Annotated in this window: 40 protein-coding genes (1 of these 40 running past the window's edge); 22 read left to right on the forward strand and 18 right to left on the reverse strand. The window is 58.4% G+C overall.

Annotated elements, in window-relative coordinates; genetic code table 11:
* The 3 genes from AACR14_RS08535 to AACR14_RS08545 form a co-directional block, all read right to left on the reverse strand.
* Nucleotides 1–45 carry the 5' portion of a DUF4250 domain-containing protein gene (locus tag AACR14_RS08535; RefSeq protein WP_019445848.1) on the reverse strand. Its footprint begins 144 nt before the window's first position, so only the first 45 of its 189 coding nucleotides appear in the window; the start codon lies at nt 43–45; its stop codon lies off the left edge, out of view.
* A gap of 2 nt (nt 46–47) precedes the next feature.
* Complete coding sequence (locus tag AACR14_RS08540) at nt 48–512, reverse strand: MarR family winged helix-turn-helix transcriptional regulator (RefSeq protein WP_005336856.1); 465 nt, start codon at nt 510–512, stop codon at nt 48–50.
* A 170-nt stretch (nt 513–682) separates the two neighbouring features.
* Nucleotides 683–1897 (reverse strand): UPF0149 family protein, encoded by a 1215-nt coding sequence (locus tag AACR14_RS08545; RefSeq protein ID WP_019445849.1) that lies wholly within the window; start codon nt 1895–1897, stop codon nt 683–685.
* 231 nt (nt 1898–2128) lie between these two features.
* Here AACR14_RS08545 and AACR14_RS08550 point away from each other — a divergent pair, with 231 nt between their 5' ends.
* Together AACR14_RS08550 and AACR14_RS08555 are read left to right on the forward strand one after the other, a co-directional pair.
* Nucleotides 2129–2989, forward strand: a complete 861-nt coding sequence (locus AACR14_RS08550; protein ID WP_026034985.1) for a CvfB family protein — start codon at nt 2129–2131, stop codon at nt 2987–2989.
* Between the two features lies 1 nt (nt 2990).
* Entirely contained in the window at nt 2991–3302 is a 312-nt protein-coding gene (locus AACR14_RS08555; protein ID WP_019445851.1) for a DUF1289 domain-containing protein, read from the forward strand.
* Between the two features lie 55 nt (nt 3303–3357).
* Here AACR14_RS08555 and AACR14_RS08560 read toward each other — a convergent pair whose 3' ends face one another.
* Nucleotides 3358–3681: an HI1450 family dsDNA-mimic protein gene (locus AACR14_RS08560; RefSeq protein WP_005336851.1), complete on the reverse strand. Its 324-nt coding sequence runs from the start codon at nt 3679–3681 to the stop codon at nt 3358–3360.
* 147 nt (nt 3682–3828) lie between these two features.
* Here AACR14_RS08560 and AACR14_RS08565 point away from each other — a divergent pair, with 147 nt between their 5' ends.
* Nucleotides 3829–3957, forward strand: coding sequence for a hypothetical protein (locus AACR14_RS08565; protein WP_019445852.1), 129 nt, complete (start codon nt 3829–3831; stop codon nt 3955–3957).
* Nucleotides 3958–3960: 3 nt separating this feature from the next.
* On the opposite strand, the gene mtgA is transcribed toward AACR14_RS08565, so the two are convergent.
* From mtgA to minC, 5 genes are all read right to left on the reverse strand, one after another.
* On the reverse strand, nt 3961–4752 hold the full coding sequence (gene mtgA / locus AACR14_RS08570; protein WP_019445853.1) for a monofunctional biosynthetic peptidoglycan transglycosylase: 792 nt from the start codon (nt 4750–4752) through the stop codon (nt 3961–3963).
* Nucleotides 4737–5063 (reverse strand): HI1450 family dsDNA-mimic protein, encoded by a 327-nt coding sequence (locus tag AACR14_RS08575; RefSeq protein WP_005352317.1) that lies wholly within the window; start codon nt 5061–5063, stop codon nt 4737–4739. The genes mtgA and AACR14_RS08575 overlap by 16 nt, the downstream gene beginning before the upstream one ends.
* Before the next feature lie 197 nt (nt 5064–5260).
* The gene (gene minE, locus AACR14_RS08580) at nt 5261–5527 is read right to left on the reverse strand and encodes a cell division topological specificity factor MinE (RefSeq protein WP_005336848.1); all 267 of its coding nucleotides are present in this window, start codon (nt 5525–5527) and stop codon (nt 5261–5263) included.
* Nucleotides 5528–5529: 2 nt separating this feature from the next.
* Nucleotides 5530–6342 carry a septum site-determining protein MinD gene (gene minD, locus AACR14_RS08585; protein WP_005336847.1) on the reverse strand — a complete coding sequence of 271 codons (813 nt, stop codon included), beginning with the start codon at nt 6340–6342 and terminating at the stop codon, nt 5530–5532.
* 18 nt (nt 6343–6360) lie between these two features.
* Nucleotides 6361–7080, reverse strand: coding sequence for a septum site-determining protein MinC (gene minC / locus AACR14_RS08590; RefSeq protein ID WP_013723728.1), 720 nt, complete (start codon nt 7078–7080; stop codon nt 6361–6363).
* A gap of 107 nt (nt 7081–7187) precedes the next feature.
* On the opposite strand from minC, the gene AACR14_RS08595 reads away from it, so the two are divergent.
* Nucleotides 7188–7466 (forward strand): YcgL domain-containing protein, encoded by a 279-nt coding sequence (locus tag AACR14_RS08595; protein ID WP_005360946.1) that lies wholly within the window; start codon nt 7188–7190, stop codon nt 7464–7466.
* 854 nt (nt 7467–8320) lie between these two features.
* Here the strand turns inward: AACR14_RS08595 and AACR14_RS08600 are convergent.
* From AACR14_RS08600 to ppnP, 3 genes are all read right to left on the reverse strand, one after another.
* Nucleotides 8321–9691 carry an L-serine ammonia-lyase gene (locus AACR14_RS08600; protein ID WP_005336844.1) on the reverse strand — a complete coding sequence of 457 codons (1371 nt, stop codon included), beginning with the start codon at nt 9689–9691 and terminating at the stop codon, nt 8321–8323.
* Nucleotides 9692–9966: 275 nt separating this feature from the next.
* Complete coding sequence (locus tag AACR14_RS08605; protein WP_019445854.1) at nt 9967–11352, reverse strand: L-serine ammonia-lyase; 1386 nt, start codon at nt 11350–11352, stop codon at nt 9967–9969.
* A 154-nt stretch (nt 11353–11506) separates the two neighbouring features.
* Nucleotides 11507–11791: a pyrimidine/purine nucleoside phosphorylase gene (gene ppnP / locus AACR14_RS08610; RefSeq protein WP_005336842.1), complete on the reverse strand. Its 285-nt coding sequence runs from the start codon at nt 11789–11791 to the stop codon at nt 11507–11509.
* A gap of 270 nt (nt 11792–12061) precedes the next feature.
* Between ppnP and AACR14_RS08615 the strand changes: the two genes are divergently transcribed.
* Nucleotides 12062–13303, forward strand: coding sequence for a dicarboxylate/amino acid:cation symporter (locus tag AACR14_RS08615; protein WP_019445855.1), 1242 nt, complete (start codon nt 12062–12064; stop codon nt 13301–13303).
* Nucleotides 13304–14904: 1601 nt separating this feature from the next.
* On the opposite strand, the gene pfkA is transcribed toward AACR14_RS08615, so the two are convergent.
* The 3 genes from pfkA to elyC all read right to left on the reverse strand — a co-directional run bounded on the left by pfkA (nt 14905) and on the right by elyC (nt 17687).
* Nucleotides 14905–15876: a 6-phosphofructokinase gene (pfkA, locus tag AACR14_RS08620; RefSeq protein ID WP_005336840.1), complete on the reverse strand. Its 972-nt coding sequence runs from the start codon at nt 15874–15876 to the stop codon at nt 14905–14907.
* Nucleotides 15877–16025: 149 nt separating this feature from the next.
* Nucleotides 16026–16781 carry a triose-phosphate isomerase gene (gene tpiA / locus AACR14_RS08625; RefSeq protein WP_005336839.1) on the reverse strand — a complete coding sequence of 252 codons (756 nt, stop codon included), beginning with the start codon at nt 16779–16781 and terminating at the stop codon, nt 16026–16028.
* A gap of 135 nt (nt 16782–16916) precedes the next feature.
* On the reverse strand, nt 16917–17687 hold the full coding sequence (gene elyC, locus AACR14_RS08630; protein WP_019445856.1) for an envelope biogenesis factor ElyC: 771 nt from the start codon (nt 17685–17687) through the stop codon (nt 16917–16919).
* A gap of 101 nt (nt 17688–17788) precedes the next feature.
* Here elyC and cmoM point away from each other — a divergent pair, with 101 nt between their 5' ends.
* The 9 genes from cmoM to AACR14_RS08675 all read left to right on the forward strand — a co-directional run bounded on the left by cmoM (nt 17789) and on the right by AACR14_RS08675 (nt 28398).
* On the forward strand, nt 17789–18565 hold the full coding sequence (cmoM, locus tag AACR14_RS08635) for a tRNA uridine 5-oxyacetic acid(34) methyltransferase CmoM (protein ID WP_026034987.1): 777 nt from the start codon (nt 17789–17791) through the stop codon (nt 18563–18565).
* A gap of 100 nt (nt 18566–18665) precedes the next feature.
* Nucleotides 18666–20000, forward strand: a complete 1335-nt coding sequence (gene mukF, locus AACR14_RS08640) for a chromosome partition protein MukF (protein WP_026034988.1) — start codon at nt 18666–18668, stop codon at nt 19998–20000.
* A complete protein-coding gene (gene mukE, locus AACR14_RS08645) occupies nt 19981–20700 on the forward strand; it encodes a chromosome partition protein MukE (protein ID WP_005336835.1) in 720 nt (239 codons plus the stop codon). The genes mukF and mukE overlap by 20 nt, the downstream gene beginning before the upstream one ends.
* Before the next feature lie 3 nt (nt 20701–20703).
* Nucleotides 20704–25131, forward strand: coding sequence for a chromosome partition protein MukB (gene mukB, locus AACR14_RS08650; protein WP_019445859.1), 4428 nt, complete (start codon nt 20704–20706; stop codon nt 25129–25131).
* 257 nt (nt 25132–25388) lie between these two features.
* Nucleotides 25389–25775, forward strand: a complete 387-nt coding sequence (locus tag AACR14_RS08655; protein ID WP_019445860.1) for a septal ring lytic transglycosylase RlpA family protein — start codon at nt 25389–25391, stop codon at nt 25773–25775.
* Between the two features lie 139 nt (nt 25776–25914).
* Entirely contained in the window at nt 25915–26226 is a 312-nt protein-coding gene (locus tag AACR14_RS08660) for a putative quinol monooxygenase (protein ID WP_026034989.1), read from the forward strand.
* Nucleotides 26227–26532: 306 nt separating this feature from the next.
* Complete coding sequence (locus tag AACR14_RS08665; protein WP_019445862.1) at nt 26533–26970, forward strand: GNAT family N-acetyltransferase; 438 nt, start codon at nt 26533–26535, stop codon at nt 26968–26970.
* A gap of 44 nt (nt 26971–27014) precedes the next feature.
* A complete protein-coding gene (gene def / locus AACR14_RS08670) occupies nt 27015–27518 on the forward strand; it encodes a peptide deformylase (protein ID WP_019445863.1) in 504 nt (167 codons plus the stop codon).
* Between the two features lie 49 nt (nt 27519–27567).
* A complete protein-coding gene (locus tag AACR14_RS08675; RefSeq protein ID WP_019445864.1) occupies nt 27568–28398 on the forward strand; it encodes a hypothetical protein in 831 nt (276 codons plus the stop codon).
* 79 nt (nt 28399–28477) lie between these two features.
* Here AACR14_RS08675 and AACR14_RS08680 read toward each other — a convergent pair whose 3' ends face one another.
* Together AACR14_RS08680 and AACR14_RS08685 are read right to left on the reverse strand one after the other, a co-directional pair.
* On the reverse strand, nt 28478–28681 hold the full coding sequence (locus tag AACR14_RS08680) for a hypothetical protein (protein WP_005352285.1): 204 nt from the start codon (nt 28679–28681) through the stop codon (nt 28478–28480).
* A 480-nt stretch (nt 28682–29161) separates the two neighbouring features.
* On the reverse strand, nt 29162–30403 hold the full coding sequence (locus AACR14_RS08685) for an esterase/lipase family protein (protein WP_019445865.1): 1242 nt from the start codon (nt 30401–30403) through the stop codon (nt 29162–29164).
* Nucleotides 30404–30615: 212 nt separating this feature from the next.
* Here AACR14_RS08685 and AACR14_RS08690 point away from each other — a divergent pair, with 212 nt between their 5' ends.
* Nucleotides 30616–31620: a Wadjet anti-phage system protein JetD domain-containing protein gene (locus AACR14_RS08690; protein WP_019445866.1), complete on the forward strand. Its 1005-nt coding sequence runs from the start codon at nt 30616–30618 to the stop codon at nt 31618–31620.
* Nucleotides 31621–31661: 41 nt separating this feature from the next.
* On the opposite strand, the gene AACR14_RS08695 is transcribed toward AACR14_RS08690, so the two are convergent.
* Nucleotides 31662–32255 carry a hypothetical protein gene (locus AACR14_RS08695; RefSeq protein WP_019445867.1) on the reverse strand — a complete coding sequence of 198 codons (594 nt, stop codon included), beginning with the start codon at nt 32253–32255 and terminating at the stop codon, nt 31662–31664.
* A gap of 188 nt (nt 32256–32443) precedes the next feature.
* Here AACR14_RS08695 and AACR14_RS08700 point away from each other — a divergent pair, with 188 nt between their 5' ends.
* From AACR14_RS08700 to AACR14_RS08730, 7 genes are all read left to right on the forward strand, one after another.
* On the forward strand, nt 32444–32638 hold the full coding sequence (locus AACR14_RS08700; RefSeq protein WP_156808800.1) for a hypothetical protein: 195 nt from the start codon (nt 32444–32446) through the stop codon (nt 32636–32638).
* A gap of 228 nt (nt 32639–32866) precedes the next feature.
* On the forward strand, nt 32867–34054 hold the full coding sequence (gene ygeW, locus AACR14_RS08705) for a knotted carbamoyltransferase YgeW (RefSeq protein ID WP_019445868.1): 1188 nt from the start codon (nt 32867–32869) through the stop codon (nt 34052–34054).
* A gap of 137 nt (nt 34055–34191) precedes the next feature.
* Nucleotides 34192–35391 carry a diaminopropionate ammonia-lyase gene (gene dpaL, locus AACR14_RS08710; RefSeq protein ID WP_019445869.1) on the forward strand — a complete coding sequence of 400 codons (1200 nt, stop codon included), beginning with the start codon at nt 34192–34194 and terminating at the stop codon, nt 35389–35391.
* A 139-nt stretch (nt 35392–35530) separates the two neighbouring features.
* The gene (locus AACR14_RS08715) at nt 35531–36748 is read left to right on the forward strand and encodes a YgeY family selenium metabolism-linked hydrolase (protein WP_005336806.1); all 1218 of its coding nucleotides are present in this window, start codon (nt 35531–35533) and stop codon (nt 36746–36748) included.
* Between the two features lie 114 nt (nt 36749–36862).
* Nucleotides 36863–38287 carry a dihydropyrimidinase gene (hydA, locus tag AACR14_RS08720; protein WP_026034990.1) on the forward strand — a complete coding sequence of 475 codons (1425 nt, stop codon included), beginning with the start codon at nt 36863–36865 and terminating at the stop codon, nt 38285–38287.
* A gap of 95 nt (nt 38288–38382) precedes the next feature.
* On the forward strand, nt 38383–39315 hold the full coding sequence (gene arcC, locus AACR14_RS08725; RefSeq protein WP_019445871.1) for a carbamate kinase: 933 nt from the start codon (nt 38383–38385) through the stop codon (nt 39313–39315).
* 171 nt (nt 39316–39486) lie between these two features.
* Nucleotides 39487–40410: a DMT family transporter gene (locus AACR14_RS08730; RefSeq protein WP_019445872.1), complete on the forward strand. Its 924-nt coding sequence runs from the start codon at nt 39487–39489 to the stop codon at nt 40408–40410.
* Nucleotides 40411–40456: the final 46 nt, after the last annotated feature.

Here is a 40456-nt window from a genome sequence, read left to right on the forward strand (position 1 = left end):
CAGCAGCATGTTGATGTCCATGGTGGCGAACTTTTTCAAATCCATGATTATTTCTCCCGATCCAGTGATTGCAGCTGCTCGATGGCGGCGCTGACGCTGTGCAGATGCTGGCGGATCGCCTCGCGGGATTCGCTAGGCAAATAGTCTGTCAGGGTATGTTGCCAGCTGCCCGCTTCACTCTTGAGCTGCAGGAAGAGGGCGAGCCCGGCATTGGTGAGGGAGACCAGGCTGATGCGTTTGTCCTGCTCGCTGCTCTCGGTAAAGATGATCCCTTTTTCGACCAGACGGCGGATCTCGCGGGAGATGCGCACCTTGTCCATGCCGCTCGCCTCGACCAGCTCTTTCTGGCTGATGGGGTAGTTGGGGCCGAGCACCATCATCAGGCGCCATTGCGGCACGGTCAGCTGGTAACGCTGTTCATAAAACTGTTCGAAGGTATCCCGTAGCATCTCGGCGGCATGTACCAACTGATAGGGCGGGTAGTGAGCGAGTAACGCTATGATTTTTGACATATTACACCCTGCTGTGACGGCTGCATCAGATGCAGTTTCTTTTGATACTTTGACATTGATGATACGAAACTCAAGCTGATTTGTCTGACCTGGTTGCGATGAAATGTGCGGTGGCGCACGCCCTCAAGGAAAAACCGGGTCTGACCGACGGGATTTTAAGCCAACGCTGTTCAGCCTTTACGCAACCAGATGAGGGCGTTCTGCTTGAGCCAGGCCTCGCGAGTGTGGATAGCGTAGAGCGCGGCCTCGTCGCGGCTGCCCGCTTGCCAGCTTTGTGGCTCCTGTTTGGGCAGCTTGCGCTGACCCAGCAGGCAGGCCGGAATGTGCGGGTTGGCCTCGATGGCGACCAGCAGATGGGGCTTGGCTGCCTCGGCACCCTCGGTAGCAAAGACCATCAGCGCTTTGTTATAGAGCAACCAGCTGGAGGCTTCATCGAAGCGCACCAGCAGGGCGGCCAGCGCCTGCCAATCCCCTTGCAGTGCATAGAGGGTGGAGAGGTTGTAGCGGCAACCCAGCTCATCGGCCACGCAGATTGTCAGCAGCGCCAGATACTCCGCTTTGGCCTCGCCCAGCTTGCCAAGGCGCAGCAGGCAGTCGGCGCGGCCGGCTCTGGCGGCCAGCAGGGGGCGCAGTTCGGGGGCACTCCAGCCGTGACCGGCGATTTGCTGCCAGAAGGCTTCATCAAAGAGCGGAGTGGCATCAGCGATGATCTTCTCGAACCAGCCGAGGCGGGCCTGATGATCGCGGCAGCTGTCGGCCAGCTCGAACCAGGTCTGCCACTGTTGGGCCTGCTCGCCATTGAGGGCCACATCAGCGCTGGGGGCGGCCTGATACTGGTCGAGGTTGAGCAACTGGTTGAGGGCGGTTTTCATGTTCTGGCGCTGGCGTTTGCAGAACTCGACAAAGGGGAGTTCACTGGCGGCGGCGCTATAGAGCATTTGGGCCATCTGCTTGTCGCGAAACAGGCTCAGCTCGGCGGCCAGACTGAAGCGGTACTGGGTGGTCGGGTCGTTCAAATCCTTCGGCTTGGGCCAGGTGGCAAAACCCATGCTGAAGCCATAACACCATTGACCGAGGGGGTGGCTCTGTTCGAACACCTGCTCGGGGTTATCGCTGGGCAGGCGGCATTGGCTCGGCAGGGCCAGCTGGGCGTCGTCGGCTTGGGATTCCAGCTCGGCGATCAGGTGGTTGAGGGCTTCTGCGCTTTTTTCATCCAACTCGGCATCCTGTTCCAGCAAACCGGCCAGCGGGCGTTGCCAGTCAGGGCTTTCCGGCCCCACCAGACGAGCACAGAGAAAACCGTGCAGGGCCGGGTAGGTCATGTCCTGATCGCTGTGGCTCTGGATCCATTGATTAAGATGGCGGGTACGAGTGGATGGGTTCATCGACAGTTCCTCTGGATTTGAACAGCCGCGAAGTCTACCTAAAAGTGGGGTTATTTGCAGCAAATGGCCGCCTGTTTGGCGATTTAATCACCATTGGCGGATAAGATAGGGGCGAAAGGGCGGCCAGTGGTGGCTTGGGGACTAGGCCGGATCACCGCTCTTGAGGTAACATGCGCGCCTATAGGGGCCATGTTCAGTTGGCCCATCCGGGTAATGAAAAAAGAGAGCACCATGATACAGATTGGCAAGATGAACACCCTCACCGTTGTTGAACTCGAAGATCGCGGCGCCTGGCTTGCGGCCGATGAGTACGGTGAACTGCTGCTGCCCAAGCGTCAACTACCGGAAGGGGTGAAAGAGGGGGATAGTGTGCAGGTCTTCCTCTATCTGGATGCCGATTGCGAGCCGGTGATCACCACCGACAAGCCATTTGCCATGGTGGACGAATTTGCCGGTCTGAAAGTGGTCAATGCCAACAAGATTGGTGCTTTCCTCGACTGGGGCATGAGAAAGGATCTGTTTGTGCCCAGCCGTGAGCAGAACAAGCCGATGCAGGTGGGCCACGTTTATCTGGTGCATCTGCAACTGGATAACGAAGGGCGCATGGTCGGCACCAGCCGCATCGAGCGTTTCCTGACCCCGGCCGGCAGCAACTTCAAGGTCGGTGACGAAGTGACCGCGCTGCCGGGTGAGCACTCGCCCCTTGGTATCAAGGTGATCGTCAACGGTCAGTATCCCGGCATGCTGTTCAAGAACGAAGTGTTTGGCCGGGTGATGACCGGTCGGCCGCAAACCGCCTGGGTCAAGCAGGTGCGCGAAGATGGCAAGCTGGATCTGACCCTGCAAAAGCCGGGTCTGGCGCGGGTTGATGACGCCGGTGAACGCATTCTGAGCCGGATGAAAAAGCAGGGCGGCAGTCTGGCGGTGGGTGACAAGAGCGAACCCGAGCTCATCTACAAGCTGTTCAGCATGAGCAAGGGCACCTTCAAGAAGGCGATCGGCGGACTCTACAAGCAGGGCAAGATTGTCATCGAAGATAACGCCATCACTCTGGTGGCCACAGAGACCGACTCGGCAGTGGATAGCGAATAAGATGCCGAGCCCCTGTGTTGGCCTCTGCAAGGCGAAAGATGGGCTTTGCCTTGGTTGTGGCCGCACCCTGACCGAGATCGGCCACTGGTCGGCGATGGATAGCAAGGCCCAGCTGGCGGTGATGGCCGAGCTGGATGGCTCGAAAAGCACCCACCGCTGCCCAGGTTGTGGCGAACCGGCCTATTGCGCTGTCTCTGCCGGTCAGACCATTGCGCAGTGCTGGTGCAGCCAGTTGCCGGCAATGCCGATGCAGGAGGCCAGCGCTTGCTGGTGCCGCCGCTGTCTGGCCAAGGCCATCGCGGCGCAGGATTAGCAGAAAACTGAATTAAGTGAAAATAGAAATAAGAAAGGCGCCGATGGCGCCTTTTTTATGCCTGCTGCTGGCGATGCCAGCGCACATGCACTTGATCTTCGGTCAACAGACGGGGCAGCAGGAAGGTGGCGAAGATCACCTCAAACTCATCCTGATGATCCAGCAAACCGACCCACACTTCGACCCAGCGCTCCATATCGACCGGCTCACCAAGCTCGGTCGACCAGTCGGCATTGGGCAGAGTCGCCTCCACGGCGCCACGCTGCTCAAACTCCAGGGTGATGTCGACTATTTGTTCGGGGGCCAGCATATCGGCGGCCTGCTCAAGAAACTGATCATAGGCCCATTCGACCAGCTGATCCGGGGTACGCTGTTCCATGAAATCACTCCAGATACATCGAGGTTCGCTACTGTAACAATTATTGGCTGTGGCGGCCAGACCAGTGCGCCGGGCGTGGCTGGCCTGTCCAAGTCGCCGTTGGGGGAGTATGGTTAAGGCGCGGATCATCTGGCAGGGAGTAAGGGGATGAAGCAGCGGGGACGGCGGCAACAGATCAAGCGACGGCGCGAGGCCTGGTGGTGGCACTATCTGCCGCTTCACCGCGAGACGGTGGGCGGCCATCTGGGCCCACCGGAGAAACCCGATGAGCCCTGAGGATCAGTCGGCCTGATGCACCCGATTGAGGGTGATCTGGCCCAGTTGACCCATTTGACGGCGGATCCAGACCGAGCGCTTCTGCACATAGGGTGACGGGGGCTTGACCCGATAGCGCCACGGATTGGGCAGGGCAGCAGCCAGCAGGGATGACTCGTAGCGGGTCAAGCGGCTGGCCGGTTTGCCAAAGTAGGTGCGGGCGGCGGCTTCGGCGCCATAGATGCCGGGGCCGAACTCCACGATATTGAGATAGACCTCGAGAATGCGGGCCTTGTCCCAGCCCAGCTCCATCAGCAGGGTAAACCAGGCCTCCAGCCCCTTGCGCAGGAAGCTGCGATCACTCCACATAAAGAGGTTCTTGGCGGTCTGCTGGCTGAGGGTGCTGGCACCACGTACCCGCTCGCTGTGCTGGTTGTGCTTGAGGGCCGCGTTGATGGCATCCATGTCAAAACCGTTGTGCTCGGCAAAGCGCTGATCCTCGGCGGCGATCACCGCCAGCTGCAGCTCCTTGGAGATGGACGCCAGATCTACCCATTGATGGCGCACCTGGGTGATCTTGGCGGGCGGAAAGAGGGCCCGCTCGATACGCCAGCTCCACATCGGCGGATCGATAAAACGCAGCAAGGCGACCGAGCCGACCGAGCAGAGCAGCCCGGCCAGCGCGATCTTGCCTGCCCACCTCAACACCCGACGCCCAAAGGATGCAGATGCACGCACGGGAGCCACGGCATCAGGGTCTGATTCCCACTGATAGTGGCTGGGATCATCGGGATCCGGAATTATTGGGGCAGCCATTCGATGTGGCAGAACTTCTCGTCAACACGGCGGGAGAGCAGCATGCGGGCAAACAGGTGCTCATACTCTTGTTCTTCATTGCCAAGGCCTACCCAAATCTCGGCATAGTCGGTATCGCTCACCGCAAAACCCACGTCCGCCTCCCAGTCATCGGCCGGGTCGGTTTCGGCCAGCAGGCCGCGGTCGTTGAACTCCTGATTGAAGCGGGCGATCTCCTGCTCCGGCAGGTTGTCAGAGGCCAGCTCCATAAAGAGTTCGAGGGCGGTATCGAGCAGTTCCTCGACGCTGTGCATTTCGTCATTCATAGACATAAGCGGTCTGTTCCAGAAAAGAGAAAAAGGTGCCATCGCAGATCACTGCCTGCGGGGCGGCGCTATTCTAGCGGTCGGCAGACCCCTTGGCGAGATGAGGCGAGCCGCTGTGACCTGTTTTTGTGCCAATAAAAAACCGGATCCAGTGACAGGAGCCGGTCTTCATTGGGGGAAGGGGTCACGCATAGGGCGTCAGCTCATCCCTTCTTGTCATCGGCGAAGGTGATGTTGAGCTCCAGCACCGACAGCTCATCACTCTTCTGATCCAGTTGGACGGTTATCTTCTCCGGATCAATGTTGACGTATTTGCGGATCACATCGAGGATATCCTGCTTGAGCTGGGGCAGGTAATCCGGCCCCCCTCTGGATGAACGCTCGTGAGCAACAATGATCTGCAACCGCTCTTTGGCCAGTTGTGCGGTGTTCTGTTTCTTGTTGGAACGAAAATAATCCAATAATGACATGTTTAACTCCCGAACAGTCGGCTAAAGAAGCCCTTCTTCTCTTCTTCCAGAAAACGAAATTCCTTGGCATCGCCCAGCAGGCGGGACACCGCATCTTCGTAGGCCTGACCGGCATCGGACTCCTTGTCCAGAATGACCGGTTCGCCGGAGTTGGAGGCGCGCAGCACCGCCTGGGACTCCGGAATCACTCCGAGCAGCGGGATGGCCAGGATCTCCTGCACATCCTGCACGCTCAGCATGTCGCCGCGGTTGACGCGGGTCGGGCAGTAGCGGGTCAGCAGCAGGTGCTCCTTGATGGGGTCTTCGCCACGCTCGGCGCGACGGGACTTGGAGGCCAGGATGCCAAGGATGCGGTCGGAGTCACGCACGGAAGAGACTTCCGGGTTGGTGGTGACGATCGCTTCGTCGGCAAAATAGAGCGCCATCAGTGCGCCCGCCTCGATCCCTGCCGGGGAGTCGCAGACGATGTAATCGAACTTCATCTCCGCCAGCTGATCCAGGATCTTCTCGACCCCCTCACGGGTGAGGGCATCTTTGTCCCGGGTCTGGGAGGCGGGCAGGATAAACAGATTTTCCGAGCGTTTGTCTTTGATCAGCGCCTGATTGAGGTTTGCTTCCCCGTTGATGACGTTGACGAAGTCATACACCACGCGCCGCTCGCAGCCCATGATGAGATCCAGGTTTCTCAGACCGATGTCAAAGTCAATGACCACTGTCTTGTGACCACGCTGGGCTAAGCCGGTGCTCAGGGCCGCACTGGTTGTGGTCTTGCCAACGCCACCTTTACCCGATGTAACGACTATGATTCGCGCCATTCTCGCTTCCTTGTAACTCTATTTGATACGGTCTATTCGGAGTTGTTCATTGTCCAGCCGGACGTGTACCGGTTGCTGGATCAGGCCTGCCGGCAATGCATCGCTCAGCTGGAATGTGCCCGCGATGGAAAGCAGCTCGGCCTGTAATTGCTGGCAATAGATCCGGGCCTGGGTGTTGCCCCGGGCACCGGCAATGGCTCTGCCACGCAGGGTGCCATAAATATGAATGCTGTCGTCGGCGAGCACTTCAGCTCCCGGACTGACGGACCCCAGCACCACCAGCGAGGTGCCGGCGGCGTAAATCTGCTGGCCGGAACGAACCGGTCCCACATGTACCTTGCTCGGGATCAAGGGGGCGGGTTCGGGCTCGGGAACCACCTCAGGCGCGGCTGGCGCGGGGGCAGGCTCGGGTTCCGGTTCGCTCTTGCGACTCTTGCCCGAGGCCATCACGGCAAGTCCCACCGCCTTGGCGGCTGTCTTCATCTCTTCACTGCGCGCCCCCGTGATGCCGACCAGCACAAACTCTTCGGACTCCACCAGCTCCTTGAGCTGTTCGAAATCGGGAATATGTTCCAGTCGGGAAACATTGATCACCAGCGGCGCACAATTAAAAAAGTAGGGTGCCTGGGCCACTTTTTCGGCCAACAACTGACGTATCCGCTCAGGCTCGCCATCGCTGATATGCAACACAGAAATAGTGAAGGTGGTCCCTTTCAATTCGTTATCGCGCTCAACCATGAATCTTCCCCGAGGCAGAGATGCTAATCCGTTATTGTTATTCAATTCCTGATGTTATAGTTTGCCCCCATCAGAGGCAATAAACTCATCGGATTATATCAATTTCCATGTTGTGTGCAGTCTATAAAAGTCGCAAAAAAGCCGAGACCTACCTTTTTGTTGAAAAAAGAGAGGATTTCTCCCGCGTTCCCGAGCCATTGCTGAGCGCATTCGGGCGTCCCGAGCTGGTGCTGATGACCAAGCTGGATCCGGCCAAGCCCTTGGGGCTGGCTGATGTCGGCAAGGTGATGGCCGCATTGACCAACCAGGGCTTCTACCTGCAGGTGCCGCCGCCTCCCGAGAATTTGCTGGAGCAGCACAAGGCCAGCCTGAAAAAACCATCCTGAATATCCAGCCCCGTTGTGTGTTCTGCCCAGCGGGGCTAATTCTTTGTGACTCTGCATGACGCATTCCGGCCCCGGAGAGGTGGCCTGCGATAATCCCGTGACAGGATCTGGCCAAATTAAACCCTCCCTTTGGTGATATTCACTTTTCGCTGTTTAAATAGAAAGTCAATCTGCTCCCAACACCATATCCTCAACCTTTGCTGGCGCTCACAAAAATAGAGAGTGGCGCGTACTCATATCCTCCATTTCAACGGCTATTGGCTCATTCATCGATTATTTTCAGCCTCTTCCTTAGGCGCTTTTTTGGCCTCCACTGCGTGATGAGTAGTTCATCAAAGGGCGCGTAAAGAGGGCGGTGATAACGGTGCTAAAACCAGTTTGCGCGATGCGCTGTGGCCAACATGATGAGCTAACCTCCTGTTTGTGTACTTGATTGTTTGCCCTGATCACGAAAGTGCCACATAGGAGGCAATCAATGTGGCGGCGTGATAATCCGCAGGGTGAGCGGTAACCGCGTCTTGCCAAACAAGGGTATGACCAAAGGGGGGATATTGAGCTGAGGGGGCATCTCGATATCGATTAGTTGTGAAATCGTGACCGGGGCAAGATAGCAGGTACAGGTTTCATGTAGGGGCGTAATGTCCCTCTCAATGCATTGAGAAGAGTTAATCAAGGTATGTAATTAGAGAGGTATGCAGACAAGGCAATCCGCATTGCGGTGGCGTAGCAGGGTATATCAGCGACGCCCTACAGTGAAATGGTCGGTATGCCGGTATAAGTGCCTGGCATCCCATTCGGGCAATAAAAAAGGCGGGATATCCCGCCTTTGTTCAGATGAGGGTCGTAACCCTTATTTATTCGCAGGCAACCTGCATCACCTTGATGGCCAGACCGCCACGGGAGGTTTCACGGTACTTGGAGTCCATGTCCTTGCCGGTGATGTACATGGTCTCGATCACCTTGTCCAGCGAGACGCGCGGCTTGGAGGTACGACGCAGGGCCATACGGGAGGCGTTGACCGCTTTCATGGCTGCGATGGCGTTACGCTCGATGCAAGGCACCTGTACCTGACCGGCAACCGGATCACAGGTCAGACCCAGGTTGTGTTCCATGCCGATCTCGGCAGCTTCGCAGACGTGCTCCGGGCTACCGCCCATCAGCTCGGTCAGACCGGCAGCGGCCATGGAGCAGGAGACACCCACTTCCCCCTGGCAGCCCACTTCGGCGCCGGAGATGGAGGCGTTCATCTTGTAGAGGATGCCGACGGCACCGGCAGCCAGATAGAAGCGGGTGTATTCGTCGCGGCCAACCGGCTGGATGAACTTGTCGTAGTAAGCCAGTACGGCCGGGATGATACCGGCAGCGCCGTTGGTCGGTGCAGTGACCACGCGGCCACCGGCAGCGTTCTCTTCACTCACGGCCAGAGCGAACATGTTGACCCAGTCAACGATGTTCATCGGATCGCTCGAGAGGTTCTCGTTGGTGTTGAGCTGACGGTAGAGCGGCGCGGCACGACGGGGCACGCGCAGCGGGCCGGAGAGAACACCTTCGGTACGGCAGCCGCGCTCGATACCTTCACGCATGGTGTTCCAGATCTTGCCGAACTTCTTGTAGATCTCTTCCGGAGTGTTGAAGCACTTCTCGTTTTCCATCATCAGGGCAGAGATGGAGAGACCGGTCTGGCTGCAGTGGGCAACCAGCTCGGCGGCGCTCTTGAACGGATAGCGTACGGACATGTCGCCGCTGTCAGCCTTGCCGAAGTTCTCTTCGTCAACGATGAAGCCACCACCGATGGAGTAATAGGTCTTGCTGTAAACCACTTCATCTTCGATCAGGGCAGTCAGCTTCATGCCGTTTTCGTGCAGCGGCAGGGCTTCGTCGTGGAATACCATGGCGTCACGCGGGAAGCTGACGGTGTGGCAGTGCAGGCCGATCGGCAGGCGCTCGGTCTGCTCAACACGGGAGATAAACTCGGGGATGGCATCGATATCGACATTTTCCGGCAGGTTGCCAGCCAGGCCCATGATGATGGCGGTGTCGGTATGGTGGCCTTTGCCAGTCCAGGAGAGGGAGCCGTAAACATCGACATTGATCCGGGTTACATCGCGGATCTTGCCGCCCGCGCGCAGCTCGTCAACAAACTGTTTGGCCGCTTTCATCGGGCCAACAGTGTGGGAAGAAGAGGGGCCTACACCGATTTTGAAGATATCAAAAACGCTGATCATGTCACTATTACCTCAGGGTAGAAGGGGGCGGCATGCCCACTCACAGAAATTTGGGAAATCCATGGAACGCGCTTGTCAGCGCAGGTCACAGAACCAGATAACCGTAGTGTAACGGCTCCAGGCCTAAAAAAAGTTGAAATAGATCTATTTTTGTTGAATCTGAGGCGCGAGTATAAAATTTATTTTTGTGCTTATCCATTTTGTTAAGCGTTTGCCCATAAAAATACCCGGCGATGCCGGGCATTTAGGAACCAAATGGAGTCATTTGCCGTTTTTTAACATTCGGTAATGTTAACGGCGAGGCCGCCACGGGCTGTCTCCTTGTATTTGGTCTTCATGTCGTTGCCGGTCTCCCACATGGTCTTGATCACCTTGTCGAGCGACACCTTGTGCTCGCCGGTGCCGCGCAGGGCGAGGCGGGCGGCATTGATCGCCTTGACCGCCCCCATGGCGTTGCGCTCGATGCAGGGCACCTGCACCAGTCCGCCTATGGGATCGCAGGTGAGGCCGAGATTGTGCTCCATGCCTATTTCGGCGGCGTTCTCCACCATGGCCGGGCTGCCACCCAGCAGTTCGGTCAGCGCGCCAGCAGCCATGGAGCAGGCGACTCCCACTTCCCCCTGACAGCCCACTTCGGCCCCGGAGAGGGAGGCGTTCTTCTTATATAAGATGCCGATGGCAGCCGCGGTGAGGAAGTAGCGGATCAGCGTCTCGTCATCCACCTTGTGCACGAAGCGATCGTAGTAGTGCAGCACGGCGGGGATGATGCCCGCAGCGCCATTGGTGGGGGCGGTGACCACCCGGCCACCGGCGGCGTTCTCCTCGTTGACCGCCAGCGCAAAGAGATCGACCCACTCCATCACCATCAGCGGATCCTTGTTGAAGTTGGTCTCGCAGCTTAGCTGGCGGAACAGCCCCGGGGCGCGGCGCCGAACCTTGAGGCCGCCCGGCAGCACCCCTTCGCTTTTGCAGCCTCGCTCGACGCAGCCCTGCATCGCCTGCCAGATCTTGCGCAGCCCCGCTTTTATCTGCTCATCGCTGCGAAATATCCGCTCATTGGCGAGGATAAGCCCCGAGATGGAGAGGCCGCTCTCCTGACAGTGGGCCAGCAGTTGGGCGCCGCTGTCGAACGGGTAGGGGACAGGGTGCTCGGCATCGGACTTGGCGGCCTCTTCTTTGGCGGTGGCAAAGTGGCTCTCTTCAATGATGAAGCCGCCACCGATGGAGTAGTAGGTCTGGCTGAAGCGCAGGTTTTCCTCTTTATCAAAGGCCCGCAGAGTCATGCCGTTGGTGTGGGCCGGCAAGGTTTTGCGGCGGTTGAAGATGATGGCACCGGTGCGGGGAAAATGGCTTGGTTGCTCGCCTGCCAGCGGCAGGTTCTGCTCCTTTTCCACTCGAGCCAGAATGGCGGGAATCGCATCGATATCGACCGATTCCGGTTCAAAGCCCGACAACCCCAGAATGATCGCCTTGCCGGTGCCGTGCCCTTTGCCGGTCTGGCCCAGCGAGCCGTAACACTCCACTTCGACCCGCGTAACCTGTGGCAGATGCCCTTGCAGCTTGAGCTGCTGGACGAAGGCGTAAGAGGCACGCATGGGGCCGACGGTATGGGAAGAGGAGGGGCCAATTCCGATGGAAAACAGGTCAAACACGCTGATCATGACATCAATCCGGTGATGGTTTATGTCTGTTTATTCTAGGATTTTTGCCGTGGATAGGAAGTGGGGATGTGCGGTGCTGTGACATGGACACAGATAATGGGGCTGGGGGTTGCCCAAGAAGGTTGAAGGGGCTGCTCCCCTTCAACCAGCCTGATCAGTCGAGAAATTCGCACAGATAGGCAGTGGGGGTTTTCACTTCCAGTTTGAAGGAGGAGTGACCGGCCACCAGGAAGGATTCACCCTGGCTGTAGGTGTGCCACTCATCTTCATCAGCCAGTTGGATGGTGAGGGCGCCCTTGATCACTGTCATCCGTTCGGGGGCGGCGGTGTTGAACAGGTAGTCACCGGCGTTCATCACCCCGACGGTTGATTTCTCGCCTTTTTGTTCGAAACCTATGGATTTTACATTTCCGTCGAAATACTCGTTAACTTTCAGCATCTTTACATCCCTGTGTGTACGTTTGTGCAGCCAAACTAGCACAATCTTTTGCCAGTTGTCATGGGGGATGAGGTAAAAATAGCCGAGACCGCTTTGAATCTTCACTTTTTCGCAAACTTATTAATAGCCAAGGTTAATGATTTGCTGATTTAAAACAGCAATTAAATGTGAGATAACACGCGCAAACAGGGGAATGGGCAGCCGCTCATTCCCCTGTTTGGTTAATTGCACTGGGAAAAGTGTGAATTTTGCTACATAAAGGAACATATTGTGTTAACTAAAGGACTCATTAAAAACATCGGCTTCCAGGTTGTGGTCGCCATGGTACTGGGCGCAGTGGTCGGCGCGTTCATGGGTGCACAAGCCACCGTGTTTGCACCGCTCGGTACCCTGTTTATCCAGCTGATCAAGATGCTGGTGATCCCGCTGGTGGCGGTTGCCATCCTCTCCGGCGCTGCCAATCTGGGCGCCAGCCCGGCTGCGGGCAAGATCGGTGCGGCTACGCTGGCCTTCTTCCTCGTGACCTCAGCGTTGGCCGTGTTGCTGGCGCTGGTGATGGGGCAGATCTTCAAACCGGGTGTCGGGGTCGATTTCGCTTCCGTCGCCTCCATGTTTGGCGGTGACTATGCCGATAAAGGGGCGTTGCCGGATGCAGTCGCCACCTTGCTTGGCATGATCCCCACCAACGTCTTCAACTCCCTCAACGAGGCTAACATCCTGCAGATCCTGGTATTCTGCATGTTCCTCGGCATTGCGCTGGCCAAACAACCGCGCGAGCGGGCCAAGCCGTTGGTCGATGGGCTCAATACCCTGGTGGATGCCTTCGTCTGGATGATCAACAAGGTGATGATCATCGCGCCGCTCGGGGTGTTCGGTCTGATGGCGGAAGCCATCGGTACCTATGGCTTCGATGTGCTGACCCTGGTACTCAAGCTGTTCGTGGTCTATGTGGCTGCCATCCTCATCTTCGGCTTCGTGGTCTATCCGCTGCTGGTGATGATGTTCTCCAACACGCCGGTGATGAAGTACCTCTCTGCAATGAAGAAGCCGCAGATCGTGGCCTTCTCCACCGCCTCTTCCATGGCGACCCTGCCGGTCAATATGGAGACCTGCGAGCATGACCTGAAGGTGACCAACGCGACCGCTTCCTTCGTGCTGCCGCTGGGGGCCACCATCAACATGAGCGGCAACGCCATCTATTACGGTCTGGTCGCCATCTTCTTCGCGCAGGTTTACAACATCGATCTGAGCGTCGGTGCCTGGGCGGCCATCATTGTGACCTCCACTCTGGGGGCGATCGGTCAGGCCGGTGTGCCGGGCCCAAGCTTCCTGGTGGTTGCCGTGCTGCTGGCGGCCGGGATCCCCATCGAAGGGTTGCCGCTGCTGTTCGCGCTGGACCGTCTGTTCGACATGATCCGCACCTCCCTCAATATCACCGGCGATGCGGCCTGTGCTGTCATTGTTGACCGCTTCAGCCCGGAATATGACCCAGAGCGTTGGAACAAGGCATAACTGCTTTGAGCTGGGCTGAGATATAACAGCCTTAAGCTGACACTGAGTAACGCGAGCCCCTGCCATGATGGCGGGGGCTTTTTTATATCTGCCGGACAAGTATCAGAGCAAAGGTGTGCTCAAGAGATTGCTAACGGATGTAGCTGTGTTGAATGGAGAGTACAGGAGGGGAAAACATCAGTCGTGGGCATGGGCCGTATGGCGTCAACCGGCCTGTTGTAGATGCCGGGGTAGGGGATTGTCAAACGACGGTAACAAAAAGGGGAGCCTTGCTCCCCTCGGATATGATCTGCTGCTGGTTCTACTCCATCAGGCCATAGGTTAAACCATCTTGGTTACACCCTTGTGGCGAAAGAAACAGCGTCAACGTGATGAAATCATATCTATGTTGACCATCTCGGCATTATTACTGAAAAGCGCCAGTTGGTGGCGATTAAACAGACATGGCAAAGAGGGTCTGTCCGGATTGATGCCTCTCTATCCGGCTCAGAACTGTGACAGTGAGGGCAGAGAGACAGCAACCAGGGTGAAAAACACCGTGAAAACGGCAGTAACGACAAACTCTTTCATTTTTCTCTCCCTAAGTTGTTGGTTGATGTAGTCAAGATACCATAACAAGGGGGTAAAACAAGGTGTAAGTTGATAAAATAGCTGCTTTATGTGTGTGGTTGGTTGAGATGGCTATTTTTGTCATATTGAGCTGATTTTATCACCTGCTATGGCATGCCAGGCATTCAAGATTCTGTTTTTATGGTTATTTCATTTAAATTCAATTGGTTGATGAGCTGTTGGCTGGTTTGGTGAAGGGTTTTGTATGGAGCTCAAGTGGCGTTTTATAAGTTTTCACCCTCGTAATAGTGTCATTGAGGCCATAAAAAGTGCGCAAGGCAATGATTTGACGATTCCTGACGTAGATAGCCCATCCAAAAGAAGTCTATGGAGAGAGTCTGGTTGCCAACCCTTGTCACACCATCACTTTATCAGTCCAGAGTCTCCGCATTTTTACAGCAATACACTGGGTTCATATGGAGGAGAGTCGTGCATCGGGGGAATACAGAGTAGCAGCTGGCTGTTTTATCACCGCCAATTTCCCCGTTGGCCTCGGAATAGACATGGCCGCAGCAAGAGTGAGGTGCGCACTAGGCCAGAGGCGTATTCTCTGGCTGGGCTGGGCTGGGCTGGGCGCGAGTAGCGATTTGCGTGTGCATCTGCGTGAGTCATGTGAGTGCAATACGAGCGCAGCGCCGGAGCATGGTTGGGGAAGATATCTGAATCCCTTCTACAAGATTGAGATATAAAAAGCGGCGTATGACTAGGAGGCTGAACAAGCTGGTTTCAGGGGCGACAGGGCGCAGTTCAACGCAAGCCGGTTCGCAGTGATAAAACATCCACGACGATACCGGAACTCTGTGCGTAGGCTGATGCCGGTTGGTGTGAGGAGGGGAAGGCTGGTGATCAGTCAGATGGCGCAAGGCTTGGGGATCAGGCAACCCATATGGTGAGGGGCACACAGCGTGCCGATGCACCCGTTTTTGCAAGATATTAAAAAACCCTCCGATGGAGGGTTTTTGTCATCAACAGCCGGTTAAATGCCGCTTGGCTTAGAACAGGGTGGTGGAGAGGTTGTACAGCTCCTGATCGAACGGACGCTTCATGTTCTCGATGCAGTCGATGATGTCGTGGTGTACCAGCTCGTTGCGCTGGATACCGACGCAGCGACCACCGTGACCAGCCAGCAGCTGCTCAACGGCGTAAGCACCCATACGGCTGGACATGATACGGTCACGAGCAGTCGGGGCACCGCCACGCTGGATATGACCCAGGATGGTGGCGCGGGTTTCACGACCGGTCAGGGCTTCGATGTCCTTGGCCAGCGCGTTCACGTCGGTAACGTGCTCGCAGATGGTGATGATGGCGTGCTTCTTGCCCTTGGCTTCGCCTTCCTTGATCTGCTTGAGCAGCTTCTCTTTGTCGAAGGCTACTTCCGGCACGATCACATATTCGGCACCACCGGCAACGGCGGCGGACATGGCCAGATCGCCACAGTGGCGGCCCATGATCTCGACCACGGAGATACGGTGGTGGGAGCTGCAGGTGTCGCGCAGGCGGTCGATGGCGTCAACAACCACGTTCAGAGCGGTATCAAAGCCGATGGTGAAGTCGGTACCGGCGATGTCGTTGTCGATGGTGCCCGGCAGGCCGATGCAGGGGAAACCCTCTTCAGTCAGCTTCTTGGCCCCCATGTAGGAGCCGTCACCACCGATGACGACCAGCGCATCGATACCGTGCTTTTTCAGGTTTTCGATTGCTTCGGCGCGCACTGCGGGGTCTTTGAAGGCAGGGAAACGGGCGGAGCCGAGGAAAGTACCACCACGGTTCACCACGTCGGAGACGCTGTGACGCTCCAGCTTGACGATACGATCCTGGTGCAGACCGAGGTAGCCATCATAAATACCGTAAACTTCCAGGCCATGATGCAAACCGGCGCGAACCACGGCGCGAATGGCTGCGTTCATACCGGGTGCGTCGCCACCACTGGTCAAAACACCAATACGTTTGATTTGTTTGGTCATGAGTGCCTCTGGATCTGAGTTGTCAAATACGAATGTTTAAATAGACAAGCCACTTTTACTATATCGGCTTTCATATGGGATGCGGGGGCCACCATAGGAAAAGCGATACAAGAGAGGGGACGAGCCCCTCTCTTTGCCGTAATCAGCGATTACTTGGCTGCGCCAGCGATGATTTGGGAGAAGTCGTCCACTTTCAGGGACGCACCACCGACCAGGCCACCGTCGATGTCCGGCTGACCGAACAGGTCGGCTGCAGTGGCGCCAGTGACGGAACCGCCGTACAGGATCTGTACTTTGGCAGCAACTGCGGCATCAAAACCGGCCAGGTACTGACGGATGTGAGCGTGAACGGACTGAGCGATTTCCGGAGTTGCAGTCTTGCCAGTACCGATGGCCCATACCGGCTCGTAAGCGATAACGGCGTTGTTGAAGGAGGCGATGCCGCAACGGTCGATAACGGCTTTCAGCTGGGTCTCAACCACGTTCTTGGTCACGCCGGCTTCGAACTGCTCCAGAGTTTCACCGATGCACAGAACCGGCACCAGGCCGCCTTTCTGGATCGCTTCGTACTTGGCTGCAACCACGTCGTCAGTCTCTGCGTGCAGGGTACGACGCTCGCTGTGGCCGACCAGAGAGTAGGTGCAACCAAAGGCTTTCAGCATGGAGGGGGCGTTTTCGCCGGTGAAGGCACCAGACTCGTGAACGTCAGCGTTCTGGGCACCGTAGGCAATTTTGCTGCCAGCGGTCAGTTGCTCAACCAGACCCAAAAAGATAACCGGCGGGCAGACGGCGACTTGCACAGAAGGATGAGCGGCAGCAGCCGGGGTCAGTCCTTTGATCAGAGCTTCTACAGAAGCTTTGGTGCCGTTCAGTTTCCAGTTACCCATTACCAGGTGCTGTCTCATCTTGTATATCTCCTAGGCATTTGATTGCGCGACATTATATGAATTGAACCGAGCCCAAGATAGCTGACCCGGCGGCAAATGACGTAATTTTTTTTCGCTTTCCTGATCCAAATCAGGAATGAAACGCTTGATCGCTCATTCGTTAACCTGCCCCCGCAAGCGAGCCCACCATACCCCAATCCATTCGTGGATGGCAGCTTCGGAATACATCAAATAACGCCCTTTGGGTAAATAACTGTAGAGGGGCTGGGGAACCTGACTCTGCTTGGCGGTGTAGTCGGTGGGGGCCGGCACGGCGTTGAGTCCCTGACCCTGATAGAGGGCCATGGCGCGCGGCAAATGAGTGGCCGAACTGACCAGCGCCACCTCTTTTCCCTTGAGGTGGCGGCTGATACTGACCGCTTCGTCATGAGTGTCTTTGTTGTTTTCAAACAACGTCATCCGCGAGCGGGGAATGCCAAGGCTCTCTGCCATCCGGGCATTGACCTCGGCATTGGAGAGGGGATCACCCGACACATAGCCGGAGAAAACCAGCTCGGCGTCGGGATAGGCCTGGGCAAGGCGAACCCCTTCGAGGGTGCGGGCCAGGGCAATATTGTTTTGCCAAGAGCGCGCGGGCACCGCCGGGTCGCTGACATGGCCGTTGCCGAGCACCACGATGGCGTCGATGTTGGGATGCTGGCTCACCTCGAACGGCGGGTAGGTCTGCTCCAGCCCGCGGGCCAGTTCATAGCTCATCGGCCGCATCCCCATCAGCGCCACAATGAGCAGCGAGAGAGTGGCCAGCAGTTTGCCGGTTTTCTGAAAACGGGTGAACCAGAGCAGCAGCAGGGCGACCAGCAGCAGGGAGAGGGAGAAGGGGAGCGGCATCAACAGCTGACCCAGCCACTTTTTAATCACAAACACGACAGACACTTCCTTGAGTTTTCAGCAAATTCGGGATGTGACAGAATACCTCTCTTTTTTGGGATGGCCACAACCCTGTGGCGCTAATGTTGAGTTTCTCCTTGAAGCACGATCAGAGTTTTGACGGGCGCGCCGACAAGTTCGCCCGCAACATTTACGACTCCACCAAGGGGCGCATCCGCACCACCATTGTCTGGAGCGACATCGAAGCCTGCCTGGCCCGCCTTGGCAACCGACCGCTGCGCATCCTCGATGCTGGGGGCGGTTTTGGCTATTTCGCCCAGAAGCTGGCGGCCATGGGTCATCAGGTGGAGCTGTGCGATCTGTCAGCAGAAATGCTGGAACTGGCCCGCAGCCAGATCGCCGAGAAGGGGCTGGAAGACAAAATCCGTCTCATCCATTGCCCCATCCAGGATCTGAAGCAACACGTGACCGGTACCTTTGATCTGGTGCTCTGCCATGCGGTGCTGGAGTGGCTCGCCGAGCCGCGCCAGACCTTGCTGGGTCTGTTCCCTTTCGTCAATGCCGGGGGCATACTGTCGCTGCTTTTCTACAACCGTCATGGTTTGCTGTTCCAGAGCCTGGTGGTGGGCAATTTTGACTATGTGCGCCTTGGCCTTCGCAAGAAGCGCCAGACAGCGCTTACGCCCACCAATCCCCAGCTGCCGGAGCAGGTCTATGACTGGATTGGTCGCGGGGGGCTGCGCATCATCGGCAAGACCGGGGTGCGGGTTATCCACGACTATATGCGTCACAAGCAGGATCAGGTGGAGAAGTTCGACGAGCTGTTGGCCATGGAGCAGCAATATTGCCGTCAGGAGCCTTTTGTCTCCCTCGGTCGCTATATCCATGTGATGGCCCAGAAGCCGGCCAGCTGATTGCTCGCGGTTCACTTCAATGTGAACCATGTTTTCGATGCTACCGGATGTAGCCGCGCGCACGATTTTGCGCCCAATACAACAACGAGATGACAACATCATGATGAGTACATCCCGTACCCTGCCAGAGCGTTCTTTGCCGGAGCTAGTAGGGTGGGTCAGGCAGGAGGGGTTGGCGTTGAGCCTGCCGACCGACCGGCTGGCCTTTCTGATTGCAATCAAGACGCTATCCGAAGATGAGTCGGACCTGTCGGAAGCGGCGCTGCACGATGCCTTTGGCTATGTCAGCAGCGCCTTCGGCCAGATGGACGAGACCCTCACCGGTCGCGCCAACAACGCCATCAACGATCTCATTCGCCAGCAGCTGCTGTCGCGTTTCAACACCGACATGGTGGCGGGGGAGAGTCTCTACCGCCTGTCGCGCCTGGGTGTGAGCATCGTCGACTTCTTTATGGATCAGCGTCAGGTTGACTCCATCAAGCTTTCCATTCTGCTCGAACACCTGGCTGCCGAGCTCGACACCGCCCGCAAGGCGGCGCTTGAGACCAACACCCGCGAGCAGTGGGATGCCGAGGTGCTGCCGCGCCTCACCTTCTCGCTGGAAGAGACCCTGGGGCGCATCGATCTCACCCAGCGCGCCATGGATGAGCAGCAGAATCAGGTCAAAAGCGAAATCGCGGCCCTGCTGACCCAGAACTGGGTCGATGCCATTCACAGCTGCGAAAAGCTGCTGCACGAGACCGGGCAGACCCTGCGCGAGCTGCAGGATACCCTGGACGCTGCCGGCCACCGCTTGCAGGCGGGGCTGCTCAACATTCAGGAGGCGGCGCAGGGGCGCGACGATCTGTTCCACGTCGAGGAGCTGACCCACGCCTTGCAAGGGCGGCTCGACGTCATCACCAGCTGGGGTCAGCAGTGCATCGAGCTCTGGTCCCGCTACGACAGACACGTCCACAAATTTATCCGCAACGCCATCGATATGGACAAGAACCGCGCCTTCAGCCAACGGCTGCGCGAGTCCATCCGCAATTTCGAGCAGCACAACTGGCAGCTGCGGGTGGCCGAAGAGCCCCGTCTGCTGGAGCTGCGCGACGAAACCATCGCCATCCACGACGAGGAGGTGACCGGTGAGGTGCCCCTCGAGATGGAGTACGTCGAGATGGTGGATATCAACCAGGAGCTGGCCGAGCGCATCGAGCGCTATCTGGCCCGCTACCCCGAGCAGGGCCAGCAGCTGGATCTGGCCGATGTGCTGCGGGAATATCTGCTGGACTATCCGGCTCATGCCCACTTCGATGTGGCGCGTCTTCTGATCGACCAGGCCGTGCGCCTGGGCCATGCCAGCGGCGAGCGCGAACTGCATCGCCAACCCGCATGGAAACCCATTAACCAAGCTGGATCCAAGGTTCAGGCCTATGTCATTGATCAATTCTGAGTTTCCCTTGCCGCTGCGCCTTGCAGAGGCGATTGCCAACCCCTTGTTTCCGCGCATCGACACCGCCTTGCGCTCCGGTCGCCACATCAGTGCCGACGAGTTCGAGCAGCATTCGGCGCTGGTCGAATATCACAGCGAGCTGGAGATCTTCTACGGCCGCTATCAGGTGGAGCTGATCAAGGCGCCGGAAGGCTTCTTTTACCTGCGCCCGCGCCCGAGCTCCGACATCGGCACCACAGTGCTCTCCGAGCTCGATATGCTGGTGGGCAAGGTGCTCTGCTACCTCTATCTGAGCCCGGATCGCCTCGCCTCGGAAGGGGTATTCGCCATGGCCGAGCTGCAAGAAGAGGTGCTGAGCCTCGCCGACGAGAAGCAGCTGCTGCGGATGGTCAACAGCCGCTCCGGCGGTACCGATCTCGACAAGAAGAAGTTGCTCGAAAAGATCCGTACCTCCATGCGCCGTCTGCGCCGCCTTGGTATGATCACCGCCCTTGGCAACGGGGATAAATTCCGGGTCAACGAATCGGTGTTCCGTTTCGCCGCCGACGTGCGCTCCGATGAAGATCCGCGCGCCGTCCAGCTGCGGATGATCCAGGAGGGTGAAGCCATCTTCCACGACGACGAAATGCCGAGCAGCGACTCGCTCTTTGATGACATCGAGGCGGATCTCGATGAAGAACAACTGGATCTGGAGGTATAACCGGTGCGAGGCAAGTTCAAATCCCTGACCATGGTCAACTGGAACGGCTTCTTTGCCCGGACCTTCGATCTCGACCAGCTGGTCACCACCCTTTCCGGCGGCAACGGCGCGGGCAAGTCCACCACCATGGCGGCCTTTATCGCGGCGCTCATCCCCGACCAGTCACTGCTGCATTTCCGCAATACCACGGAAGCGGGGTCGAGCAGCGCCTCCCGTGACAAGGGGCTCTACGGCAAGCTGCAGCGCGGCCACTGCTATTCTCTGCTGGAAGTGATGAACAGCCGCGAACAGCGGATCTGGGTCGGCGTCCACCTCGAACAGGTGGCCAACCGTGACAACAAGGTCAACATCACCCCGTTTGCGCTGGTGGATGTGCCGGAGAATCTGGCACCGACCGATCTGCTGCTGGAGAAGCTTGATGGCGGCAAGGGGCGGGTACGCGCCTTTACCGATCTGAAAGGGGCGGCCGCCGAGCTGGGGGCGCTGAAAGTCGCCAAATTCAATACGGTGACCGACTATCACAACTTCATGTTCGAGTTCGGCATCACCCCGAAGAAGCTGCGTGATCAAAAAGATCGCGGCAAGTTCTATCGCCTGATCGAAGCCTCCCTCTACGGCGGCATCTCCTCGTCCATCAGCCGTTCCCTGCGCGAATACCTGCTGCCGGAGAACTCCGGGGTGCGCAAGGCGTTTGCAGACATGGAGGCGGCCATCTATGAAAACCGCCGCACGCTGGAGGCCATCAAGGAGACCCAGGGTCAGCGGGATCTGTTCAAGAACCTGATCACCGAGACCACCCACTATGTGGCCGCGGACTATGTGCGCAACGCCGCCGAGAAGAGCCGCCTCTCCGAGCTGGCCCTCAAGGCGCGCCAGGAGCTGGCCGACAAGCGCCGCATTCTGGCCGAAGAGAAGCAGCGCGCCATCTATCTGGCTGATGAAGTGGAGCAGCTCACCAACCGCGAAAAATTGCTGACCGACGAGCTGGAGTCTGCCTCAGAGCATCTGGCCAAGGTGATGGCCGCCGTCAGCTTGCAGAAGAAGATCGAGATGTATCGCGCCGATCTGGCGGATCTCTCTGACAAACTCGAACAGCAGCAGGCAGTAGTGGAGGAGATCCACGGCCAGCTGCTGGAGGTGGAAGAGCGCAAGGAGCTGGCGCAGGCAGAAGTCGACAGCCTCAAGACCCAGCTGGCCGACTACCAGCAGGCGCTCGATATCCAGCAGACCCGCGCCATCCAGTACCGTCAGGCGGTGCAGGCGCTGGAGGCTGCCCGCGAGCAGTGCGAGCTGCCGGGGCTGACCGCCGAACAGGCGAGCGACACCCTGCACCAGTTCCGCGCCGCCGAGCAGAGCCTCACCAGCCGGGTGCTGGGGGCAGAACAGCAATTGGCGCTGGCCAAGGCGGCAGTGGCCGAGCACGAAGCGGCGCTGGCGCTGCTGCTCAGCATCGCTCCGGAAACAGTGCGCGAGGCCGCCTGGCCCACCGCCCAGGCGCTGCTCAAGCGTCACATCGAAGACAAGGCTCGCATTGCCCAGGGGCAGGGGCTGCGCGCCGCGCTGGCTCGCCTCGAGAAAGAGAGCGAAAGCCAGAAGAGTCTCTTCAAGCTGCGTGACGAGCTGCAGCATGCCTCTGGCCAGCTGATTGCCAGCAGCGATGAGCTGGAGATCTTCCTCGAAGCTCAGCGCACCCGTCAGGAGGAGCTCTCCGAGCAGCAGGCGGAGGTGAACCAGCGCCGCGCCAGCCTCGAGCATCAGGGCACCCAGCTGGGTCGCGATATAGCGGAGCTCACCAAGCTGGCGCCGCGCTGGCTCAAATCCTTTGAAAAGCTCGAGCAGCTGCGCGAGCAGAGCGGTTTGCCGCTCGCCACCGCCGAAGAGCTTTCGGCCGGTATGCAGACAGTGCTCGACAAGGAGCGCGAGTTCGAGCAGGAGAGCAACCGCATTGCGGCGCAGAAACAGGCGCTGGAGCTGCAAATTCGCAACCTGCAGCTGGGGGCTGGCGAGGCGGATCCGCGTCTTGCCCGCATCGCCGAGCAGGTGGGGGGTGTGCTGCTCTCCGATGTCTATGACGACATCTCCATCGACGATGCCCCTTACTACTCGGCGCTCTATGGCCCGGCTCGCAGCGCTCTGGTGGTGCTCGATCTCGAAGGCGCCATTGAGCGGCTGAAAAAGCTGGAAGATTGCCCGGAGGATATCTACCTGATTCAGGGCAACCCCGACTCCTTTGACGAGGATCTGGTGGAAGCGGACGAGCTGGGCGATGCCGTGCTGGTGCGCACCAGCAAGCGTCAAGTGCGCTTCTCCCGCTACCCCGAGCTGCCGCTGTTTGGCCGCGCTGCGCGGGAAAAACGGATAGAGCAGCTCGACCTTGAGCGCGAAGGGCTCATCGAGGGTTACGCCAAGGCCGCCTTCGAGCAGCAGAAGTACCACCGTCTCTACGGTCACTTCCGCGACTTTATCGGTCAGCATCTGGATATCGCCTTCCGCCCCGACCCCGAAGCCGAAGTGCAGGCCAAGCAGGCCGAACTGCGCGCGCTGCAAGGGACCATCGGTGAGTGCGACAAGCAGCTGGCCGAGGCCAAAGCGGCCGCCGCCCAGCTGACCCGCCATATCCAGCTGGTGCAGGGGATGCTGCCCTTTGCCCACCTGTTTGCCGAGACTGATCTGGCTGCCCGCCTCGAGGCGGCCCACGCTGACGTTGAGGCCCTGAAACAGGCCGAAGCCTTTATCGCCAAGCACGGCAAGTCGCTGGAAAAACTGGAAACCATGGTGCAGGTGCTGCGTCAGGATCCGCAGGATCTTGCGGCGCTGCAGGCGGCTTACGATGAGGTGAGCGACTTGCTGGCCGAGCAGAAACGCCGTTGCTACGCCCTCGATCAGCTGGTGGCCCGTCTGCCGCACTTTGCCTATCAGGATGCGCAAGATCTGCTGGGCAAGGCCTCCGAAATGAGCGAGCGGCTCAAAGAGAAGCTCAAAGCGGCCGAGCTGGCGGCCCGCACCGCCGGCGAGCAGCACAAGCAGATTGCCCAGCGCCACACCGAGGCGTTGCAGCTGCGTACCGCGCTTAACTCCAGCGTCGAGGCCAAGCGCCAGACCCTGACCGAGTTCGAGCAGGAGCTGGCGGCCATGGGGCTGACGTTGTCTGACGATATGGAAGAGAAGGCGCGAGCCCACAAGAAAGAGATTGAAGAGCTGCTGATCCGCACCCGTTCCCGTCGCACCAGCGCCGAGGCCCAGTTGCAGGTCACCAAGCGCGAGATCGAATCCCTCGGCGGTCGTCTCAAGCTCGAAGGCAAGGATTACTACAGCGCCCGTAAATCTCTGGTGGGCCACAAGGCGAGCTGGTCGCGGGTGGTGCGGCTGGCGCGGGAGACCGATGTCGAGAAGCGCCTCAACAAACGCGAGCTGGCCTACCTCGACAGCGACGAGCTGCGCTCCATGTCGGACAAGGCCCTCGGCGCCCTGCGGGTGGCGGTGGCCCACGACGAGGCTCTGCGCGATGCGCTGCGTCTCTCCGAGGGCAACCGTAGCACCGAGCAGAAGGTCGCCTTCTACGTGCAGGTCTACCGTTACCTCAAGGATCGCATCCGCAACGACATCATCCGCTCCGATGATCCGGTGGAAGCGATCGAGGAGATGGAGATCGAGCTGGCGCGTCTGGCAGACGAGCTCAAGCAGCGGGAAACCCATCTGTCGCTCTCCTCTCACGAGGTGGCGGCCAAGATCACCAACATCATCCGCCGCGAGCAGAACCGCATCCGGGTGCTCAACCAGGGCTTGCAGAACATCGCCTTCGGTCTGGTGCGCGGGGTGCGCCTCAACGTCAATATCCGCGAGGCCCACACCCGTCTGCTGACGGCGCTGGCCGATCAAACCGCCATGCACAACGATCTGTTCGCCGACAAGGAGCTCAGCTTCTCCGAGGCGATGGCCAAGCTGTTCCAGCGCCTGAACCCGCAGATCGAGCAGGGGGATCGCAGCTATCAGGTGATGGGTGATGTGCTGCTCGACTATCGCAACTATCTGGAGCTGGAGATCGAGGTGCAGCGCGGTGCCGATGGCTGGCTGAGGGCCGAGAGCGGTGCGCTCTCCACCGGTGAGGCGATCGGTACCGGTCAGGCCATCCTGCTGATGGTGCTGATCAGCTGGGAGGAGGAGTCCCGCCGTCTGCGCGGCAAGGATATCGCCCCGTGCCGCTTGCTGTTCCTCGACGAAGCGGCCCGTCTGGATGGCAAATCCATCGCCACCCTGTTCGAGCTGTGCGAGCGGCAGGATATGCAGCTGCTTATCGCGGCGCCGGAGAACATCAGCCCCGAGAAGGGCACCACCTACAAGCTCATCCGTAAAGTGCAAGGCAAGCACGAGCATGTGCATGTGGTCGGCCTGCGTGGCTTCGGCTTTAGCGATGACAAGCTGATTGCCTGAGAAGTCTCTGGCCCATCCCGACACGGGATGACTGGTAACTAGTTGAAAGGGAGGCATTTGCCTCCCTTTTTACATGGAAGATATGGCAAAGTAGCCGCACCGTCGCTGCTGCCTGACAACAAGGCGAGTAACATAGTGAGTGCCTTGGAGCTATGGCAAGGTGAGAGCTCCCGCCTGCAAGCGTGTCGCCAGCGTCACCGGCCGCATCGAAGATGCAAAAATAGCGCAGAGTGAAAAGAAGAGAGGAGAGGGGAAAGGTGCAACATATCCGGAAAGGGCTGCTGTTATCTCTTTGCCTGCTGCTGGCTGCCTGTAGCAGCCGTTATGACGAGAGCCACGGCGGCAGCTGGCGCGGCTATAGCGAAACCGGTTACGCCAGCTATTATGCCGACCGCTATCACGGCAAAAAGACCGCCAGCGGCGAGATCTATCGCAACAACCTCAATAGCGCCGCCCATATGGAGTTGCCCTTTGGCGCCATGGTGCGGGTTACCAACCTCGCCAATGGCAAGAGTGTAGTGGTCAAGGTCAATGACCGTGGTGCCTTTAAAAATGGACGTATTATCGATCTCTCCAAATCGGCTTTTAGCACCATCGGCAATATTCGCGACGGGATTATCAAAGTAAAAATAGAGGTGCTCTAGCAGTCCACTTGTTCAGTGGCGTGAACAGAGTGTCCGTTCTGTATGGCTATATCCTGCAAGTCTGCCCTCTTACACTGCTCCGTATCCAAGAGGTACACCCAATCGAAATACTTGAATGATTGATCTGATAACGGAGCAGATGAAGATGAATGAAGAGAAACTTGTGTTCATTGCAGTGCTTAAAGCTAGAGCCGGTATGGGGGAGCAGCTGCGCCGGGAGTTGATCAAGCTTATTGAGCCTACTCGGCACGAACCGGGTAACTTGGACTATGTGCTGTTTGAATTGCGGGATGTGCCAGGCACCTTTTACATGCGTGAGGCATTCGTCAGCCAAGCCGCGTTGGATAACCATTGTCAGACTGACTATTTTCAGGCCTTTGCCGCTCAGGCTGAGTCTCTGCTTGCAGAGCCATTGCAGCTTATTTTCCTGGATGAGGTCAGCTACTCTTAATCCATTCGGGCCAGGGGGCCCGATTTTTTATTCATATCTCAAGTGCGAGATAAGATGTGTTTCAAGCAAGTTATCACGCCAGTCTTTTACCTGCCTGCATCTACTAATCCTCTGATTTTTAATTACTCTCTCCTGTTTATATCCAAGATGTTTTCATCTTCCTGTTAACGGATGAGATATCCAAATGAGAATTTAATTTGGGCTCAAGTTCAGTGGTAGTGGTATAACCTGCTATCGCAGGAAGGCATACCAAACGATGGTGCTGACCATCAGCGCGTCGATATGAGGTGGGCAGGGAGGACGAGGATGGGTATTGAGCTTGTAGATGTACCGCAAAGTGAATTTGAGCAGGTCTTTACTGCCGTGAAACAGGGGATTTTTCCCTATGTTGAGGCGCTCTTTGGCTGGGATGACCAATTTCAACGCGAACGGCTAGCCAGCTCCTATCTGCCGCAATGGTTTTCGTGGATCCTGCATGGGGGAGAACGCATTGGTTTGTTATGTAGCAAGCCATATGAGGATGCCCAGCATGTTCATTTGCTGATCATTTTCACTCAGTATCAGGGGCGGCAGCTTGGCGCTACCGTGATGGAACGGCTTCATCAGGAGGCTGAGCGTGAGGGGAAATGCCGGGTCACCTTGTCCAGCTTCACAGACAACCATGGGGCGATACGGTTTTATGAGCGCCTTGGTTACAACGTGGTCGAAGAGGATCAAGAGTTTGTCTCCATGTCCCGGCCGTAGGGCTGTGACCTCGGATTGAAAAAAGTGGTTAATGGAGAGTTGTGATGGCGATTTTGAATATTTTGACGGCTCCCGACCCAAGGTTGAGGCTCAAGGCCGAGCGAGTTGAGGATATCGCTGTCGTACAGGGGCTGATTGATGACATGCTGGAGACCCTGTATGCGACGGAGAACGGGATTGGCTTGGCCGCGACTCAAGTCGGGCGCAAAGAGGCGATCGTTATTATCGACTTGTCCGAGAGCAGGGATCAGCCGCTGGTTTTGATTAATCCACAACTGATAAGCGGTACTGACAAGGTGCTTGGACAAGAGGGATGTCTCTCCGTGCCGGATTACTACGCGGATGTCGAGCGTTACTGCTCGGTGGTGGTATCTGCACTGGATCGAAAAGGTAATCCGATCACCATCGAGAGCAGCGAATTTTTGGCCATTGTCATGCAGCATGAAATTGATCATCTGGATGGCAACTTGTTCATTGATTACCTGTCACCGCTCAAACGGCAGATGGCACTCAAACGAGTTACAAAATCTCTCAAGTCCACCAGTTAACATCTGCGGATAGTGGCTGGCCGTTTTAGTTATGTGGAGAGCAGGCAGAATGAAAGTGGCAAGATGGAATGTCAGGGCGCTGTTTGGCCGCAATAGCAATGAGGTGCGGGGACGTTATGGGCTGAAGGCTCTGCTGTTGCTGGGAACATTGTGGGTAGCACTCCCCGTATCAGCCGACGAAGAGCAGTTGCCGGCCGAATATCGCCCCTTTGTGCAGCAGTTGGTCGATGCGGCGGAAGCCCGGGATCATCAGGCCCTTGCCAATCAAATGAAATACCCCTTCAAGCAGGAGTATCCCATTCCCGCCATTAAAAACGCGTCGGAGATGCTGACCCGTTTCGACGAGGTATTTGATGACGCCATATTAAAAAGCATCGCTACCTCCCGGGTCGGGCAGGATTGGCAGGCCATGGGCTGGCGCGGCATCATGTTGGGCAGTGGTGAGGTCTGGATGGATTTCGATGGCAAGGTGATCGGTATCAATAATCAGACGGCGCAGGCCGCCAAATTGAAAGCCGAGCTTATCGCCAGGCAGAAGAGCGATCTGCATCCCAGTTTGCGGGAGTACAAGAACCCCGCGCTGATGTGGCAGACCGAGAAATTTACCATCCGCATCGATGAGTTGGACGATGGCCACTATCGCTACGCCTCCTGGGCCAAGGGCAAGACGCTCGCCGACAAGCCGGATCTGGTGCTGAAAAATGGCACCGTCAGGGTGGAGGGGTCGGGGGGCAATCATACCTACCTCTTCACGAGCGGCCCCTATCGCTACGAGTGCGTCGTCACCGTGCTGGGTGAGCGAGGCGTGCCACCAGGTGAGCTGGTGGTCTATAAAAATGACGTCGAGATAGTGCACCAACCGGTGATCAAGGTGCTGTGACAGCAAATCCACATAAAGAGAGATCAAAGAGCGGCCGGGAGCCGCTCTTTTGCTTTCGAAAATAGAGAGATGAGCTGCGCTAGCTTTGCGGCACCCTGACCCCTTTATCGAGATAGAGGCTGCTGTAGTGGGCGCGGTGGGTGACAAACATCACCTGATGGCGGCTGCCGTCGGAGAGGATAATAAAATCCCCCGCCTGAGCGGGGCTCTGCAAGGTGATCTCCTGCTCGGGGGCGGTCAGGCGATCGACATCTTCCTTGAAGGTGAGGGTGTAAGAGTACATATGGCGCTCCACTGCTGGCTCATATCAAACACTCCGTTGAAGGTAGTTGCTGGCAAGGGGGCGCGCGGCGCCCGATTGGCGCTGTTAGACCAAATAGCGGTGATGGGAACGTGCGTGGTTTCAGCTGGGTTGTTTTGCTGAGGTGCGCTTGAGGCGTTTACATTAAGGCCATCGGTATCAAAACGATGGTAAAGGGGCGAAAAGGAGGATGAAAAAACCGCCAGCTGGCGGTTTTTCTTATGCGGTGGGCCCTACTTCAGGGCCTTCTTCAGCTTCTTGATCTTGCCTTCATGCTTGGCAATTTTCTCAAGACGAGCGGCGATCTTCTTCTTGATCTCTTTCTTGCTTGCTTTGGCCATCGGTGGCGCTCCTTTGAAGTGGGGACACATCAGGTGTCAGTGTGGGTCTTCCCTTTGACGTCCCAGAGTGCCACAGGGCTCCTTTGTGAACCAGCACTCTGTTGCTTTAATAGCCAGCTCGCTATAACTGCAAGGGGCTGAGCCAGCGCAGCAGTTGCTGGCCAACATGCGGGCTGGCGAGCAGGGCCATATGGCTGGTGCGATAGACAATCAGGGTATGGGCAGGAATAAAGGCAAGCTGATGGCGCGCCTCGCTGTGCTGGCCTAGGGCGCTACGAAGGGGCACCAGTCCATCGCCAATCAGCCGGTCGGCCAGCAGGCTGCGCTTGGCGGCAGTGGTCGCGGCGATGGCATAGCAGTTGACGCTGCAGGGCAAGGGGAGTGGAACGCGAGGATCGCGCAAGGGCACTGCGGGGTCGGGTGCGGCGAGCGTCTCGATCACCTTGCCGTGGCGCAGATCCTTGATGCCTGCACTGCGCAGCCGCGCCAGTCTGACGAAGGGTTCGCTGTAGGCGGTAGCGGGCAACAACTGTTCCAGCCAGTGACCGGCATGTTCGAGCGGCGCGCCGTGGTGTGGTGTGCCGAGAAAGATCAGGTTGGCAAGGTGCGCAGGCCAGGTGAGCCCGGCCACGTCGGCATGGTGGCAGGCGCTGCGGGCAACCAGTCCGCCCATGCTGTAGCCCATTATCGTTATCTCTTTGAGCTCTCCCGGCCAGTGGGTGAACAGCTGCTCCAACAACAGGGCAAGTAGCTGCCCGTTTTGTGTAATGGGCAGGCCCGAGTTGTAGCGCAAGTAAAGAGGCTGATAGCCAAGCGCGGCGGCAAGTTGCTCTCCGTGATTGACCGGTTTGCCTTGATGTTCGGTCTGCCACTGCAGATCGTTCATGCACAGGCCATGGATCATCAGCAGCACCCGTCCCTCGTGGGGTAGATCCTCCGGCATCGCTTGCCAATCGAGGGGCTTGCCCTGATAGCGCAGTGTCATGGGGGTGGCGAGGGCATTGTGGTGCTCGACCAACTTGTCCCCCAATACGCCGTTGAGCGTGGCGATCAGGGCTGCACGTTTCGGGGTTTCGGGGAGCTGGTGGGGCGGCGGAGTGGCTGGCAGGCGGCTGAGCAGTTGGTTGATGCCGCTGCCCAGGGTGTTGGCGGTGCCATGTACCCCCTTGTACACCAGCCCGGTGATCCCGGCTGTTTTTCCCTCATCCCGCCCCTTGAGCCCCATACCGCTCAGTACCGCCTGATGTACCGCTTCGGTGATCTCTACCGCGGCGGGCAGCGCCAGAGTCAGCAGGTGCGCCAGCTCGCGGATATCCGAAAGATGCCAGGAAGAGGATGGCGAGGGGTCTGTGGCGTCGGTCATGGCAAGCCCTTGTGAAAGCGGGTATCGCGTTGTCGTGCCGCGAAGAGCGCAGTGTATCTCTATATCAAACCAGCTTGCTCCCTTTGTGGCGGGTTTACCAGTAACGGGCCATGCATGGCGGGGCTGATAAGAACCGCTTGCGAAGCCGGTCACGGTAATGACAGGGAAAATCACCTCTACTTCGTCATATGAAGCCACATGGAGAGGTGAGGATGTCGCTGTTTGATGAGATGCGGGTACAGGATTTGTGTGCACGGTTGCTCGATAGCCAGAACGGAAAGGGCTGCTCTCTTGAGAGTCGGCATGGCCGCGAGTTGAAGGATCTGTTGCAGGCAGTGGCCGGGATCAAGCCGGTTGGCCGAGGTGCTCATTATGTGTTGACCGAGGCGGGGTGGACTTATCTGACCGGACAACTGGCTCGGGCTGCTCCCCCCGAATCGGACAAGGGGGAGCAGCTGCAACGAATGGGAGTGAGTTTGCCTGCACGGCTCAATCAGGCCTGCTTTTATGCCCTCTGGCATGGGGACAGCAAGCATCCGCGGTCAGCATCCCTTGCCGCGCCACTGCTTGCGGAATTGTCGCTCACGCAGGATGAGGTGATCCGCATCCGTACCCTCGAACCGCTCTCACTGGTCGATCGGCAGGGTCAGCAGCACGATATGACGGCAATGATGGCGCTGCTGGGGGAGTTGGCGTTGCCGGAGCGGACTCTGGGCACGCTGGCGGCCATCGGCTGGCAAGGGGAGCGGGTCATTACGGTGGAGAACAAGGGGGCCTTCGTCGACTACCCGCTGCAACCCGGGCAACTGCTGCTCTTTGCCCCCGGTCGCAATACCACCCTGGCCAAGCAGCTGATCCCGCTGCTGCCTGCGGGCGTGCAGTGGGCCCATTTCGGTGATCTCGATCAACGGGGTATCGATATTGCCATCGAGCTGGCGCGCGAGCTAAATCGACCGGCCATGCTCTGGTTTCCCTGTGAGCTGCAACCTTATCTGGATCACTACGCCCGTCCGGTACGCACCTTTGCGACGGACAGTGGCAAGGTGCCCTGGCGTGTGACGACGCAGGCTGATCAGGTTGATGGTCATGGCACGCCGGTAGGCGTTCCCTGGCTTGAGAAACTGATCACAGACGGGACTTGGCTGGAGCAGGAGGTATTGATTCTGGCCCCTCAGTGGCGGAGCTGGTCATTGGAAGAGATGGGCAATCAGGTGTGAAACGGGGAGCCCGCGCTCCCCGTCATTTTGTGGTCCGCTGTTTACTTGGCGTTGATAGGCCCCTTGGTGCCGGCATCATTATCGACCCAGCCATCTTCACCCTTGATGCGGCGATCCCCCTGAATGGTGTAGATGACCATGCCATCCTTGAACACCAGCGCGCCATCGGATTTCTTGGCATTGACCTTCTTGTCGTTGACCCACACCTGATCCTTGCCATCGATACGGATATTGGCCACGGTGGCGCCGGTTTGGGGGAAGGTGGCGATCCAGTTGCCCGTATAGGGGCTGGCGCTGGTTGCCGCGGCAGGAGCATTGCCAAAACCGGCAGCTGCGTTCTCAGCCTTGGTCTTGTTGATATCGCAGCCATTGAGCTCGCTCACCTGAGTGCAGCCCGAGCGCTCCAGCTTCTGCTCATAGCTCAGATTCAGACCGCCCTCCGCTGCAGGGGCGGCCGTGCCAAATCCCGCCTTGGCATTTTCCGCTTTGGTTTTGTGAATGTCACAGCCCTGCGCCTCGGTAACCTGGGTACAACCGGATCGCTCCAGCTGCTCGGCATATTTGGCGCTGATGGCGTGGGCAGGGGCGATCCCGAGCAGGGTCAGGGTGATGAGCAGAGCAGCATTCCTGGACATAGATAATCCCTCAAAGATGTAAGTCATGCAGGTTCATCCGCGCAGTTGCGGCAGTGAACGTCGGCCTATCCTGAGTATCCGATACAGATGCGCAGCTGGCGTATTCACGTTAGCACCTTGGGCCAACCGCGCCCAGCGATGTGGCTGGAAGAAAAGGTGAGAGGCGATACGGGCGGGGAGTGCAAGGGATGCGAGATGGCCGTGACATTTCTGCAGAAGATGTGGTAACAAAAGAGCAAGGTGCTGCGGGCATTATCATAATGATAACGACAGCCCCGCTGATATCATTTCAGCCCTTGAAACAGACCTTTGATGATAATTCTCACCGATGCCGAGATATCGCCTCTGATTATTATCACCTTGCTATTTTATGGCTTGGCTGATCCGCTCACCTTTTTATTGAATAAACCGCTTAAATAGCCGCTGATTTTGTGGGTGGCATCACACACTTTCGCCATTTATTAATATCTGCCTGCATTTTATTGGCTTGGCACGGTTATTGATTGCCTCATATCGACGCTAACCGACGCGCTCACCCACAACCGGGATGCTGGTGACATCGTGAGTGAAAGGGGAGCTATCCATATCTCATCCAATGATTGGGGCGAACGATGAAAGCAGTTAACGAATTAATCAAAGAGATCAGAGCACTCAAATCCAACCTGCATGAAAAAGATTTTCTGCTGACCTGGGAGCAAACGCCTCAGGAGCTGGAGCTGGTATTGAAACTGGCCGAATCCCTCAAGACCCTGCGCGCCGAAAATATCTGCACCAAACTGTTTAACAGCGGGCTCGGTATCTCGGTTTTCCGCGATAACTCCACCCGAACCCGCTTCTCTTACGCCTCTGCGCTGAACCTGCTCGGTCTGGCCCAGCAGGATCTGGACGAGGGCAAATCCCAGATCGCCCACGGCGAAACCGTCCGTGAAACCGCCAACATGATCTCCTTCTGCGCCGATGCAATCGGTATTCGTGACGACATGTATCTGGGGGCCGGTAACGCCTATATGCGCGAAGTGGGTGCGGCACTGGATGAAGGGTTCGAGAAGGGGGTGCTGCCCCAGCGTCCGGCGCTGGTCAACCTGCAGTGCGACATTGATCACCCGACCCAGTCGATGGCTGATCTGGCCTGGTTGCAGGAGCACTTCGGCAGCCTGGAGAGCCTCAAGGGCAAGAAGATTGCGATGACCTGGGCTTACTCCCCGAGCTACGGCAAGCCGCTCTCCGTGCCGCAGGGCATCATCGGTCTGATGACCCGTTTCGGTATGGACGTGACCCTGGCCCATCCGGAGGGGTATGACTTGATCCCGGACGTGATCGAAGTGGCCAAGGAGAATGCCAAGGCCTCCGGCGGCAGCTTCCGTCAGGTCACCTCCATGGAAGAGGCGTTCAAGGATGCGGATATCGTCTATCCCAAGTCCTGGGCCCCCTACAAGGTGATGGAGCAGCGCACCGAGTTACTGCGTGCCAATGACCACGCCGGCCTCAAGGAGCTGGAGAAACATTGCCTTGAGCAGAACGCCAAGCACAAGGATTGGCACTGCACCGAGGAGATGATGAAGCTCACCAAGGGGGGCGAAGCGCTCTATATGCATTGCCTGCCCGCCGATATTTCCGGCGTCTCCTGCAAAGAGGGCGAAGTAACCGAAGGGGTATTCGAGAAATACCGTATCGCCACCTACAAAGAGGCGAGCTGGAAGCCCTATATTATCGCCGCCATGATCATGGCCCGTAAATTCTCCGCCCCGGCAGAAACCCTGGAAAATCTGATTAAAGAGGCACAAAAACGGGTGAAATAAATAACGGCAGGGCAGGGTGAATATTCATCCTGCCCACGCTGTTGAACGCATTATTTCGAGTTTTCTCCCCGTGGCATCTGAATAACGGATCTCCCGGCGAGGCAGCTCTTTGTCAGGTAACGCCTAGTGAGGTAAGCATGTCCCAATTTTCGCTGAAGATGGATATTGCCGATAACCGCTTTTTTACCGCCGAGCCATCTCCGCTGTTTTCTCGCGCCGAAGCACAAAAGGCTCGCGCTTTTCATAAAAAACTGGCCGGTTATGAACCGACACCCCTGTGCGACCTCAAAGATCTGGCCGCCTATATCGGGGTGAAAAATATATTGGTCAAGGATGAGTCAAAGCGTTTTGGCCTCAACGCCTTCAAGATGCTGGGTGGCGTTTATGCCATCGCCAACCTGCTCTGTGAAAAGTACGGGGTGGCCATCGAGGATTTCTCCTTCGATCTCATCAAACGCACCATCAAGGAGCCGATGACCTTCGCCACCACCACAGATGGCAACCACGGTCGCGGCGTCGCCTGGGCCGCCAAGCAGGTGGGTCAGCATGCGGTGGTCTACATGCCCAAGGGCTCCGCCCAGGAGCGGGTTGACCACATTCTCAATCTCGGTGCCGAGTGCATCGTCACCGATATGAACTATGACGACACCGTGCGCCTGACCATGAAGATGGCCGAAGAGCGCGGCTGGCACATAGTGCAAGACACCGCTTGGGAGGGTTACACCAAGATCCCGACCTGGATCATGCAGGGTTACTCCACCCTGGCCGACGAAGCGGTCGAGCAGATGCAGGATATGGGCATCAAGCAGCCGACCCACGTGCTGCTGCAGGCCGGGGTAGGGGCGCTGGCGGGCGGCGTGCTCGGTTATCTGGTGGACTGCTTCGGGGCGAAAAACCTGCACAGCATCGTGGTCGAGCCGGATCAGGCCGATTGTATCTACCGCTCCGGCGTGGCGGGGGAGATGGTCAACGTGGGGGGAGATATGCGCACCATCATGGCCGGTCTTGCCTGCGGCGAGCCCAATCCGCTTGGCTGGCCGCTGCTCAAGAGTTGTACCACCCAGTTCATCTCCTGTCACGACAAGGTGTCGGCACTGGGTATGCGGGTGCTGGGCAACCCCCTTGGCAATGACCCCCGAATCATCTCCGGTGAGTCCGGCTCGGTCGGTACCGGCGTGCTGGCGGCAGTGCGTCACCACCCGGATCGCGCGGCGCTGATGGAACGTCTGGGGCTAGATAGCAACTCGGTGGTACTCATCATCAACACCGAAGGGGACACCGATGTGACCCACTACCGGGAAGTGGTGTGGGAAGGCAAACATCCTGCCTGCGATTAACCCCGGCTGTGAGTAATCCCTGCGAGAGCAGAGAGACGAATTGAAGAACTGATCGCGCCTCGCCAACGGGGGGCGGTAATGGGCACAGGGCGCTGCCGACGAACAGGCCGCGCACTCTCAGTTGTTATGGAGAATCACAATGAGCAAGCAAATTCCGTTTGAAATGGTGTTGGAGAAGGCCTACCAGTACAAGGCCGAGATGAGTCAGTTCCTGCGCGACATGATCGCCATCCCGAGCGAGAGCTGCGATGAAGAGCGCGTCGTGCTGCGCATCAAACAGGAGATGGAGAAGGTTGGTTTTGACAAGGTCGAGATCGACCCCATGGGTAACGTGCTGGGCTATATCGGCCACGGCCCGCACCTGATCGCCATGGATGCCCACATCGATACCGTGGGGGTCGGCAACCGCGCCAACTGGACCTTCGACCCCTATGAGGGGATGGAAGATCACGAGATCATCGGTGGCCGCGGTGCATCCGATCAGGAAGGGGGCATGGCCTCCATGGTCTATGCGGGCAAGATCATCAAGGATCTGGGGCTGGAAGATCAGTACACCCTGCTGGTGACCGGTACCGTGCAGGAGGAGGACTGCGACGGTCTCTGCTGGCAGTACATCATCGAGCAGAGCAAGATCCGCCCCGAGTTCGTGGTCAGTACCGAGCCGACCGACTGCCAGATCTACCGTGGCCAACGCGGCCGCATGGAGATCCGTGTGGAAGTGCAGGGGGTGAGCTGCCACGGCTCCGCGCCGGAGCGCGGTGACAACGCCATCTTCAAGATGGGCCCGATCCTCGGCGAATTGCAGGAGCTCAGCCACAACCTCGGTCATGACGACTTCCTCGGTAAGGGCACCCTGACCGTCTCCGAGATCTTCTTCACCTCTCCGAGCCGCTGCGCCGTGGCGGACAGCTGCGCCGTCTCCATCGACCGTCGTCTCACCTGGGGCGAGACCTGGCAAGGTGCGCTGGATGAGATCCGTGCCCTGCCTGCGGTGCAAGCCGCCGGTGCCGAGGTCTCCATGTATCAGTACGACCGTCCGGCCTACACCGGTCTGGTCTACCCGACCGAGTGCTACTTCCCGACCTGGAAGGTGGAAGAGGATCACATCACCGTCAAAACCCTCTCCAAGGCTTATCGCGAGTTGTTCAACAAGGAGCCGGTGGTGGACAAGTGGACCTTCTCGACCAACGGGGTCTCCATCATGGGTCGCCACGGTATTCCGGTCATCGGTTTTGGCCCGGGTAAAGAGCCGGAGGCCCACGCACCGAACGAGAAGACCTGGAAAGAGCATCTGGTCAAGTGCGCCGCCATGTACGCCGTGATCCCCATGCTCTATCTGGCCGAGCTGGACAAGTAAGGGGACTGCCGGGTGGTGACTGCCATCGCCGCCCAGCTGTCGCAAGTGTGGCAAGTGCCCCGTCTGTGTTGAGGCGGGGTTTTGCTGTTTGAAGTGATGTTCGAGGTGGTGGGGATGAAACGGCTGATCAAAAACGGTGTGTTGGTCGATGCGCAGGGTGAATATCGTCAGGATCTGCTGATCGAAAACGGGGTGATCCGTGCCCGTGCCGCCGATATCCAGCCCGATAGCGAAACCGGGGTGATCGATGCCAGCGGCTGCTATGTAATGCCCGGTGGCATCGATGTCCACACCCACTTCAACATCGATGTCGGGATTGCCCGCAGTTGCGATGACTTTTTCAGCGGTACCCGTGCCGCAGCCTGTGGTGGCACCACCACCATCGTCGATCACATGGGATTTGGCCCGGCGGGATGCAACCTGCATCACCAGCTGGCCCGTTATCACGACTACGCCGCCGGTCAGGCGGTGATCGACTACAGCTTTCATGGCGTGATCCAGCATGTGGATGACGCCATCCTTAATGAGATGGCCGCCATGGTGCAGGAGGAGGGGATCAGCAGCTTCAAGCTCTATCTCACCTACCAGTACAAGCTGGGGGATCACGACGTGCTGCGCGCCCTGGCCCGCCTCAAAGAGGTGGGGGCGCTCGCCACCGTCCATCCAGAGAACGATGCCGCCATCGCGGCGCGGCGGGCGGCCCTGCTGGCCGCCGGTCACCATGAACCCTGGTATCACCCGCAGAGCCGTCCGCTGGAGTGCGAGGCGGAGGCGATCGCCCGGATGATCAATCTGGCGGGGCTGGCGGGCAATGCGCCGCTCTATATCGTCCACCTTTCAAATGGACTGGGGCTGGAGTATCTGAAGCTGGCGCGCCGTCAGGGTCAGCCGGTCTGGGTGGAGACCTGCCCGCAATATCTGCTTTTGGATGATTCCTGCTACTACCGGGAGAACGGAGTCGACTATCTGCTCAGCCCGCCGCTGCGCTCACGCCGCGAGCAGGACAAGCTGTGGGTTGGCATTGCTGCTGGTGACATCGACACTGTGGCGACCGATCACTGCAACTTCTCCCACGCCCAGCGCATGACCCTCTCGGGCGGCGATTTCAGCCGCTGCCCCAACGGCTTGCCGGGTGTCGAGAACCGGATGCTGCTGCTGTTTGCCCACGGGGTATTGGGCGGGCGCATCTCGCCGTCCCGCTTCGTGGCCCTCACCAGCGCCAACCCGGCGCGCCTGTTTGGCCTCTGGCCGCGCAAGGGCAACTTGCAAGCGGGGTCTGATGCCGATCTGGTGTTGATGGATCCCCGTGGTGACACCCTGATTTCCCATCAACAGTTGCACGACAACGGCGACTACAGCCCCTACGAGGGGATGCATTGCCCCGGCCGGATCAGAATGACCCTGAGCCGCGGCGAGATAGTCGCTCGCGACGGCGAGTTTCTGGGGCGGCGTGGTCACGGCCGTTTTCTGGCCAGAGCGCCCTTTGATCCGGCCTTGGCGCCGGAGCTGCACTCGCCTTGCCCCACAGTGGCCGGCTGACAATCAGTTCGAAACACGCAGAGCAGCAAGGTTATGTGAACAACGAAAGGTGGGCCGGTATTGCGCCGGCTTGTCCCATCACTGGAGATAACAAGATGAAACAGAGAATCGTACTGGCCCTTGGTGGCAATGCGCTGGGCAACAACCTGCCCGAGCAGATGAAGGCGGTGCAGAGCACGGCGGGCACCATTGCCGACCTGATCGCTCAGGGGCATGAAGTGGTGGTGACCCACGGCAACGGCCCGCAGGTGGGGATGATCCAGCAGGCGTTCGAGGTGGCGGCCCGCCACGACCCCAAGGCGCCCCATCTGCCCATGTCGGTCTGCGTGGCCCTGAGTCAGGGTTATATCGGTTATGACCTGCAAAACGCCCTGCGCGAGGCCTTGCTGGCGCGTGGTATTCACAAGCCGGTTGCCACTTTGGTGACCCAGGTGGAGGTGGATAAAAACGATCCCGCCTTCCTCGACCCGAGCAAACCCATTGGCGGTTTCTTCAGCAAGGAGGAGGCCGAAGCATTGATGGCCAAGGGCGAGCGGCTCAAAGAGGATGCCGGCCGTGGCTATCGCCGGGTGGTCGCATCCCCCAAACCCGTCGATATCATCGAGAAAGAGACCGTCTCAGCCATGCTGGCCGCCGGTCAGGTGGTGATCACCGTCGGTGGCGGTGGCATTCCGGTGCTGCGCGAGGGCAATCACCTGCGCGGTGCCAGTGCGGTGATCGACAAGGATTGGGCCAGTGCCAAACTGGCGGAACTGATTGACGCCGACATGCTGATCATCCTTACCGCGGTAGAGAAGGTCGCCATCAACTTCGGCAAGCCCGATGTGCAGTGGCTCGATCAGCTAAGCGTGGCCGATGCCAACAGCTTTATTGCACAGGGGCAGTTTGCCAAGGGATCCATGCTGCCCAAGGTGGAGGCGGCGCTCTCGTTCGCCACATCCATGCCGGGGCGAAAATCCCTGATCACCTTGCTGGAGAAGGCCGCCGACGGCATTGCTGGCAAGACGGGAACCCTTATCAGCCGCTAGGCGTCCCAGCTCGGGTTGAGTGTGATTGCGGGGGCCGTCGGCCCCCTTGTTCATTTTGGGGCAGTCATGGTCAGCGGAGGATGAGCGGCGTAAGATGGCCGCCTTCAAGCGCGGGCAAGACGCCGAGAGCAGACCCGGCGCAATGAGTGACAAGAGGTGAGTAACAAGCAAATGAGCGGAAAGATCAATATGGCGGCGTTGGTGGGATTGATCCTGCTCACCGCCATCTGGAGTTACAGCTGGATCGTGATGAAGCAGGTGATGCTCTACGCGGGAGCCTTCGAGTTCACCGCCCTGCGCTGCATGTGCGGATCTCTGGTCTTGTTGTTGGTATTGGCCATGCGCGGTCGCCGTTATCTCAAGCCCACCCCGTTTCGCTATACCCTCGCCATCGCCCTGTTCCAGACCTGCGGCATGGTGGGGTTGGCCCAGTGGGCGCTGATCAGCGGCGGGGCGGGCAAGGTGGCCATTCTGAGCTACACCATGCCGTTCTGGGTGGTGATCTTCGCGGCGCTCTTTCTCGGCGAGCGGATGCGCAAACTCCACTATCTGGCGGTCGGGGTGGCCGCCTGCGGCCTGCTGCTGGTGATCGAGCCCTGGCAGTTGCATCTCGATTCCATGAAGAGTGCGCTGCTGGGGATTGCGTCCGGCATCTGCTGGGGGATCAGCGCCATCATCGCCAAGCGGATGTATGCCCGCCACCCCGGGGTGGATCTGATGTCCCTCACCACCTGGCAGATGATCTACGCCACCGTGGTGATGGCCGTGGTGGCGGCGCTGGTGCCGGAGCGCCCCATCGACTGGCAGCCCTACGTGATGGGGGCGCTGGCCTATAGCGCCATCTTCGCCACCGCCATCGCCTGGAGTCTCTGGCTGTTTGTGCTGAAAAAACTGCCAGCGGGGATTGCCTGCCTCAGCACACTGGCGGTGCCGGTGAGCGGCGTGCTGCTCTCCTGGTGGCTGCTGGGCGAAAATCCGGGGCCGGTGGAGGGGAGCGGCATCGCCCTTATCGTGCTGGCGCTGTTGGTGATTAGCCGCAAGGGCAAACGCTCCGTGGTGTCGGTGGCGGGGGAGACTCGCATCAAGCACGGCTGAGTCGATTGTCGGCAACGAAATAAAAAGGGCCCGCCATCATGGCGGG

It is taken from the genome of Aeromonas sp. 159 (genome assembly GCF_963862045.1).
Taxonomy (GTDB): Bacteria; Pseudomonadota; Gammaproteobacteria; order Enterobacterales; family Aeromonadaceae; genus Aeromonas; species Aeromonas veronii.

Excerpts from the sequence above, each read along its gene's own strand:
- AACR14_RS08540 (WP_005336856.1), bottom strand. The coding sequence starts at position 512 with ATGTCAAAAATCATAGCGTTACTCGCTCACTACCCGCCCTATCAGTTG.
- AACR14_RS08545 (WP_019445849.1), bottom strand. The coding sequence starts at position 1,897 with ATGAACCCATCCACTCGTACCCGCCATCTTAATCAATGGATCCAGAGC.
- AACR14_RS08550 (WP_026034985.1), top strand. The coding sequence starts at position 2,129 with ATGATACAGATTGGCAAGATGAACACCCTCACCGTTGTTGAACTCGAA.
- AACR14_RS08555 (WP_019445851.1), top strand. The coding sequence starts at position 2,991 with ATGCCGAGCCCCTGTGTTGGCCTCTGCAAGGCGAAAGATGGGCTTTGC.
- AACR14_RS08560 (WP_005336851.1), bottom strand. The coding sequence starts at position 3,681 with ATGGAACAGCGTACCCCGGATCAGCTGGTCGAATGGGCCTATGATCAG.
- AACR14_RS08565 (WP_019445852.1), top strand. The coding sequence starts at position 3,829 with ATGAAGCAGCGGGGACGGCGGCAACAGATCAAGCGACGGCGCGAGGCC.
- mtgA (WP_019445853.1), bottom strand. The coding sequence starts at position 4,752 with ATGGCTGCCCCAATAATTCCGGATCCCGATGATCCCAGCCACTATCAG.
- AACR14_RS08575 (WP_005352317.1), bottom strand. The coding sequence starts at position 5,063 with ATGTCTATGAATGACGAAATGCACAGCGTCGAGGAACTGCTCGATACC.
- minE (WP_005336848.1), bottom strand. The coding sequence starts at position 5,527 with ATGTCATTATTGGATTATTTTCGTTCCAACAAGAAACAGAACACCGCA.
- minD (WP_005336847.1), bottom strand. The coding sequence starts at position 6,342 with ATGGCGCGAATCATAGTCGTTACATCGGGTAAAGGTGGCGTTGGCAAG.
- minC (WP_013723728.1), bottom strand. The coding sequence starts at position 7,080 with ATGGTTGAGCGCGATAACGAATTGAAAGGGACCACCTTCACTATTTCT.
- AACR14_RS08595 (WP_005360946.1), top strand. The coding sequence starts at position 7,188 with ATGTTGTGTGCAGTCTATAAAAGTCGCAAAAAAGCCGAGACCTACCTT.
- AACR14_RS08600 (WP_005336844.1), bottom strand. The coding sequence starts at position 9,691 with ATGATCAGCGTTTTTGATATCTTCAAAATCGGTGTAGGCCCCTCTTCT.
- AACR14_RS08605 (WP_019445854.1), bottom strand. The coding sequence starts at position 11,352 with ATGATCAGCGTGTTTGACCTGTTTTCCATCGGAATTGGCCCCTCCTCT.
- ppnP (WP_005336842.1), bottom strand. The coding sequence starts at position 11,791 with ATGCTGAAAGTTAACGAGTATTTCGACGGAAATGTAAAATCCATAGGT.
- pfkA (WP_005336840.1), bottom strand. The coding sequence starts at position 15,876 with ATGACCAAACAAATCAAACGTATTGGTGTTTTGACCAGTGGTGGCGAC.
- tpiA (WP_005336839.1), bottom strand. The coding sequence starts at position 16,781 with ATGAGACAGCACCTGGTAATGGGTAACTGGAAACTGAACGGCACCAAA.
- mukF (WP_026034988.1), top strand. The coding sequence starts at position 18,666 with ATGATGAGTACATCCCGTACCCTGCCAGAGCGTTCTTTGCCGGAGCTA.
- mukE (WP_005336835.1), top strand. The coding sequence starts at position 19,981 with ATGTCATTGATCAATTCTGAGTTTCCCTTGCCGCTGCGCCTTGCAGAG.
- AACR14_RS08660 (WP_026034989.1), top strand. The coding sequence starts at position 25,915 with ATGAAGATGAATGAAGAGAAACTTGTGTTCATTGCAGTGCTTAAAGCT.
- AACR14_RS08665 (WP_019445862.1), top strand. The coding sequence starts at position 26,533 with ATGGGTATTGAGCTTGTAGATGTACCGCAAAGTGAATTTGAGCAGGTC.
- def (WP_019445863.1), top strand. The coding sequence starts at position 27,015 with ATGGCGATTTTGAATATTTTGACGGCTCCCGACCCAAGGTTGAGGCTC.
- AACR14_RS08675 (WP_019445864.1), top strand. The coding sequence starts at position 27,568 with ATGAAAGTGGCAAGATGGAATGTCAGGGCGCTGTTTGGCCGCAATAGC.
- AACR14_RS08680 (WP_005352285.1), bottom strand. The coding sequence starts at position 28,681 with ATGTACTCTTACACCCTCACCTTCAAGGAAGATGTCGATCGCCTGACC.
- AACR14_RS08685 (WP_019445865.1), bottom strand. The coding sequence starts at position 30,403 with ATGACCGACGCCACAGACCCCTCGCCATCCTCTTCCTGGCATCTTTCG.
- AACR14_RS08690 (WP_019445866.1), top strand. The coding sequence starts at position 30,616 with ATGTCGCTGTTTGATGAGATGCGGGTACAGGATTTGTGTGCACGGTTG.
- AACR14_RS08695 (WP_019445867.1), bottom strand. The coding sequence starts at position 32,255 with ATGTCCAGGAATGCTGCTCTGCTCATCACCCTGACCCTGCTCGGGATC.
- AACR14_RS08700 (WP_156808800.1), top strand. The coding sequence starts at position 32,444 with ATGCGAGATGGCCGTGACATTTCTGCAGAAGATGTGGTAACAAAAGAG.
- ygeW (WP_019445868.1), top strand. The coding sequence starts at position 32,867 with ATGAAAGCAGTTAACGAATTAATCAAAGAGATCAGAGCACTCAAATCC.
- dpaL (WP_019445869.1), top strand. The coding sequence starts at position 34,192 with ATGTCCCAATTTTCGCTGAAGATGGATATTGCCGATAACCGCTTTTTT.
- AACR14_RS08715 (WP_005336806.1), top strand. The coding sequence starts at position 35,531 with ATGAGCAAGCAAATTCCGTTTGAAATGGTGTTGGAGAAGGCCTACCAG.
- hydA (WP_026034990.1), top strand. The coding sequence starts at position 36,863 with ATGAAACGGCTGATCAAAAACGGTGTGTTGGTCGATGCGCAGGGTGAA.
- arcC (WP_019445871.1), top strand. The coding sequence starts at position 38,383 with ATGAAACAGAGAATCGTACTGGCCCTTGGTGGCAATGCGCTGGGCAAC.
- AACR14_RS08730 (WP_019445872.1), top strand. The coding sequence starts at position 39,487 with ATGAGCGGAAAGATCAATATGGCGGCGTTGGTGGGATTGATCCTGCTC.